Annotated in this window: 43 protein-coding genes and 1 pseudogene; 18 read left to right on the forward strand and 26 right to left on the reverse strand. The window is 36.1% G+C overall.

Annotated features, from left to right (window positions below; translation table 11 throughout):
- Nucleotides 1–226: transposase (locus tag T323_RS27325; protein WP_156942506.1), on the forward strand; the 226-nt coding region annotated here is incomplete at its 5' end.
- Nucleotides 227–345: 119 nt separating this feature from the next.
- Here the strand turns inward: T323_RS27325 and T323_RS27330 are convergent.
- On the reverse strand, nt 346–849 hold the full coding sequence (locus tag T323_RS27330; RefSeq protein WP_051556656.1) for a FixH family protein: 504 nt from the start codon (nt 847–849) through the stop codon (nt 346–348).
- Between the two features lie 103 nt (nt 850–952).
- Between T323_RS27330 and mutM the strand changes: the two genes are divergently transcribed.
- On the forward strand, nt 953–1,765 hold the full coding sequence (gene mutM / locus T323_RS0121135) for a DNA-formamidopyrimidine glycosylase (protein WP_026675057.1): 813 nt from the start codon (nt 953–955) through the stop codon (nt 1,763–1,765).
- A 304-nt stretch (nt 1,766–2,069) separates the two neighbouring features.
- On the opposite strand, the gene T323_RS0121140 is transcribed toward mutM, so the two are convergent.
- Both T323_RS0121140 and T323_RS0121145 read right to left on the reverse strand, forming a co-directional pair.
- Nucleotides 2,070–3,614: a bifunctional GNAT family N-acetyltransferase/carbon-nitrogen hydrolase family protein gene (locus T323_RS0121140; RefSeq protein ID WP_026675058.1), complete on the reverse strand. Its 1,545-nt coding sequence runs from the start codon at nt 3,612–3,614 to the stop codon at nt 2,070–2,072.
- Between the two features lie 164 nt (nt 3,615–3,778).
- Nucleotides 3,779–4,246: a chemotaxis protein CheX gene (locus tag T323_RS0121145; protein WP_026675059.1), complete on the reverse strand. Its 468-nt coding sequence runs from the start codon at nt 4,244–4,246 to the stop codon at nt 3,779–3,781.
- A gap of 451 nt (nt 4,247–4,697) precedes the next feature.
- Here T323_RS0121145 and glgB point away from each other — a divergent pair, with 451 nt between their 5' ends.
- The 7 genes from glgB to T323_RS0121180 all read left to right on the forward strand — a co-directional run bounded on the left by glgB (nt 4,698) and on the right by T323_RS0121180 (nt 14,313).
- Nucleotides 4,698–6,614 carry a 1,4-alpha-glucan branching protein GlgB gene (glgB, locus tag T323_RS0121150; RefSeq protein WP_035179571.1) on the forward strand — a complete coding sequence of 639 codons (1,917 nt, stop codon included), beginning with the start codon at nt 4,698–4,700 and terminating at the stop codon, nt 6,612–6,614.
- 19 nt (nt 6,615–6,633) lie between these two features.
- Nucleotides 6,634–7,782, forward strand: a complete 1,149-nt coding sequence (locus T323_RS0121155) for a glucose-1-phosphate adenylyltransferase (RefSeq protein WP_026675061.1) — start codon at nt 6,634–6,636, stop codon at nt 7,780–7,782.
- Between the two features lie 22 nt (nt 7,783–7,804).
- A complete protein-coding gene (glgD, locus tag T323_RS0121160; RefSeq protein WP_026675062.1) occupies nt 7,805–8,911 on the forward strand; it encodes a glucose-1-phosphate adenylyltransferase subunit GlgD in 1,107 nt (368 codons plus the stop codon).
- A 30-nt stretch (nt 8,912–8,941) separates the two neighbouring features.
- On the forward strand, nt 8,942–10,360 hold the full coding sequence (gene glgA, locus T323_RS0121165) for a glycogen synthase GlgA (RefSeq protein ID WP_026675063.1): 1,419 nt from the start codon (nt 8,942–8,944) through the stop codon (nt 10,358–10,360).
- Nucleotides 10,361–10,453: 93 nt separating this feature from the next.
- Complete coding sequence (locus T323_RS0121170; protein ID WP_026675064.1) at nt 10,454–12,892, forward strand: glycogen/starch/alpha-glucan phosphorylase; 2,439 nt, start codon at nt 10,454–10,456, stop codon at nt 12,890–12,892.
- A 139-nt stretch (nt 12,893–13,031) separates the two neighbouring features.
- The gene (locus T323_RS0121175) at nt 13,032–13,424 is read left to right on the forward strand and encodes a response regulator (RefSeq protein WP_026675065.1); all 393 of its coding nucleotides are present in this window, start codon (nt 13,032–13,034) and stop codon (nt 13,422–13,424) included.
- Nucleotides 13,417–14,313, forward strand: coding sequence for a cyclic di-GMP-binding domain-containing protein, MshE-related (locus tag T323_RS0121180; RefSeq protein ID WP_026675066.1), 897 nt, complete (start codon nt 13,417–13,419; stop codon nt 14,311–14,313). Before T323_RS0121175 ends, T323_RS0121180 begins: the two co-directional genes overlap by 8 nt.
- 109 nt (nt 14,314–14,422) lie before the next feature.
- Here T323_RS0121180 and T323_RS0121185 read toward each other — a convergent pair whose 3' ends face one another.
- The 4 genes from T323_RS0121185 to T323_RS0121200 form a co-directional block, all read right to left on the reverse strand.
- Nucleotides 14,423–15,166 (reverse strand): glycerophosphodiester phosphodiesterase, encoded by a 744-nt coding sequence (locus tag T323_RS0121185; RefSeq protein WP_026675067.1) that lies wholly within the window; start codon nt 15,164–15,166, stop codon nt 14,423–14,425.
- A gap of 74 nt (nt 15,167–15,240) precedes the next feature.
- The gene (locus T323_RS0121190) at nt 15,241–16,056 is read right to left on the reverse strand and encodes a hypothetical protein (RefSeq protein ID WP_026675068.1); all 816 of its coding nucleotides are present in this window, start codon (nt 16,054–16,056) and stop codon (nt 15,241–15,243) included.
- Nucleotides 16,057–16,351: 295 nt separating this feature from the next.
- The gene (gene ald / locus T323_RS0121195) at nt 16,352–17,485 is read right to left on the reverse strand and encodes an alanine dehydrogenase (protein WP_026675069.1); all 1,134 of its coding nucleotides are present in this window, start codon (nt 17,483–17,485) and stop codon (nt 16,352–16,354) included.
- A gap of 193 nt (nt 17,486–17,678) precedes the next feature.
- A complete protein-coding gene (locus tag T323_RS0121200) occupies nt 17,679–18,884 on the reverse strand; it encodes a PucR family transcriptional regulator (RefSeq protein WP_026675070.1) in 1,206 nt (401 codons plus the stop codon).
- 140 nt (nt 18,885–19,024) lie between these two features.
- Between T323_RS0121200 and T323_RS27340 the strand changes: the two genes are divergently transcribed.
- Nucleotides 19,025–20,041: a phosphotransferase enzyme family protein gene (locus T323_RS27340; protein ID WP_051556658.1), complete on the forward strand. Its 1,017-nt coding sequence runs from the start codon at nt 19,025–19,027 to the stop codon at nt 20,039–20,041.
- Between the two features lie 33 nt (nt 20,042–20,074).
- Here T323_RS27340 and T323_RS0121210 read toward each other — a convergent pair whose 3' ends face one another.
- The 3 genes from T323_RS0121210 to hmpA all read right to left on the reverse strand — a co-directional run bounded on the left by T323_RS0121210 (nt 20,075) and on the right by hmpA (nt 22,774).
- Nucleotides 20,075–21,103 (reverse strand): potassium channel family protein, encoded by a 1,029-nt coding sequence (locus T323_RS0121210; RefSeq protein ID WP_026675071.1) that lies wholly within the window; start codon nt 21,101–21,103, stop codon nt 20,075–20,077.
- A 153-nt stretch (nt 21,104–21,256) separates the two neighbouring features.
- The gene (locus T323_RS27345; RefSeq protein WP_035179576.1) at nt 21,257–21,475 is read right to left on the reverse strand and encodes a hypothetical protein; all 219 of its coding nucleotides are present in this window, start codon (nt 21,473–21,475) and stop codon (nt 21,257–21,259) included.
- An 84-nt stretch (nt 21,476–21,559) separates the two neighbouring features.
- Nucleotides 21,560–22,774 (reverse strand): NO-inducible flavohemoprotein, encoded by a 1,215-nt coding sequence (gene hmpA / locus T323_RS0121220; RefSeq protein WP_026675072.1) that lies wholly within the window; start codon nt 22,772–22,774, stop codon nt 21,560–21,562.
- A 160-nt stretch (nt 22,775–22,934) separates the two neighbouring features.
- Here hmpA and T323_RS0121225 point away from each other — a divergent pair, with 160 nt between their 5' ends.
- Entirely contained in the window at nt 22,935–23,366 is a 432-nt protein-coding gene (locus T323_RS0121225) for an Rrf2 family transcriptional regulator (RefSeq protein WP_026675073.1), read from the forward strand.
- A 30-nt stretch (nt 23,367–23,396) separates the two neighbouring features.
- On the opposite strand, the gene T323_RS0121230 is transcribed toward T323_RS0121225, so the two are convergent.
- The 7 genes from T323_RS0121230 to T323_RS0121260 form a co-directional block, all read right to left on the reverse strand.
- Nucleotides 23,397–23,633: a DUF3892 domain-containing protein gene (locus T323_RS0121230; protein WP_026675074.1), complete on the reverse strand. Its 237-nt coding sequence runs from the start codon at nt 23,631–23,633 to the stop codon at nt 23,397–23,399.
- Between the two features lie 589 nt (nt 23,634–24,222).
- Nucleotides 24,223–28,470: an alpha-amylase family glycosyl hydrolase gene (locus T323_RS27350; protein ID WP_051556659.1), complete on the reverse strand. Its 4,248-nt coding sequence runs from the start codon at nt 28,468–28,470 to the stop codon at nt 24,223–24,225.
- A 628-nt stretch (nt 28,471–29,098) separates the two neighbouring features.
- Nucleotides 29,099–30,130 (reverse strand): LacI family DNA-binding transcriptional regulator, encoded by a 1,032-nt coding sequence (locus T323_RS0121240; RefSeq protein WP_026675075.1) that lies wholly within the window; start codon nt 30,128–30,130, stop codon nt 29,099–29,101.
- Nucleotides 30,131–30,485: 355 nt separating this feature from the next.
- Nucleotides 30,486–31,325, reverse strand: coding sequence for a sugar ABC transporter permease (locus T323_RS0121245; protein ID WP_026675076.1), 840 nt, complete (start codon nt 31,323–31,325; stop codon nt 30,486–30,488).
- A complete protein-coding gene (locus T323_RS0121250) occupies nt 31,325–32,626 on the reverse strand; it encodes a sugar ABC transporter permease (RefSeq protein ID WP_026675077.1) in 1,302 nt (433 codons plus the stop codon). Before T323_RS0121250 ends, T323_RS0121245 begins: the two co-directional genes overlap by 1 nt.
- A 70-nt stretch (nt 32,627–32,696) precedes the next feature.
- Nucleotides 32,697–33,989 carry a sugar ABC transporter substrate-binding protein gene (locus tag T323_RS0121255; RefSeq protein ID WP_026675078.1) on the reverse strand — a complete coding sequence of 431 codons (1,293 nt, stop codon included), beginning with the start codon at nt 33,987–33,989 and terminating at the stop codon, nt 32,697–32,699.
- A 228-nt stretch (nt 33,990–34,217) separates the two neighbouring features.
- Nucleotides 34,218–35,999, reverse strand: a complete 1,782-nt coding sequence (locus tag T323_RS0121260) for a methyl-accepting chemotaxis protein (RefSeq protein WP_026675079.1) — start codon at nt 35,997–35,999, stop codon at nt 34,218–34,220.
- 214 nt (nt 36,000–36,213) lie between these two features.
- Between T323_RS0121260 and T323_RS0121265 the strand changes: the two genes are divergently transcribed.
- Both T323_RS0121265 and T323_RS0121270 read left to right on the forward strand, forming a co-directional pair.
- On the forward strand, nt 36,214–37,962 hold the full coding sequence (locus T323_RS0121265) for a glycoside hydrolase family 13 protein (protein WP_026675080.1): 1,749 nt from the start codon (nt 36,214–36,216) through the stop codon (nt 37,960–37,962).
- Nucleotides 37,963–37,985: 23 nt separating this feature from the next.
- A complete protein-coding gene (locus tag T323_RS0121270; RefSeq protein WP_026675081.1) occupies nt 37,986–39,659 on the forward strand; it encodes a glycoside hydrolase family 13 protein in 1,674 nt (557 codons plus the stop codon).
- A gap of 46 nt (nt 39,660–39,705) precedes the next feature.
- On the opposite strand, the gene T323_RS0121275 is transcribed toward T323_RS0121270, so the two are convergent.
- Both T323_RS0121275 and T323_RS0121280 read right to left on the reverse strand, forming a co-directional pair.
- The gene (locus T323_RS0121275) at nt 39,706–40,521 is read right to left on the reverse strand and encodes a GNAT family N-acetyltransferase (RefSeq protein ID WP_026675082.1); all 816 of its coding nucleotides are present in this window, start codon (nt 40,519–40,521) and stop codon (nt 39,706–39,708) included.
- A gap of 42 nt (nt 40,522–40,563) precedes the next feature.
- The gene (locus T323_RS0121280; RefSeq protein ID WP_026675083.1) at nt 40,564–41,457 is read right to left on the reverse strand and encodes a phosphatase PAP2 family protein; all 894 of its coding nucleotides are present in this window, start codon (nt 41,455–41,457) and stop codon (nt 40,564–40,566) included.
- A gap of 269 nt (nt 41,458–41,726) precedes the next feature.
- Between T323_RS0121280 and T323_RS0121285 the strand changes: the two genes are divergently transcribed.
- The 4 genes from T323_RS0121285 to T323_RS0121300 all read left to right on the forward strand — a co-directional run bounded on the left by T323_RS0121285 (nt 41,727) and on the right by T323_RS0121300 (nt 46,932).
- The gene (locus T323_RS0121285) at nt 41,727–43,319 is read left to right on the forward strand and encodes an ATP-binding protein (protein WP_026675084.1); all 1,593 of its coding nucleotides are present in this window, start codon (nt 41,727–41,729) and stop codon (nt 43,317–43,319) included.
- Between the two features lie 397 nt (nt 43,320–43,716).
- The gene (locus tag T323_RS0121290) at nt 43,717–44,103 is read left to right on the forward strand and encodes a GntR family transcriptional regulator (protein ID WP_026675085.1); all 387 of its coding nucleotides are present in this window, start codon (nt 43,717–43,719) and stop codon (nt 44,101–44,103) included.
- Nucleotides 44,100–45,002, forward strand: a complete 903-nt coding sequence (locus T323_RS0121295) for an ABC transporter ATP-binding protein (RefSeq protein WP_026675086.1) — start codon at nt 44,100–44,102, stop codon at nt 45,000–45,002. The genes T323_RS0121290 and T323_RS0121295 overlap by 4 nt, the downstream gene beginning before the upstream one ends.
- Nucleotides 44,977–46,932, forward strand: coding sequence for a DUF6449 domain-containing protein (locus T323_RS0121300; protein ID WP_026675087.1), 1,956 nt, complete (start codon nt 44,977–44,979; stop codon nt 46,930–46,932). Before T323_RS0121295 ends, T323_RS0121300 begins: the two co-directional genes overlap by 26 nt.
- Before the next feature lie 51 nt (nt 46,933–46,983).
- Here T323_RS0121300 and T323_RS0121305 read toward each other — a convergent pair whose 3' ends face one another.
- Nucleotides 46,984–48,048, reverse strand: a complete 1,065-nt coding sequence (locus T323_RS0121305) for a M42 family metallopeptidase (protein WP_026675088.1) — start codon at nt 48,046–48,048, stop codon at nt 46,984–46,986.
- A 146-nt stretch (nt 48,049–48,194) separates the two neighbouring features.
- Between T323_RS0121305 and T323_RS0121310 the strand changes: the two genes are divergently transcribed.
- Nucleotides 48,195–49,772, forward strand: coding sequence for a bifunctional metallophosphatase/5'-nucleotidase (locus T323_RS0121310; RefSeq protein WP_026675089.1), 1,578 nt, complete (start codon nt 48,195–48,197; stop codon nt 49,770–49,772).
- A 52-nt stretch (nt 49,773–49,824) separates the two neighbouring features.
- Here the strand turns inward: T323_RS0121310 and add are convergent, their stop codons facing one another.
- The 6 genes and pseudogenes from add to T323_RS28165 form a co-directional block, all read right to left on the reverse strand.
- The gene (gene add, locus T323_RS0121315; protein ID WP_026675090.1) at nt 49,825–50,850 is read right to left on the reverse strand and encodes an adenosine deaminase; all 1,026 of its coding nucleotides are present in this window, start codon (nt 50,848–50,850) and stop codon (nt 49,825–49,827) included.
- 75 nt (nt 50,851–50,925) lie between these two features.
- Nucleotides 50,926–52,179: a M20 family metallo-hydrolase gene (locus T323_RS0121320; protein ID WP_035179581.1), complete on the reverse strand. Its 1,254-nt coding sequence runs from the start codon at nt 52,177–52,179 to the stop codon at nt 50,926–50,928.
- A 524-nt stretch (nt 52,180–52,703) separates the two neighbouring features.
- Nucleotides 52,704–54,173: a sodium/proline symporter PutP gene (gene putP / locus T323_RS0121325; RefSeq protein ID WP_026675092.1), complete on the reverse strand. Its 1,470-nt coding sequence runs from the start codon at nt 54,171–54,173 to the stop codon at nt 52,704–52,706.
- Between the two features lie 418 nt (nt 54,174–54,591).
- Nucleotides 54,592–55,167 (reverse strand): annotated as a pseudogene (locus T323_RS27355) (peptide-methionine (S)-S-oxide reductase); the annotation flags it as partial.
- Between the two features lie 62 nt (nt 55,168–55,229).
- Complete coding sequence (locus T323_RS0121340; protein ID WP_026675093.1) at nt 55,230–56,324, reverse strand: nitric oxide synthase oxygenase; 1,095 nt, start codon at nt 56,322–56,324, stop codon at nt 55,230–55,232.
- Nucleotides 56,325–56,438: 114 nt separating this feature from the next.
- Nucleotides 56,439–56,645 carry a hypothetical protein gene (locus T323_RS28165; RefSeq protein ID WP_156942508.1) on the reverse strand — a complete coding sequence of 69 codons (207 nt, stop codon included), beginning with the start codon at nt 56,643–56,645 and terminating at the stop codon, nt 56,439–56,441.
- Nucleotides 56,646–56,727: the final 82 nt, after the last annotated feature.

Below are 56,727 nucleotides of genomic sequence, written 5' to 3' on the forward strand. Positions count from 1 at the left end.
AAAATGGGAACAACAAAAAGAATACGTAAGACAACAGCTTTCAGAAGAGAAAACGGGTGAAATCTACGGTAGGCGTAAAACCGATGTGGAACCAGTTTTCGGATTTTTGAAGGCTAATTTGCATTTCACTCGTCTGTCAGTGAGAGGCAAAGAGAAGGTGAAAAATGAATTAGGGTTTGCCTTCCTGGCGGTGAACTTGAGAAAGTACATTGCCAGGAGCGGCTAATATGATAATAATCCATCTAACGCTCCAACTAAAAAGGTTCCGAACATCATCTTTGGATGTTCGGAACCTTTTTCAATTATTTCTGGCTAGTTATGTCCCAGCCTCTAGATTTCTTATTGTTACTGATTCACTTCTTGTAGGAGCCAATTTGGAATCGGCTGACTAAAGTCAAATTCATCTTTCGGGTCACGGCGACTTTCAGGCATCACGTCACCCTCTACCTTTACAAGAAATTGATTCACATACCGATTGCTATTATCAGATACTTCGACTTGCCCTATCCAAGTTCCTGGCATCGAAAAAATAACTTCTGCCTCGTATAACCCATCTTCAACATGGTGCATTGGTTTTGTTAAATGGTGAACCATCTCAGGCATATCAAAAGTTAGAGACACTTTTGCATTTGTAAGCGCCTCGTCCCATTGATCATGAAGAAAGATTTGAATCGACGTCGCTTCTCCCGTCTGATATCGCGCTTGTTCTACGACTGTCATCTTCCAATTTGTTTGTAATGTTTCTTTCATGATTAATGTATAGCTTACCCATGTCGTTACTAGAATGAAAGCAATGGCTAAGAAAAACGATGTTTTTGGATGTTTAAAAATTATTTTTTCTACATTCACATCTTTCTCCTCCCTTTCCTCCTCACCATCCTTGCCATAGATATCAATCCATAAACATACACATCCATATTTTGACGCAAACTATTCTAAGAGGAGGGAAACCATGCCTGAATTACCTGAAATGGAAACATACAAAAAATTACTTACTCGTTTTATCACATCATCGCCAATCACAAAAATCGAGATTAATCGTGAAAAGTCAGTGAATGTCCCGCCTACACAATTTCAGCAAATCGTATTGGGGAACTCTGTCACATCGATTGAGCGTAGAGCTAAATATTTATTGTTCCACCTCCAATCTGGACATGTTATGTTATTACACCTCATGCTTGGAGGTTGGATGTTCGTTAGTCAAAACGGTGAAAGTCCGAATCGAACAAAGCAAATCATTCTTACATTTGAGAATTCAACTTCGTTATATTTTATTGGATTGCGCTTAGGATATTTGCATCTTATAACGATAAGGGAATGTGAAGAGATTATAAGTAAGCTAGGGCCTGAACCGTTGCATCCTGCTTTTACTCAAGCAGACTTTGAATCACAACTCGAAAAAAAACGGAGTATTGCGAAAACGCTACTCGTGAATCAACAATTTTTATCTGGCATTGGAAACTTTTATTCCGATGAAATATTATTTGATGCTAAGCTTCTCCCATCTAGAACTGTCAACACGTTAACGAAGTCCGAAAAGCTCACATTATTTCAAAGTATTAAAACCGTTTTGCAAAAAGCGGTTCAATCTGGTGGATATATGGATCACCCGCTTTATGAAAACGATACATTAACAGGCTCGTTTGTAAAACAAGCTACTGTGTATGACCGCGAAGGTGAACCGTGTCGCCGTTGCTCCATACCTATTGTTCGCACAGAATTATCCTCGAAAAAATGCTTTTATTGCCCAACTTGTCAAAAATAAAAAAACGGGAGCGTTTCCGAAGATTTCATTGCTATGCTTAAACATCCCATATCTCATTTTTGCGGTCAGAGCAGCCGTTATTTGTGTACATGATAAAGGTTTCCGTTTTTTAGCGGCCACAGGAGCGCTTATTCACGCAAAAACAACGCTATTCCTAGCGATATATTATGATTAACTGCTCCTGTGTCCACCAACGTTCCAAAACGCTAGCCATGTTCACAGATAACGGTTTTCTTGGCCGCTTACTTACCATAAACAACTAAAAAAGCTGTCGAGTATATCTCGACAGCTAACACCATGTATTTTATTTATCTAATTCATACTGAATTCGATAAATATCATTTCTTCGGTCACGTAATTGATTGACAGTTCCTGATTTCCGGTGGCGACGCAATATTTCAAGGTCAACGTCTGCCACAACAACCGTATCAATATTCGGGTTACATTCTCCTGCAATGCCATCCCGTGGGAAAGAAAAGTCAGACGGTGTAAAAATCCCAGACTGGGCATATTGAATATCCATATTTTCAACATCTGGCAAGTTTCCAACAGTTCCCGAAATCACCGTATACACTTGGTTTTCAATGGCACGTGCTTGTGCACAGTACCTAACACGTAAATAGCCTTGTCTTTCATCTGTACAGAACGGCGTAAAAATAATATTGGCTCCCTTTTCCGTTGCAATCCTTGCTAACTCAGGAAACTCCACATCATAACATATTTGAATGGAAATCTTGCCACAATCCGTATCAAACACTTTCACTTCATCACCTTGGCTAATCCCCCAATATTTCCGTTCATTTGGTGTAATATGAAGTTTATACTGTTTTTCAATTGTTCCATCTCGACGAAATAGGTAGGCAATGTTGTAAATCTTATTATTTTCCTCAACAAAATGTGATCCACCAATAATATTAATATTGTACTTAACGGCTAAGTCCGTAAACACTTGAATATATTGTTCTGTAAATTCCGTTAAGCGGCGAATAGCCCGACTCGGACTTTTTTCCGGTAAAAACGAAAGTAATTGTGTTGTGAAAATTTCAGGAAATACCGCAAAATCTGAACCATAACTCGCAGCGACATCTGTGTAATATTCACATTGAACGGCAAAATCTTCAAATGAATTGATTTTTTTCATCATATATTGAATCGAAGTAATTCGAACCGGAAAAGAAGTTTTGAATTGACGGCGAGAGGTCGCTTGGTAATCAATATTGTTCCATTCCATTAATGTCGCATATTTCATCGAAGCTTGGTCATCTTCTAAATAATTTTTGTTAATTCGCTTTAATGTAAATCCATTCAGAATTTGAAAAGTTAGGACCGGGTCGTATATATTATGAATGCTCACTTGTTCCACATATTCCCTTGGAGTATATTCTGTTGCATATTTATAATAATTCGGTATGCGTCCACCGATTATGATACTTTTCAAATTTAATCTTCTCGCTAAATCTTTTCTTGCTTCATATAAACGTCGACCAATCTTCATTCTTCGATAGTCCGGATGCACCATAACTTCTATCCCGTATAAATTAAAGCCCTCAGGGTCATGATTCGTGATATAACCATCATCTGTAATGTCATCGTATGTGTGCTGGTCATCATATTCATCAAAGTTAACAATAAGACTAGAACAAGAACCGATAATCTTTCCATCATATTCAACACAAAGCTGTCCTTCTGGAAACATCGATAAATGACTTTCTAAATGCTCCACTTTCCATGGTTCCATATTTGGAAAACATATTTTTTGCAGGTCAATAATCGCCTGGAAGTCTGTCGGTAAAATATTTCGTATCTCTATTTTCTTTTCAAATTTAGAAACGTCTATTTTATTTGTCATCGTACCTTTTTCTCTCCTATCTTTTTTATCTCTCCCTATCATCATACTTGTTTTTTAGGACACGCAAAACGATATACTCTTATCTTTTTATTCCCTCATCTGAAATAAAAAAACCTATTAGAAATGAAGAGGAGAACGAACTCTTTTTTCTAATAGGTTTTTTTTTAAGCAACTACGGATTCCACAACAGAAATATGAATTTCAATATCCCCAATTGGACTTTGATGAGGAATCGAAATAAAGGTTTGTTTTGAACGAAATTGTGATTCTCCATCATTAACAATAGGAGGAGTAACATCAATGATACATTCTTCTTTAGATAATTCAGTCGCGGTTGTACCGGCCACCCAATTTCCAAATTCTTGAACAGCACTCCAACCCATTTCATCTAAAGTTGTAATTTCCATGCCACCCATCATAATTCCGACTAATTTTTGAGCTGTATCTTTTGAAAATGAACAAATAATTTGTCCACTTAATTGCCCCTTTACTCCTAATAATACTGAAACTTGATTTGATGATACAGACCCAATGTTCACTGTCGGTTTTTGTTGTTGTACTTCAACACCAAAATGTGATTGCAAAATTGTTTTTGTTGCTCTACATATGGCATTTATATGGTTTGCATTCATAGAAAAATCACCTCTGTAAGTATTTTGTTTTTTCTAAATATTACATCTCTTTTAACGATCTAATTCTATACTACCACAAATTCTTTATTTTTTATGTTTTTTTACGAAAAAACAACAACTAAAGAACTAGGTAATACTTGTATTATCTGTTGATATAAAACTTTGAATTAGAAATCTTAACCTATAATGACTAGTTCCAGTTGCGTTTTCCTTATTCACTTTTTATCTAGGTCTTTAGTATATACCTTTTTTCAAATTTCGACAATGTTCTTCTTTTGTTTATAAATATGGAATTTTTCACATAAAGACCCATATCCATAATTGAAGATTGTTCATCAAGGTTTGTAAGGTTTTGTAACAGTAAATTTTTTATAGATTTTGTAAAGATGAAGGTGATTATTTGCTGATGTAGAAACTAAAAATTAAAGAACTATATTTCTGAAAGGGAGTGATGATAATATTATCCACAACACTCATTAGTGAATTTGATTTGTTTTTATTCCACCAAGGAAACTTGTTTGAAAGCTACAATATGCTAGGCTCACACCCTTTTTCTCTAGATGGGAAACAAGGAGTACGCTTTTCTATTTGGGCTCCGCATGCCAAAAAAATATTTGTTGTCGGAGATTTTAATAATTGGAATGGTAAGCGTTATCCAATGCATATGATAAATGAGTCTGGGGTATGGGCTTGCTTTATTCCCGATTTACCGCATGGAAGCTTGTATAAATATGAAATTCATACCGTGTCTGGCTCTATCCTTCTAAAGTCTGACCCTTTTGCTTTTTATTCAGAACTTAGACCAAACACAGCTTCAAAAGTATACGATATTAACAGCTATGTTTGGCATGATGACTGCTGGCAAAAGCAAAAACAAAAGCAGCAGCATTTCCAAAAGCCAGTTCTTATTTATGAAGTGCATCTAGGTTCATGGAAAATTCATGCCCACGAAACATTTTTAAGCTATCGCGAACTTGCACAACAGCTTGTCCCCTACGTCGTAGAAATGGGATACACTCACATTGAATTGTTACCAATTACTGAACATCCTTATGATCGTTCTTGGGGTTATCAAGCAACAGGATATTTTTCTGTCACAAGTCGTTTTGGTACCCCAGAAGACTTCATGTTTTTTATCGATACATGCCATCAGCACAATATCGGTGTTTTTCTCGATTGGGTCCCAAGTCATTTTTGTAAAGACGACCATGGGCTTAGAATGTTTGATGGCCAACCATTATACGAATATGATGATCCAAGAAAAGCTGAAAAACATGAATGGGGAACCTTAACCTTTGACTTTGGGAAGCCAGAAGTTGTTAGTTTTCTTATTTCAAATGCTCTATTTTGGCTTGAGAAATATCATATTGATGGGCTTCGGGTAGATGCTGTTTCTAGTATGCTTTACTTAAATTACGGTCATTCCTCAAAAGAAAAAGTTGTTAACGAATATGGAGGCGAAGAAAATTTAGAAGCCATAGAGTTTATTAAGAAATTGAATAAAACCATTTTTGCCTCATTTCCCTCAACCTTTATGATGGCAGAAGAAGCAACAGCATGGCCACTAGTTACCTCTCCTACTTATGTTGGTGGTCTTGGATTTAATTATAAATGGAATATGGGTTGGATGAACGACATGCTTCGTTACATGGAGTTAGACCCAATTTATCGCAAATGGAATCATCACTTAATCACGTTCTCCTTTTTTTACACCTTTTCAGAAAATTTCATCTTGCCTTTATCTCATGATGAAGTTGTTCATGGGAAAAAATCGTTACTAAATAAAATGCCCGGTGATTATTGGCAAAAGTTTGCTAACCTTCGTTTATTTTTTTCTTATCTCATTGCACACCCTGGAAAAAAACTAATTTTTATGGGGGGCGAATTCGGCCAATTTGACGAGTGGAAAGACATGACTGAATTGGATTGGCAACTGCTTGACTACCCTTCTCATAAACAAATGCATTGTTATACAAAAGCATTACATCACTTTTATCTAGCAGAACCTTCTCTTTGGGAGCTTGATCATAATCCTAATGGTTTTGAATGGGTTGATCCTCACAATCATGAACAAAGCATTATTGCTTTTATACGAAAGGCAAACGACCAAAACGACTTTTTGCTCTTTGTTTGTAATTTCACTCCAATTGTTCGTTATGACTACCACATAGGCGTCCCAGTCGAAGGAACGTATAGCGAAGTCTTTAATAGTGATGACGAAAAGTTTGGTGGTTCCAACCAATTACATCATACAGATTTACACAGTGAACCTACCGCATGGCACAACCAGCCATACCGAATAACGATTAAAGTTCCACCTTTATCAACCGTTGTGTTTAAGTTAAAAGCTTTAGACATAAATAACTAAAATGAGGGGAGATAAAAACATGAAAAAAAAATGTGTAGGAATGCTACTTGCTGGTGGAGAAGGAAAACGCCTTGGATTACTCACGAAAAAAATTGCTAAACCGGCTGTTCCCTTTGGAGGAAAATACCGAATTATTGATTTCACCCTAAGCAATTGCACAAACTCAGGAATTGATACGGTTGGGGTATTAACCCAATATGAACCGTTAGCATTAAATGCCCACCTTGGGATTGGTTCACCGTGGGATTTAGACCGTCGAGATGGCGGAGTCTCTATTTTGCCTCCATTCATGGCAAAAAAAGGAGCGTCTTGGTATCAAGGAACTGCTGATGCAATTTACCAAAATATAAGTTTTATCGAACAATATAATCCTGACTTTGTGCTTGTCATTTCTGGTGACCACATTTATAAAATGAATTATTCTGCCATGATTGATTTTCATACGAAACATAATGCTGAGGCTACCATTTCTGTTATCCAAGTACCTTGGGAAGAAGCGAGTCGTTTTGGCATTATGAACACCGGACAACATCATCGAATTACAGAGTTTGAGGAAAAACCTGAAAACCCGAAAAATAATATGGCTTCGATGGGAATTTACATTTTTAATTGGAGCATTCTTAAATCGTACTTACTTGAAGATGCAAAAAATATTAATTCTAGCCATGACTTTGGTAAAGATATTATTCCTGCTATGCTCAATGACAAACGTAATCTGGTTGCCTTTCCGTTTAATGGATATTGGAAAGACGTTGGAACTGTCCGTAGTTATTGGGAAGCAAATATGGACTTGTTAAAAGACTCTCCTTCCTTGCAATTAAATGATGTTCATTGGAGAATCTTTTCTGTTAATCCAAATCAGCCACCACAGTTCATCTCACCTACTGCAAAAGTAAGTTGTTCGTTAATCAATGAAGGCTGCATTATCCACGGTACTGTAGCAAATTCCATTCTTTTTTATGGTGTTGAAATAAAAGAACAAACAACAATAAAACATTCGGTTATTATGTCAAATGTATCCATCGGAAAAAATGTTGTTATTGAAAGAGCCATCATTAATGAAGGAACTGTCATTCCTAACAATGTCTGCATTAAACCAACCGACCCTAATGACATTATTGTGTTAGACAAAGATTCCATTATTGCAGATTATGCAATTGCTAACTAATAACAAAAAGGAGGAACACGAAATGGAAACAATGCTAGGTGTTATTAATTTAGATTCTGAGCATGACTTTTTAAATGAGCTAACTTATTTTCGTTGTGGTGCGGCTACTCCTTTTGGTGGAAGATATCGATTAATTGATTTTGTTCTTTCGAATATGACAAATGCAAATATCCGAGATGTCGCTGTCTTTACTAGAAAGAAATATCGTTCTTTAATGGACCATCTCGGAACAGGCTCATCTTGGGACCTTGATAGAAAACATGGGGGCTTGTTTATCCTTCCCCCTGATTGGAACGATCCAACCGATATATCGAAAGGTGATTTTCAACATTTTCATAACAATCGAGATTTCTTTTCTCGCTCTTCCTCTCAATATGTATTAATTTCTGGAAGTCAACATATTTGTAACATCAATTATAACGAAGCATTAGACGCTCATCTTTCATCTGGGGCAGATATCACTGTCCTTTATAAATCAATTGATATACTTGAAGACGAACATCAGCATTGCTTTAAACTTCACATGAACCCATTAGGAAGAGTTATGGAAATTACAAAAGATCATTATAACCATAATGTCTTTTTAGGAATGTTTATCCTCAAGAAAAGCCTCCTCCTCGAACTTGTGGACCATTGTATTGCTCGAGGAATGAGTAATTTCTTTGAAGATGGAATTATTCAACACTTGTCTTCTCTCATAGTATATGGAAATCCATATCATGGTCATCTTGCTGTCATTAATTCAATTGAAAGCTATTATAAACACTCGATGTCTTTGCTAAATCCAGACGTGTATCAAAGTTTATTTTTCCAAGACCAACTTGTTTTCACAAAAGTAAAAGATGAGCCACCAGCAAAATATTTAACGGGGTCAAAAGTAAAAAATTCACTTGTAGCCAATGGTTGTATCATTGAAGGCGAAGTGGAAAATTGTGTATTATTTCGCGGTGTTCACATAAAAAAAGGGGCTAGCATCAAAAACTCTATCATTATGCAACGTTGTGAAATTGAAGAAAACGTAAGGTTAGACCGAGTTATTATTGATAAAGACGTTCATTTATTGCCTGAACGCACGTTAATCGGGGCCCCTAAACAACCTTACGTTGTCGCGAAACGAAAAGTGATTTAATCTTTTTTGGAAATAAGGAGCTGTGAAACTATGAATATTGTATTTGTTGCTTCTGAATGTTCCCCTTTTTGTAAAACAGGAGGGTTAGCCGATGTTATTGGCTCCCTTCCATCTGCTTTAAGAAGACAAGGGGCCAACATTCATGTCATATTACCAAAATACAGCGTAATCGACAATGCCTTTAAACAAAAGATGCATCACTTGACGTCATTCACAGTCCATGTTAGTTGGCGCAAGCAATATTGTGGCATTGAAACGCTGACCAAAGAAGGGATTACTTATTATTTTATCGATAATGAATATTACTTTAAACGCGAATTTTTATACGGCTACGACGACGATGCAGAACGGTTCACCTTTTTTTGCCATGCAGTATTAGAAGCTCTTCCTTTACTTGGTATCAAACCACATATTCTTCATTGTCATGACTGGCAAACAGCTCTTATTCCCGCTTATGTAAGGACGACCTATCAAGAGCATCCAGTTTATAAACATACAAAAACAGTATTTACGATCCATAATTTAAAATACCAAGGCATATTCTCACCTACTATTTTTCAAGATATTCTCCATTTTCCACCTGAACATTACTATAGCTTGGAATTTAATCATGCGATTAACTTTATGAAAGGAGCGATTGTCCACGCACATCTTGTTACAACAGTTAGTGAAACGTACGCAGCAGAAATTCAAACAGAATATTACGGAGAAGGCTTACATCAACTTCTAACTGAACGTAATACTTCCTTAGTTGGCATTGTAAACGGGATTGATACAGATGAATACAATCCAGAAACAGACCGCCACATCCACTATCACTATTTGCATTCCCAACAAGGAAAAGAAAAAAACAAAGCAGTTTTGCAAGAACAAGTCGGTTTGGCAGTCCGTAAAGATATTCCTGTTATATCGGTTGTTACTCGACTAGTCGAACAAAAAGGGCTTCCTCTTATTCAACATGTGTTTGCCGAGATGATGTCATTGGACATCCAATTTATTGTTTTAGGAACCGGGGATACAGAATTTGAACAGTTCTTTCTTGAAGCTCAATCCCGTTACAATGACAAAGTTTCGGTTCACCTAACGTTTAATGAAACTTTCGCAAGACAAATTTATGCTGGGTCAGATTTCTTTCTAATGCCGTCTCGTTTTGAACCATGTGGAATCGGTCAACTCCTTGCTCTTCGGTATGAAACTGTTCCAATTGTACGAGAAACAGGAGGGTTAGTTGACACCGTTATCCATTTTGACACGAACACTCGGACTGGTTATGGCTTTACATTTAGAAACTATAACGCCCACGATATGTTATATACAATTCAACACGCCGTTTCACTCTATCATGATAAAGAACAATGGCAACAACTTCTTTCTAATATTTATGACACTAACTTTAGTTGGGATGAATCTGCAAAACGCTATCAAATGTTATATCAAAGTATCCTATAGTACATTGTTTTTCTCTTAATAAATGGCTCGGAAAAAACGAGGCTCTGGGGCATTCTTTCTCGAACCGTCAAATAAAAAGGAGTGGAGTTCGACATGAGCGTTTTCAAAAGCAAAAAAGCATTTAAACAAGCATTAATTGAAAAAGTTGAAATGAAACTAGGAAGAGCATTTGAAGCAGCTACACCAACCGAAGTATTCCAATCTTTAGGGGACTTATTAAAAGAGCAAATGAATAAAAATTGGATTTCTACGAATGAAACCTACATTAAGAACAGAGAAAAACAAGTATATTATTTTTCGATGGAGTTTTTATTAGGGCGTTTAGTAGAAAGTAATTTGCTAAACATGGGGGCTCTCCACATTGTAAAAGAAGGATTAGAAGAATTAGAACTTGACCCGACCGAAGTGTTTGAACAAGAGCACGATGCCGGCTTAGGAAATGGTGGATTAGGACGATTAGCCGCTTGTTTTCTAGATTCACTCGCCTCTCTACAGTATGCTGGTCATGGATACGGGATTCGTTATAAATACGGATTATTTGAGCAAAAGATTATTGATAGTAATCAAGTCGAACTACCAGACTATTGGTTAAAAGAAGATTATGTGTGGGAAACTCGACGTTCAGATAAAACCATTGAAGTCCGGTTTGGCGGAACAGTAGAAGTCGAAGAAACCGCTTCTTCCCTTCTGTTTCATCATAAAGATTATGAAACCGTTCTAGCTGTGCCTTATGACGTGCCCATTGTAGGATATCAAAATAAAACAGTGAATACACTCCGGTTATGGAGTGCAGAAGCGATTCCAAGTGATGAGCATTTACGTCCATCTTCCTCACACGATTATCATCACTATTTAGAATATAAACGCGCTGTCGAATCGATTTCAGAGTTTCTATATCCTGATGATTCTCATTGGGAAGGCAAACTTCTAAGAATCAAACAACAATACTTTTTAGTGTCAGCAGGAGTTCAAAGCATTTTATCGATGTATAAGGATAAATATGAGAGTCCACTTTCACGACTGCCTGAAAAAATCTCTATTCAAATTAACGATACACATCCTTCTTTAGTTATCCCAGAACTTATGCGGATTTTAATGGACGAAGAAGGACTCGGTTGGGAGGAAGCTTGGACAATAACAACAAATACAGTCGCTTATACGAACCATACAACATTAAGTGAAGCATTAGAGAAATGGCCGGTAACGATGATCCAGCAATTGCTTCCACGTATATTTATGATTATTAATGAAATTAATGAACGATTCTGTCAATCGCTTTGGTTTGACTTTCCTGACAAACGAGACCTAATCTCTGATTTGGCAGTTATTGCGCATGACCAAGTACGTATGGCTCATTTGGCCATTGTAGGAAGTTATAGTGTAAATGGTGTCGCTAAAATTCATACAGATATTTTAAAGAAAAAAGAGATGTCACATTTTTATTCTGTTTTTCCAGCAAAGTTTAATAATAAAACAAACGGAATTACTCACCGCCGGTGGCTATGTAATGCAAACCCTTCCCTTGCTGCATTAATTACCGACGCAATAGGAAAACGCTGGATAACACAACCAAAAGAATTAATTAGTTTATTAAAGTATGCATCAGATTCTACATTTCAAGAGAAAATAGCAAAGGTAAAGATTCAAAACAAAATGAGGCTCGCTTCATTTATAAAAGAACATACAGACATTACTGTTGATGAACATTCCATTTTCGATGTTCAAATCAAACGACTCCATGGCTATAAGCGTCAGCTTTTAAACATTTTTCACATTATCCATCTGTATCATTCATTACGTGAAAATCCGACAATGGATATTGTTCCAAGAACATTTATCTTTGGTGCAAAAGCAGCTCCAAGTTACCATTTCGCCAAGCAAGTGATTAAACTCATTGTTACAACAGCTAATATCATTAACAACGATCCGGTCATAGCTGGAAAAATAAAGATTGTATTTTTAGAAAATTACAGTGTCACTCTTGCTGAAAAAATAATTCCTGCCTCAGATATTAGTGAACAAATTTCTACTGCAAGTAAAGAAGCTTCAGGAACAGGAAATATGAAACTCATGATGAATGGCGCTCTGACACTCGGCACACTTGATGGTGCCAATATTGAAATTAAAGATATGGTTGGACTAGACAATATTTTCATTTTTGGATTAACTGCTGACGAAGTATTATCTCACTATCTAAATGGTGATTATTCTGCACATGACATCTATCAAAATGACGTAAGAATCCAACTCATTTTAAACCAATTACATGATGGTTTCTTCTTTAAAGATGACATTGAATTTAAAGATATTTATTACTCGATTTTATCGAATAATGATGAATTTTTCGTGTTAAAAGATTTTGATAGCTATGTCGAAACACAACAAATGGTGGAACAATGTTATCGTAACCAACCTGAATGGTTGAAAAAAAGTATTACAAATATCGCACACTCTGGTAAGTTTTCGAGTGACCGAACGATTTCTGAATACGCCACTAGAATATGGGGTATTAGACCTATAAAAATTAAATAATTATTACTTTTCCACAAATTAAGTCATAATTTTATACCAAAAACTAACATCTAATGGTAGAATAAAGTGTAAGATGACCTAAAATTCATTCTTTTAGGTCATTTTTCAACCAGTCTATGTTGCTAAGGAGGGTATACTCTTGGAATTAAAGGACTTAAAAGTATTAATTTGTGATGATTCTGTATTGATTCGAAAGAAGTTGAAAGAAGCGTTAACAACCTTAGGGTGTGAAACGATTTTAGAAGCTGAAGATGGACAAGTCGCTGTCCATCGTTGTAAGGAACATGCTCCAGACCTTGTATTTTTAGATATCGTAATGCCTGAAAAAGACGGAATTACTGCATTAACAGAAATTAAAGAACTTTCACCAGGTACGAAAGTAGTTATGGCGTCATCAGCTGGAACCCAAACTCATTTAAAAAAAGCGATTCAATTAGGAGCATATGATTTTATACAAAAACCACTAAATAATGAGGCAATTAACAACGTATTACAAAAGGTATTGTCCGAAAGCGAGGAGTCTCATGTTTAGTCAATATTTTGGCCATTATTTATTAAATAAAAATATCGTAACAGCCGAACAATTGCAGAAGGCATTAGAGCTACAAAAGTCGACACATCTAAAGCTTGGTGTATTGGCAATTAATGAAGGGTTCATGTCAGCTACACAAGTCGAAGAAACTCATCAAAAGCAGATGCAAATGGACAAGCGTTTTGGGGAAATCGCCCTACAATTGGGATATTTAACAGAGCCTCAATTATCACAGCTATTAGCGGCACAAAAAGAAAGTCACCTTGTTTTAGGACAAGTGTTAGTAGACGAAAATATTTTAACACTAGAACAATTATCTGAGACGTTATCGTCATATAAGCGGGATCATAGTTTATCTGACGAACAGTTTCAAGCGATCACAAAAGGTGATGTTGAACTACTACTTAATCAAATGTTACATTTAGAGGCTTCATCAGATAAGCCACTTCTTTTAGACTATATTACTTTATTTGCCAAAAATATCATTCGATTTGTAGATGAGCAATTACATATGGAAACGCTTCTTACAGTGAATGAACTTTCAGGAGATCGTATTGTATATCAAAAAATTCACGGGGATATCGAACTGTTTACGGCGATTATCGCAGAAGAAACGGTTTTTCTTGATATCGCAAGTAAATACTCTCAAGAAGCTCTTTCTTCAATTGATGAATTAGCTGAAGCTTCTGTAAGTGAATTTTTAAATTTACACAATGGATTAGTTACGGTCAACTTATCAAACAAAGGGATTGAATTAGACATGGAACCTCAACAGGTAGTAGCAAACGGAAAAATTCAATCATTTCAAGATGCAAGTATCGTAAAGGTGACCATTTCTTCAGGTAGCTTTACACTCTTTATTTCTAAAAAACCACCTGTCATTTCCTAACGTAAAAAGTTATAAGGAAAACGAAATGCCTTTGAGAATTATCTCAAAGGCATTTTTGCTTATTGTAGTTGATTAATTTCTTAAATCCAAAGTGTTTGTTATTCTTTTATCAGTTCGGTCCTTTTTCAAAAGATTGACGAATTTGAAATGCTAACACTGGATCATCTGTAATAATGCTGTCACAGCCTATTTGTAACGATAAAGCAATAAATTGCTCATCATTTACGGTATAAGGTCTTACCTTAATTCCACTTGCAACTAATTCACCAATTTCTTTTGGCAACATTAACGCATAGAAATAGTGAAAATCCATGTCGACGCCGATTGACCTTATATATTGCACAGGATTTACCAATCCAGAAACAACTAAAATAGCGGTTTGTAACTCAGGATATTTTTGTTTCGCTTTTAGAACGATATGATGGTCAAACGAAGATAAAATGACCCTTGATAAAATCCCTGCTGCCACAACTTGAGACATTACAGCCTCTAGTAACTGCTCCCTTTCAAATGCAGGTCCTTTTAATTCAATGTTTACAATTAAATCAGTTTGTTGAAACCACTCAATAAATTCGGATAGTGAAGGGATTCGTTCTGCCTCAAATGATGGATCAAACCATAGTCCAGCACTTAATGTTTGTAATTCCTCATATGTATGTTCCCTTACCATTCCTTTTCCCGTTGTCGTTCGTTCTAGTGTAATATCATGAATAATAACGGGCACTCCATCTTTTGTTATTTGTACATCGAGTTCTATCCCTTCTACACCTGTCGCTTCAGCTGCTTTAAATGCTGCCATTGTATTTTCTGGATAGACACTAGAATATCCTCTATGAGCAAAAATTGTGGTCAAATTCGTCCCTCCTGAATATACAGTTTCTTTCACTGTCTCTTATCGTAAAAGAATATTGACTGATTGTCAAAAAGTTATACCAGTTCAATTTTTTGATACATTTCATATAAATCTTGAAGTGTTTCAACTATCCATGTTGGAGATTGTCTCAACACTTGAATTTCGTCTATATAAGATGTATTTCTACTTATTAACACCGTATCGATACCGATGGCTTGCCCAACGGAGATTAGTCCTTTCACTGAATGTCCTAATAAAACCGCACCACCATGTTGCTTTTTTATAATGTTAATTAATACTTGTTGTAACCATACAGATGGTTTTCCGATATGGTCTACCTCTTTTTTTGTTGCTGTATTTTCGTGTGTTAACACTCGACCGATGGCACCGGTGTCAAAAATATTTTGATAAAACACATCACTCATAAACTCTGGATTAATTAAAATGAGTTTCGCTCCTCTTTGTAATAATTGAAAAGAATCTTGAAGCTGTTGTTCTTCTATATGTTTTGATAAGCATAATACAACATACACTTGTCCATATGTTCTTTCCGTAGCAGAGGTTAATCGTTGGACGTTTATTTTACCAATCTCTTCAGCTAGCGTTTGAGACCCTGCGATATATACACTAATTTTTTCTGTTGTTTCTAACAAATATTCTTGAATCGCCTGAACAGGTGTAATCAATTGATGCAAAGACACCTCTAATCCTATTTGTTTCAGATGTAATTGTAACAGTTCTTTTGAGCGATAAGGATGATGCGTAATATAAAAGATTTGTTTGTTTTTTTTACGAAGCATTCCAATGAGTTCTATTACATTTGGCAACAATTGATCATCTTTTAGTAATGTTCCTTCTAAAAAAAAGAAAAATGATTTGTAGTCTTTCATCTTTTCCCCTCCAGTACCAAACAATGTTTCCCAAATGTAGTACATAAACGGGCGACTACCCTTTTCATTTTTCTACAAGTAATTCTCGATGTAGTGTTAGAAGGTGGGAACTTTGGTAATTATACTTTACCAAACGAATGTAAAGAATTAATAAACTTACCGTAAATATATGTAATAGATTTGTAAAGGACAATACAATAGGGTTATTAGAATAAGTCTGTTCCATTGCACTACTACTTATTCTACTATACATACAAAAGAGGCTGTCTTTTTACGGACAGCCTTCTTTCTATACTTATGATTGGACAGTTAATGTTTGAACTGCTTCTTCTGTTTGAACAAACTCATAGCCTAAATCTCTTGCGACAGCGGCATAGGTTACTTTGCCTGCACAAACATTAACACCTTTTTTCAACCCTTCATTTTCTAATACTGCTGAAACAACACCTTTATTTGCAATTTGCAATGCATATGGAACCGTTACGTTTGTTAAAGCAATCGTAGATGTTCGTGGAACTGCTCCTGGCATATTTGCAACAGCATAATGAACAACACCGTGTTTTACATATGTCGGTTCGTCATGAGTTGTTATGCGGTCAATTGTTTCAATACTGCCACCTTGGTCAATAGCAACATCGACAACAACAGAGCCTTCCGTCATTGTTTTAATCATATCTTCTGTTACTAGTTGAGGTGCTTTAGCTCCAGGAATTAATACCGCACCGATGACTAAATCACTTTCAGCAACCGCTTCAGCAATATTTAATGGATTTGACATTAAAGTCGTCACTTGCTTACCGAAAATATCATCTAACTGACGGAGACGATCTGGATTCACATCAATAATGGTTACATTCGCGCCTAAACCAATCGCTAATTTTGCTGCATTTGTACCAACAACTCCACCACCGATAATCGTTACTTTTCCTCGTTTTACCCCTGGGACTCCCGCAAGTAAAATGCCTTTTCCACCTTTTGGTTTTTCTAAAAATTGTGCTCCGATTTGAGCTGCCATACGTCCAGCCACTTCACTCATTGGCGTTAATAACGGTAATGTACGATTATGCTCAACCGTTTCATAAGCAATTGCCGTTACTTCGTGGTCAACTAATGCTTTTGCTAATGATGGCTCAGCCGCTAAATGTAAATACGTAAATAATATTAAACCTTTTCGAAAGAACCCATATTCAGAAGGAAGAGGTTCTTTCACTTTCATCACCATTTCGGCCCTATTCCACGTTGTTTTTGCATCTTCAATAATCGTTGCTCCTGCTTCCACATAAGCTTCGTTAAAAAATCCACTTCCAACACCTGCATCCTTTTCAACTAACACGTCGTGCCCTGCTTTTTTTAATGTGAGCACTCCTGCAGGTGTAATTGCAACACGGTTTTCATTGTTTTTTATTTCCTTCGGTACACCAATAATCATGTAAAAACCCCTCCTACTATTTTTCTTTTTCTAGACTCATTCATAAGATTGTTGCTTTACAGCACCGTTGACACATCATCCAACAAACTATGCGAAAAAAGTCTTCTGTTATTATTAGTATACGATCTGAAACAATAATCGACTTTGTGTAAAACCAAAAAAATAAGTGGCTGTATTTGTTGAAAACAACAAATCAACCACTATAATGAAGAAGCTTTAATTCTAGATATAAGGATAATTTTTCATTCGGGTTTCTTAAATCTATTTTTGTAATTTCAACAATCCGCTTTATTCGGTATGTTAACGTGTTTGGATGGATATGAAGTAGCTTGGCAGCTTCATTTACGTTACAGTCTTTCGTTAAAAAAGCTTCTAGTGAAGGAATCAATTCCGTTTGGTTTTTCTGATCATATTCTAGCAATTGCACAAGTGGCATAGGCGGTGAATTTTCGTGTTTTTTCTTTTCGATAATAACATCTAAATATTTGTATATTCCTAACGATTGATAACGATAACACTCTTGTAATTCCGTTTGAAATATTGTTTTTAACCGAATCACTTCTACCGCTTCAACATAACTTTTTGATACGTGTTCAATGCGATGATATGTTTGCCCAACCCCCGCTTCTACTTTTATTGAAAACCGTTGTGAAATGGTAGCAATCGTTTCTTCAATAAATGCAGTGATAGTAGTATCATCACATTTTTCGCCATTTAAAAAGACAATCAGCTCTTCTTGACGTGAAAAAGAAAAAACGACATTTACTGAATGTGTCGATTGAAAATAATAGATTAATTGTTTTTCAATTTGCTTTCCTATTACCTCTTGAAACTGAAACACAACAACATTCCACTTCGTCGGAAATTTTCGATTTAACATCGTAGAAACAGATTCCACTTCTTTATCTGTTGGAAGACGCTCAGTTAATAATTGGTGAAAAAACTGTTGTAGTCCTTCTACTTTTTCTTTTTGTTTTTCACGTATTTGTAAGAGAAATGTTTTGACCGCTTCTCTTACTTCACTAATAAACGCAAACCCTTCTGGAGGGATCTCATTCTCAAATTCGATAATCCAAATATATCCTAGCACTTCTTGCTGGTGTCTAATCGAAATGGCAATTCGGTTTCCTAATCCAACGTCATCAATTGAATCAATTCGAATCGGCTCATGACTTTCGTTTAATTGCTGAATGATTCCATTTTCCCAAAGGCGATGAATGACTTTTTGTGGAACTTGGCGCGTTACAATCGTCTCAATTCTTGCGGGGTCTGTTTTGATATCATGTTTGCTGTAAGCTAACAGTCGATGTCCGCCATCTTCAATTGTAACAGGACATTTTAAGTAGTCGTTAATGTAATCGACCACATCTTGTAAAGATGTAAACATATTTTGATTCATGCCATTATCCCCTTGTTCTTCTATTCCTCTTTCTATCATTGTACATGATATTTTCCTCTTTCACTACTAATCATTAAAGAGTTTGAAGGTTTTTTCATAATTGCGAAGAAATATACTTTACAAAGAAATGAGGGATAATTATGGAAAAAGAAATTGAGATTTTATTTACAGAAAAAATCATAAATGAAGCAGTTGATCGCTTTCAGCTAAAGAAAGACTCATTAAAAAAACTAGGTTCATTTGAGAACTATGTGTATGAATGTGTAAAAGACGACAACTCATACATATTGCGGTTTACGCATAGTAGCCATCGCTCAAAAGCACAAATTGAGTCTGAGTTAGATTGGGTTAATTTTTTGAAGGAAAAGAATGCACCTGTTTGTGGACCATTACGCTCATCCTCTCGCTTTTTCGTTGAAGAAATTCAAGCAACAGATGGTAGTTCTTTTTTCTCCTGTTTATTTGAAAAAGCAAAAGGTGCTGCTGTTAAAGTAACCGATGAGCAGTTTAATGAAAAACTATTTCACCAATGGGGAAAATCGATTGGGCGTCTCCATAGCTTAACTGAACATTATAAGGTGCCAGACCATATTCAAAAAAGACATGAGCTTATAGTTGAATTCGATACTGAATTTGCGCCGTACCTTCCGTCTGATCACGTGATTCAAGAAAAAGCAAAAGACGTAATCGCGCAACTGAATAACATTCCAAAAACAGAAGTAACGTATGGATTAATCCATACTGACCTTCATTTAGGAAATTTCTTTTATGACGGGGAAACTATGTATTTGTTCGATTTCGATGATTGTGGCTATCATTATTTATTAAGTGATATTGCCATTGCGATTTATTATACATGTTGGTTCAACGATAACACGGACGAGGAAAATACAAACTTGATTCATCAATTTATCCCCGCTTTTATTTCTGGATATCGAGAAGAACATTCTTTCTTAGCAGAGGACCTTCGTTTACTACCACTCTTTTTTCATTTACGCGACTTAGAGTTATTAGGCGTCCTTCACAAGAAATGGGATGTGACTGCTTTAAATGAAAAACAACAAAAGTTACTTGACGATTTGTATAACCGAGTAAAAAATCAAATCCCTATTGTACGATTTGATATGGAGAAAATGGTTGTTCAATTACATTCTTAAATCCCAAAGATATTACAGTCTGTGTGCAGAGATTTAAATCTCTGCACATATTTTTTCATATGTTTCTTCATCACAAATCACATATAACTTAGCATCATCGGGTACTTTTTCATCCAAACGCCGGATAATCCCAAAGTCTTTTCGATTTGAAATCAAATTGGCTCCACGATTTTGCAAATCTGTATACGCATCTCGATAAGTACTCCATTTAGAACTTTTTTTCAACTCCCAAACATTATCTCCATGTTCTCTACTTAATAATTGCATGAAAATTTTTGTTGAACCTTTATGTAAAGCTGACTTCGCCATTAAATCAGAAAACGCTTCGTTAGATAATACAAACTCATCCACTTTCGCATGTTTAAAATTAGATGTATGTTTTTCCCTAACAATTTCGACAATCGTATAAATCTCTCTACTTTTCTCTGTTGCTAATCGTTCGATTGTCGATGCAATTAATAGTGAGCGACCATCAATCGAAACCGGGTCATCGATCGTATCAGGGGCAAACACTAATACTGCATCACACTGCAAAATATTCGCTTTATGTAACATTTCTCGCTCTGTTGCATCTCCTTGAATATACACCACTCTATCTCGTTCGAGTGGCGTCTTTTCTAACGTATCAATCAGGACAATCGTAGCATGTTCTTTCGCTAGAAAGAGTTCATTTATCGTTCGTTGTGACTTATGTGTCCAGCCAATAATGACATAATGTCCCGTTCCCTTATAACTCAACCTACCTTCCTCCTTTAAACGCCGATATAAGCTTACCGCTTCCACCATTTTTCCAATAACGATCCCTAATAATAAAATGCCAAATATATAAAGAATAAGAGCATACATTTTACCCAAAATGGTTTCTGGGACATAATCACCATACCCTGTTGTCGTTATTGTTGTCATGACATACCAAAAAGCAAGAAAAGGAGTTTGAAATGTTTCTGGTTCTATCCAATAAACAATGAATGAACTGCTAGTAATAAACAATATTGTGACGAGGATAATCGTTAAGTTTTTTACTTTTACGACCGTCTTCATAATATCAAAAATAAATAACATGATGAACATCCTTATCTTCATAATCTCTTTTACAAAGTATAGACAAGAATAGCTGACTTTAAGCTTAGGTACACATTCGCAGAAGAAGAAAAAGCAAAGGCGAGCATCCTATTGCAAAAATACACAGTTTAGCTCGCCTTCCTTATTTAATTCTTACAAATTTTCGTTTTGTTGCTTTATTTCCTCATTTGCAATTCCTTCATTCGCCTCTTCTAGCTCTTTATGCCCTTGGACAGAATCTCCCGCATAATATGGAGTCGTTTGAAATGGATCTTTGGAGCTAACATCAGATCGAATCGTTATTTCCTCATCTTTTGGCGTATTCGTAAGCGTCGTTTTATTGTTACTTACATTTTTATTTTGATTTTTCATATCATCCACCTCCTTCTATTAGGATGATGTGAAAGAAAAGAAATTATGAAAAAAGCTTATGGAATCATCCACAAGCTTTTTGTGTTATAACGTTGCTGCCGGACCGAAAAATTCATAGTGAATTCGGTTTAACTCCACATTACAGTCCACTAAATCTTTATATATAGCTTTCATAAAAGGAATAGGCCCACAAAAATAAATATCTCCTTTATGTTGTTGAATGATGGACTGTAGCCATTCCCCCGTAATAAAGCCTTCTTTTTCATATAATTTTTGTTCTTTATCCTTATTTGTCGGTTTTTCATAGCCAACATAATATTGATCATCTTCAGTAAGAAGCGACTTTATTTCATTGTCGAATGCATGGTGCTCTCCATCGATAGCCGCATGAATATATGTGACTTTCTTTAGCGGGTATTTTTTCTTTACTTCATGAAGCATACTAACAAAAGGAGTTAACCCTACGCCTCCACTAATGAAAAGAAATGAATTTGCTTTTTCTCCATTAAAAATAAAATCACCTGCTGGAGCAGAAACTTCTACTTTGTCCCCTACTTTAACTTCTCCATGTAAAAAAGAAGATACAACGCCTTTTGGTTTCGTTCCTGTTCCTTCTTCTCGTTTCACACTAATACGATAGTATAGTGCTCCCGGTTCATTGGATAAACTGTATTGGCGTATATGAGTATATTGTTCTCCATTGATTTTACATTTTACCGATATATATTGTCCCGGCTGATGGGTAACAATCTCACTTCCATCTGCTGGCTTTAAATAAAATGATGTAATCACTTTACTTTCCTTTTCAATCCGATCAATAACAAACGTACGCCATTCTTTCCAGCCCCCTGTTTTCCGCCCCACATCCTCATACATATCTTCTTCAACAGAAATGAACACATTCGCAATGACATCATACGCCTCCGCCCAGGCATTTATAATTTCATCTGTTGCTGCATCTCCTAATACATCTTTGATTGCAATTAATAAGTTCTCACCAACAATAGGATAATGCTCTCGTTTTACTCCTAAACTTCTATGTTTATGGGCAATTTGCTTTACTACTGGTAAAATTGCTTCTAAATTTTCAATATGTTTTGCAGCAGCATAAATTGAATTGGCTAACGCTTTCGGCTGTCGACCTTGTTTTTGATGGGCGTGATTAAAAATATTAAGTAATTCTGGATGTTTTGCAAACATAGTTTCATAGAAATGCTTTGTAATCGCTTCTCCGTGTTGCTCTAATACTGGCACCGTAGACTTTATGACCTTTATCGTTTCTGGACGTAGTGTTGTCATAGGTCTCCCCCTAAAAGATATATTTTAAATACATGTTTAATTTAAACACCAATCATTGGTAAAAGCAATATTTCAAATACATCTTTCATATTTTCTTCACACTTTCTTTCTCCCTAAAATGTGTTACTATTGTAGGAGATAGAATGAAGAAGGTGAACATATGCAACTTACAGCCTTTACCGACTACTCTCTCCGATTATTGCTTTATTTAGGAACCTTAAAGTCGGATCAATTAGGCAACATTAAACATATTGCGAAAGTGTACAATATATCAGAAAATCACCTTAGTAAAATCGTCCATGAATTAAGTAAATTAGGAATGATAGAAACAATTAGAGGACGAAACGGCGGGATGCGTCTAGCCCATCAACCGCGTCAAATCAATATAGGCTTTGTCGTTCGACAAACAGAGGATCTTCAAATCGTTGAATGTTTTGATTACGATTCAAACACATGTTTTATAAGTCCTGTTTGTCAATTAAAACATGTGTTAAGTGAAGCACTTGAAGCTTATTTAAAAGTATTGGATGCTTACACTCTTGAAGATTTACTTCATAATAAAGACACATTGTACACATTATTCCATAAGTAAAGACGGTGTCTAAATGACACCGTCTTTAATTTAAAATTGAGGCAGGTTATCTAAATTATTGTCTGGGGTTCCATCTGCATTACTACGAAGATGAGGCTCCCCGTCTCTTCCTTTAAAAACGTTCGCCCCCGTAATAACGCCATTTGTTACTTCTTGTTGGGCTTGCTTATAATCAAGAACTCTTCCTTCCGACGTTTTTAGCTCAATTATGTCACCTTCACTATTTTTTCTCACTGCTACAAATGTTTCATTTTGTTGTGTGTCCATCATATATCCTCCTTTACCATATGGTTATTAGTAGTCTTTGTATATGTTTTCTTTTTATTCTGATGTAACAGTCAGAATAAACGCGGGAGTGTCTTTTCATTTCAAGCGAAGTGCGGACCCCTGCCCTCCTTAACAGGTGTAATGCTTAAAAAATTGGCCTCCAAACACGATCGAAATGAAAATGAAGTACTTGTTGCAAATCACCGGCTACATCTTGTAGAATATGTCATCGAAAGAATAACAACCAACACATCCCATATCTCATTTATGCGGTCAGAGCAGCCGTTATTTGTGAACATAATACGGGTTTCCGTTTTTTAGCGGCCACAGGAGCACTTATTCACGCAAAAGCAACGCTATTCCTAGCGATTTATTATGATTTACTGCTCCTGTGACCACCAACGTTCCAAAACGCTAGCCATGTTCACAGATAACGGTTTTCATGGCCGCTTACTTACCACAAACAACTAAAGAAAAACGCGGTGCGTCTTTTCATTTCTAGAATAAGCTTTCAAAGCTTCACTGCTATACCAAAATTATGCCTTCTTATATGTTGAAAAAGACTGGCTCAATGAACCAGTCTTTTCTATTATACGATTTGTTTTTTACGACGATAGATATAGAATCCAATACCTACAAGAAGTAAAATCGTTCCCAGTACTAACCCATTAAACAAGTTTGTTGCTGTTTTAGGTAATGCTTTTCCCTCTTTTACTTGTTCAGGTGCAGGAGCACTAAACTCTGATTCTACTTGCTCTCTTTCAAATACAGTGAATAAACTAAAGTGTGTTGTTTCGGCTGTAACATATCCATCTTTATAAACACCACCGATTAATTCCCACTTTCCTGTTTCTTCATTGTAATAATACACTTTTACATTATCCGGATTTTTCACTTTACTAGCATCTACTTTAAACGTTAATGTGACAGGGAACTCAAAGTTAGATATCTTTTTCCCCTCTTGTTTTACAGTAAAGTCATACACTGCAGAAAGTGCACCTTTATAATCTTGATACTTTTCAATAATAAACTCAACTTCACCGTCCCCAGGTAGATTGTTCGCTGGGAATCCAATTGTCACATCATCTTTCTTTATAGAAATCGTTGCGTTTTTACTTCGTAACTCTTTAACTTGTTCAGAAGTTAACTTTACCGTTATGACTGTTAATTTATTTGCATCTTTCAAATCGATTTCAAGTACACCGTTTGTTGGAAGCTTTTGAACAGGCTTTGTATCGATAGTAACCGTACCTGTTTTCTTATCAACCTTCCCTTTTGTCGTTTCAGATGGAACCGGTACTACAGGTGACTTTTCTTTGTCTTTTCCTTTGTTTTTATCTTTATCTTTATCCTTATCGGAACCTTTGTCACTATCCTTATCCCCTGGCTGAGTCGGTTGTGTCGGACTTGGGTTAGGATTTGTTGGATTTGTTGGATTTGTTGGGTCTACTGGGTCAGTGCCATCAACAGGGTCTTGAACAACTCCGTTTGCTAAGATCACTGTCCCACCAGCATCACGGCCTGGTAGTGTAACTGTAACTGTTTGATCATCTGCTACTGTATACGTATGATTTCCATAAACATCAGTCACCGTATTTCCACTAGCAAATGGTACTGTAAACGTTACTTCTTTTGCTTCTGTTCCAACATTAATCGCAACTACAACAGATTCATCCTGATATTTTCTTTCAAATGCAGTATATCCCTCTGCATCAGAACCAGCTATCTGTTGTCGAGTACCCTTTGAGAACACTTGGGAATATGCTTTACGAGCATTTAAAAGCTTTGTGTAATGCTCATGAATGTCATTTCCTTCAACGATATTCCAATCAATAACATAACGATTTGTGTAATGTGGATAATTTGCTTCTCCTGAATATCCTAATTCTTCACCGTAATAAATAACCGGTTGACCTTTCGCTGTAATTTGAAGCGCAGCACCAAGCTTTAATTTTCCTGTATCGCCAGCAATTCTTGGTTGGTCTAAGAATCCGATTTCATCATGACTTCCTAAGAATTGACCAAGTGTCCCACCGTTAGAAATCACTTCGTTTCTTGCTCTCATCGTATTTTCAACACTATTGATTTGACCGTTAGCAAAGTTCACGGCATAGTTTTTAAAGTCAAAGTCTAGTAACGAATCCATCATTCCTGTATTTAAATAACCGTGGTCATCATTGTAATGAGCTCCCCATGACTCACCGATCATTTTAAATTCAGGCATTACTTTTGTTTGCTCGTTTTTAAATTTCATCCAAGTTGCATCTTCAACGTGTTTTACTGTGTCGACTCGGAAATAGTCAATCGTATTTCCATTTGGAGTTCTGGACTTTTCAATCCAATCAACTTGCCATTGGACAATTTGGTCGCGTACAGCTGGATCTTCGGTAATAAAATCAGGTAGTCCCGCTAATTCACCACGAACTTCATCTGAACCACCATCACGTAGCATACCAGCAAAACGGGCACGGTCTTCATTTGTTGGGAAATGAGGAATCGTTCCATCTAATCTAGCATCTGCTTCTTTTAAACCATAACCTGTATGATTTAAAACGACATCGATCATTAATTTCATTCCACGCGCATGGGCTTCATCAATTAATTCATGGAAATCTTCCATCGTTCCAAAATGTGGATTCAATTCTTCAAAATTACTTGCCCAATATCCATGATATCCATAATAAGGTGTAATATGTGGGTCATCGGCATGACGAACATCATACACAATATTTTCAACAATTGGGTTAATCCAAATTGTATTAATTCCTAGTGCATCTAAGTAATCAAGTCTTTCTGTAATCCCTTTGAAGTCGCCGCCTTTATATGCACCAGGCATACTTGTATCATAACCTACTCCATAAGGGTCATTATTAGACGAGTCACCATCAAAGAAGCGGTCCGTTAATAAGAAATAAATACGGGCTTCATCCCAATCAAAGTCCCCTTCACCAATCGAGTGACGTGCTTGTACAGTAACTTCCGCTTCACCATAATGCTCATTTCCATAAACATCAACAACTGTAATTGGTAATGTTTTTACACCTGCTGTTGTTTTATGGTCTACAGCAATTGTTAACTCTTGTAACTCCGTATCAATAGCTACTTTTTCGTTGCCACCAACTTCACGAAGGTCAACAAAAATCTCACGAAGCTCCACTTCTTCTTCACTAGTAATATCTAATGTCACAACTGCATTTTGATTATAATCAACAGCAGCCGGTGTTACTTCGGCAGCAACATCAAGTTCAGAACTAAAATACGAGACAACTGATTTGCCGTTAACTGTATTATAAGGATCAGACACTTTCGATGTTACGCCATCTACTGTCACATAAAAATAATATTCAAACTCACCTGAAGGAAAATCAGTAAACGTATACACAAAGCGCTCATTTTTCACTTCATTTGTCATTTCAAATTTTTCTTCAGTTCCATCAAAATCAAACGCTAATTCAACTTTTTCAATTTGGTCCATTTTATCTGCTAAATATAAATCTTTATCTCTAAACTGAAATGTCGCATTCCCGTTTGTAATCGTTGGCTTACTAATTGAAGGGACTGTAAAAAATTCTGTTTCTCCACTTTTTACATGAACTTTCGTGATAGGATCACTTTTGCTCACATGAATTGTGCGGTCTCCACCTGGCTCTCTAGAATCCCAGCCTGCTGTTCGGACGATAAAGCCTACTCGTTCAGCTTGTGGTCCGACAAAAATTTCAGCAATCGCTTTTCCATCTTCAAAACGAGTAAAGTCAATGTTATCGTTTCGGGCACCTGTTCCCCAAACCCAAACATCCCAATTCGTATAGTCTTGGTCAGGTCTTTCATACGTAAAGCGAATATGTGGTCGAACATTGCCATTGATTTCATCAATGGCTGCTTTCGCTGCAGCTTCAGACGTATAAACAGTGCTTTTTCCTTCCACTATCCAAAACTCTGATGAAGTTTCACCATTTGGAATGGCAAGTAATCTGCCTGGTTCATCTTGAGAGGCCCAATCATTTCCTCCTACTGACTTACGAGGAAGAGCTGTGATATCATTTTCTGGGAAACTGAATGTTCCTTTAGCAAATTTATAGTTTTCTTCACCATGGACATTCGTAAATGTATAGCCAGCATCTTGTGAACCGCTATTATAGATCCATAAATTCCAACCGTCTAAATTATTATCTAACCTGTGGTAATTAATCGTGTATTCATACATTACCCCAACTGTTTTTACTGTTTTCACAGTTTCATAGTTATCTTTTGCTGCTTTTACTTTAACTTCTCTATTTGCTGCCACATCACTACCAATCGTTAACGTTGAACCTGTTAATTCAACACCAGTTGGTGCAGATACTAGCGACCATGTTACTCCCTCTGCTCCTGAAGTTTCACCTACTTCATTAACAAAGTCCGCTTTTAATTCATAAGATCTTCCTACTTGCATTGTCGTTGAAACTTGTCCTAATTTCAATCCTGGAACAACTAACTTGCTGTTACCACCTTGCGATTGTGGATTAAGAGGGTCATTTATCCACCCATCGTCTCCAACGATAAACTTATATTCGTATACATCTGGAGTGAGCTCGGTTGTTTTTGTCCACACCCCATCTTGCTTTTCCATGTTTAACGCATTACTTTGCCATTCTGTAAAGCTTCCAGCAATACGTACTCTTTGCGCATCATTATTACTGTAATTAAATGTCACTGACCCATTTGATTCAACAACTGGGCTTTTTAATTCTGGATCAGATTGAGCAGAAGCCGTTGCAGGTAAATAGCTAGTAAAAACACTAAAAACCATTAACAACGCTAATGCTAACGAATACCATTTTCGATGTTTTGTAAACATTTTGAAACCCCTTTCAGTTATAAGAATAAAAAAACAAAACTAGTGCAAACGATTGCATTATTGTGATAAAAAATAAGCAATGTGCATAATGTAGTTTGCACAACGATTTATGCAATCGCTTTCGCTAATTCAAATTTATCATAAAACCGCTTTCGTAGCAATGAAAATTGTTAAGAATTCTTTAAGTTATTTTTTTACAAAAGTATTAAAAGACGGTACCTGTCAATGATAAACAGTTCATGAACAAAAAGAACAAATTCAAGGTTTGGACATGTGAAAAAATAGTTTGTACACAAAATTAGGTTCTATCGATCCCACATCTCTCACTTTTGCGGTCAGAGCAGCCGCTATTTGTGAACATGATACGGGTTTCCGTTTTTTAGCGGCCACAGGAGCGCTTATTAACACAAAAGCAACTCATTCATAACAATATATTATGATTAACTGCTCCTGTGTCCGCCAACGTTCCAAAACGCTAGCAATGTTCACAGATAACGGTTTTCATGGCCGCTTACTTACATCTAAGAATATAGTAGAGCAATGTTATACACAGGTAGACTATATTGTAGTTTCCTAAAAAAATAAAAAGCTGCCGATACTTCGACAGCCTAACTTAATAAATTAAATATTAACTTTTTGTATACTTTTTACATGTTTGTCGTTTTACTAATTTATGAGGAATAATTAGTTTTTTCGCTTCTTGTTCAGGATGTTTAATTTTATCAATTAGCAAATCGGTCGCTCGGTAGCCTAAATCATAAATATGAATATCAACAGTTGTCATTGGTGGCGATGACAATTCAGATATCATGACATTATTGAAGCTAACGAGAGATAAATCGTCTGGCACATTCACTCCCATATCATTTAACATCCGTAATACACCGAAACTCATAATATCATCAACGACAACGATGGCTGTAGGTCTTTGTTCGAGTGACATTAACTCAATAATGGCATCTTGTCCACCCTCTTCAACTTCATCATGGTGAACTACATACTCTGTTGTTAAAGGGATATTGGCATTTTTTAATGCCTGTTTATAGCCTTCCATATGGTCTAATGTTACAACATAGTCTAAATTTCCCCCAACAAAAGCTATCTTTTCATGACCTAGCAAAATTAAATATTCCGTCACCATTTTGGCCGCCTTGAAATTATCATTATTTACAAAGGTAACCGCTGACTCATTATTATGATATGGACGACCTATTAATGTAAAAGGAAAGTTTTGTTCTATTAAAAATGGCATCACTTTGTCATCTACTCTAGAATACAAAAGCATTATTCCATCAACACGGCGACTATGAACCATCTCCATTACTTCATCAAGGATTTCATCCTCAGTCTGACCTGTTGATAAATATAACCCATAGTTTTCCTGGTGTGCTTTTGCTGTGATTCCACGGATAACTTCTGGGAAAAACGGATTTTGAAAGGCGATTTTTGCAGAGTTTGGCATCACAATCCCTAATGTACTCGTCGACTTATTAGCCAAACTTCGTGCATTAAAATTCGGATGATATCCAAGCTCCTGCATCGCCTCTCGCACGCGCTCTTTTGTCTTTTCACTGATTCTGGAACTATTTGCAATGACTCGTGATACCGTTGACGGAGCAACATTGGCTCGTTTTGCAACATCTTTTATTGTGATCGCCATCGGTATCTCTCCTTCTCAAACATTCTTCTTATATTTTAGCGTTTCTTCTAATTATAAACAATTGTTACTTTTTTACCTAGTAGTAAAAAGAAAGCCGTTTGTACGACTTTCTTTTTCTTATATTTATCAAAAACACTCACTGTCTCGGGTAAAAATGTGAATGAAAGTTTCTGTAGTTGATTCCGTTCAAGTTGAACATACTATATTGATTTATAAGAAACAAGGCATTTATTTTTTTATTGCCTTCACCATACTCACTTTATGGCATATCGAATCCCATACTCCTATCGCGTTGGTCGTTTCTTATAAAAGAAATCCTTCATTCCATACTAATTTATTTCTCTCACTTATTTTGTTACCCTTTCGTCGCTCCAGAAGAAAGACCTGTAATAAGGTAACGTTGTAAAAATAAGAATACTGCTGCAATTGGGATAGCAACTAAAATAGATCCTGCTGCGAAACGACTAAAGTCAGAAGCGTAGCTATCATTAACTAAGTTGTATAATCCTAAAGCTAATGTGAAATTTTCAGGTGTTCGTAGTAAAATCCTTGGCAAAATGAAATCCATGAATGGTCCCATAAAATTAAATAACGCAACAACCGCAATGATCGGTTTGGCAAGTGGAAGCATTATCGTAAAGAAAATTCGGAAATGGCCTGCTCCGTCTAATTTTGCAGATTCATCTAACTCGCGTGGAATCGTATCAAAATATCCTTTTACTAAGAAGGCATTTAACGGAATCGCCGTACCAATGTAAATTAACGTTAAGCCTAACAAACTATTTAATAATCCAAAAACACTTAACATAATATATAGGGCAACCATCCCCATGATGGCAGGGAACATTTGCAAAAGTAAAAACATATACATACCATTTTTTCTCCCCACAAATCGGTAGCGAGAAAAAGCATATGCTACAAGAGCAATCAAGAATGTTGCGATGATTGAATTCGCAGTCGCGACTTTAACCGTATTCCAATACCATGTTAGGTATCGACTGTTTTCACCAAACAACCACTCATAGTGGACTAAAGAAGCATTGTTTGGAATTAACGAAGCTGTAACTAAGCTTGGAGAAGGGTTAAATGACGCACCTAATGTCCAGGCAATTGGATATAAAATCACAACGAACATAATCGCAATAATGATATATATCCCCGTGAGTTGCATAATTGATATTGTTTTTCTGCTCATTAGATTTGTCCCTCCTCTTTAAACGAACGTGATCTTCTGAATTGGAAGAATGCAAATGTTGCAACGAATAATCCCATAATTACCGATACGACAGCAGCCATTCCGAATTGCTGGTTTTCAAACGTTAAACTATAAACCCATGAAATCAAGATATCTGTACCACCGGCGTTTTGACCTCGAACAGCTGGACCACCTTCATTAAACAAGTAAATAATATTAAAGTTATTAAAGTTAAATGAATACTGCATGATTAAAAGTGGTGCTGTTGCAAATAAGACGTGCGGCAACGTAATTTGGCGGAACTTCTGCCAAGCGTTAGCGCCATCAATATCAGCTGCTTCGTACCAATCTTTTGAAACGCTTTGCAATACACCTGTGAACAAAGCAAATACATAAGGGAATCCGAGCCAAACTTGAATCATAATAATAGCCGTTCTCGTCCAGTTCGGGTCCGACATCCAAGGGATATTCAATCCAAAAATCGGTTGAATGACATCTCGGTTAATCGCACCAAAACTTTCGTGGAACAACGCTGAAAAAATCAAAATCGACACAAATCCTGGAACTGCCCAAGGAAGTATAAATACAGTACGAATTAATTTTTTGAAACGAACTCGATGATCATTAACGATTATCGCTAAAAATAACGCTAAAACAATTTGAATCGTTGTAGCAACAAATGTCCAAATTAACGTCCAAGATAATACGGATATAAACGTTTCACGCCAAATTGGAACTGTTGCCAATTGAAGAAAGTTTTCAAACCCAACCCAATCTAATAAATTACGCGGAGGTGCATTATACCTACTATAGTTTGTAAACCCAACAAACACTAAAAATAATAACGGGAGTACAACTGTAAGAAGTAGCATAAAGAAACCTGGTAACACTAAAAAATATGGAAAAGCTTTATCATATGAATTATGGAAAGATTCTCGAATAGACGGGATAACCCAACCTTTTGCTAATCGCTCAGCATCGATATGCGCATCTTTAATATTCCAGCCATATATAAATAGATAAAATATCGTTAAGAAAATCGCTAAAATACCATTAATAATTAAAAAGCGAGAATCATGTATTGCTGGATCTGTTCCTAATGTTACAATCCCCCAAAATCCTTGAGCAATAAAGCCATTTAATGAAATTAAAAAAGATGCAGCAAACAAAAAGAAGATTGCACCTTTTATAAATCTACGGTTAAAAAATTGACCTAGCCCAGGGAACAGGACTGATAATAGGGTAGCTATTAGAACGCTTTTTCTTTTGACTTTTTTATCATCAGCACTTGTAGTTGACACGTAAGCTCCCTCCTCTTTATTACATAAATAAAAAATGTGGAAGGAAGAGACTCCCTTCCACATTTCTCAATTATTGCTGTAACGCAATTTCTTCGTGAATTTGATCTACTGCCTCGTCTAAGATTTCTTGAACATCTTCACCTTGTAAAATTAATTGAAGTGAATCGTTCATAGGTCCCCAAACTTGAGACATTTCTGGGATATTTGGCATTGGCTCAGCAAATGCTAACTGCTCAACAAAACCTGCAATATGCTCATCATTTGCTACTAGGTCTGATTCTGCTACAGATTGGTTAGCAGGAATTTCACCAGCAACTTCAAACCAGATTTGTTGGCTTGCTTCATTTGTTAAATAGATAATGAAATCAGTTGCCCAATAAGTGTTGTCAGAGAATGAAGAAACAAACCATCCGTGGTTACCTGAGAATGTATCAGGAACTTCACCATTATCAAACTTCGGTAATGGAGCAACTCCTAAGTTCTCTCCAAGAGCATCACGGAAACCGTTTAGTGCCCATGGTCCGTTAAGAATTGTTGCAGCCCTACCATCTTCAAAAATCGCTGCAGCATTATCTAAGTTCATATCTGCAGGCATTAAACCATCAGTAACCCATGATTGAATTAGTTGTCCACCTTCAACAGCACCAGCATTGTTTAAACCAATGTCTGAAGCATCAAGTGCACCAGCTTCCCCACCGAAAATATATCCACCAGGACCAGTTAAGAATGGTTTCATGAAGTAAAGGTCGCCAGGGTTTGCAAGGAATCCATATTGATCTCCTTGAGTGAAGTCTTTCGCAAACTCCATTAACTCAGTCATTGTTTCAGGAACTTCTTCTAAATGTTCTTTATTATAGTATAAAGCGTATGTTTCAACTTTGATAGGTACTCCATATTGCTCCCCATCAATCTGGAATGACTCATAAGCATTTTGGAAGTAAGTATTAGCTACTTCTTCAGGAATATTTAGTTCTGCTGCTAACCCTTGTAAAGTAATTCCACCAGTTCTGTCATGAGGATTCATAAATACATCTGGACCTTGACCAGCTGGACCGTCTAATGAAAGGTTATCAACTTGGTCATCAAAGTTCATTGGAACGACTTCAATATTAATTCCTGTTTCTTCAGTATAATTCTCAATGATTTGATTTGTAGCTGCTAATTGTCCTTCATTGTCATTAACCCAAATTGTTAATGATTCAGGCTTTTCAGGTGCATCCCCTTCAGCTACTTGCTCTTGGTCATCACCAGGCTCTGTTGGTGCAGGTGTTTCTTCTCCAGCATCATCTCCACCACAAGCAACTAAAACCATGGAGATGAGTAACATTACCAACAATGTTAAAAATGAAGATTTCTTAAACATGTTCTTTTCCCCCTAATTTTTTGTGTTAAATAATGCATATCACTAAGTATCATACCCAAGTGTTTTTTTACAATACTATGCCCTCTACCTATCTAACTCTTAGGCAACCGCTTGCACAGTCATGTAAAAAAATTGCGATTTGATAGATGTTCTATGAAATCGCTTGCACTATTTATTTACATTATAGCGCCTATATTTATAAATAACAATGCTTTTTTTAATTTTTTTTTAATTAATTGTGAACTTTTTTGTACTCTCTTTCACTTTATTTGCAACAGCTTCCAAACGGTTCATATTCCCAACTAAATCACCAGAAACTGTGATTTGTTCTGTTGTACAAGCTGTTATTTCTTCTGACCTTTCAACTAGAACGGAAGCTGATTCTACTAAATCTTCTGTAGAAGCTGCCACTTCTTGCAAACCCGTGGAAATCGCTTGAATCGCTTCGGTTATTTCTTTGTTCTCAACTGATAAGTTTGAACCTTTTTTACTGATTTCATTAAATATTTCTCGCACTTCATCAGATGTAGAGACAACCGATTGCACGATTTGCTCGAAAGTTGCAAACTGTTCCATAAATTGAACTGTATTCCCTTGCGTTCGTAAAATAATAGTTTTAATTTGCTCTGAAAATGAATTTGTTTGATTTGATAAATTCCGGATTTCATTTGCGACTACAGAAAATCCTTTCCCTGCTTCGCCGGCCCTTGCTGCTTCAATCGAAGCGTTTAAAGCAAGCAAATTCGTTTGACCTGTTATCCCTTCAATATCGGTCATAAATTTAGAAACCTCATCCATACTTGAAACGACTTCTTTCATATTTTGAGATAGTGCTTTCGTTTCTTCGGAAGCAGCTTTTATCGTTTTACTCATTTCAATCATTTGAGATGATCCATCTTTTGCTCCTTCGTTCATTTCAACCATTTTCTTATTAATGGACATAGCCGCATATTCAATTTCTTGTGAGCTAACTGATGATTGCTCAGTAACAGCTGATATTGATGTTGCATGGTCTAATTGCTTTTGCGCATCTTGACGGAATAATCCAGCCAACTCTTCAATTTTTCCAGTTGCTTCTTGATTTAGTTTTGCTCGATTTGTTACATCATTGGAAACAACAAGCATTTCCTCACTCGCTTTTATATTAGAGTGCAATGAATCTGTTAATTGGTCAGCCATTATTTTTAAACCTTCATTAATATCCCAAATTTCATCACGTCTTGTCATGTTAGCATCAAATGTAAAATCACCATTTCGATAGGCTTCAATTCTTTTAAGGATTAGCGAAATTCCTGCGTTTAAATTTCTTGCAAATAAAACTAGGATAAGAAGAGATACAAACCCAATACTAATCACCGTTACAAATAGCGTTTGTTGATTTCTTTTGAGTGCTTCATTCACAACTGCCACATTTTCATCAAATGCATTATCGAAGTACGGCTGAATCCTTGAATGGGCCCCTTCTGTTGTTTGGAGGGCTTTTGTTATTCTTTGTGAAGCATCGACTCTAACTCGATTCGCTCTTTCTCCCACAAAAGGTTCCGCCAATAAGTTTTCATATATGTATACAAATTGGTCAAACCCGGATTGAAGATGCTGATAATAACTAGCGATATCATCACTTTGCGTCATAAATTCTTCAATATCTTTAAGCTCGGTATCTACTTTTTCTATTTCTTCTTTTAAAACTCTAACTCTTGTATCAGTATAACCATCAGTCAATAAATCATATTGAATTAATCCAATTTGATTTATACTGTTATTTATATTCGTATACTGATCTTTTGTTGTAGTTAGTTGATTTAAATTTTGAACTTCTTTTTGGACCGTATTATTACTTGCCAGCAGAAACACACCAGAAAGAGAACTAATCAATACAATCCCGATGACAACAATTAATAGTTTGAACACCAAAGGAAAGCGTTTACTTTTAAGCGAATCTATCGAAATTTTCCTCCCCCAAAACCTTTTCGTTTGCTGTTCCATTTTCTTTTTTACCGTTTTCCACATGTTGTTTCCCCCTCAAAAAATGAATACGAAATCGTTTGCGCAAATGAAGTAGTTCTTTTTACTTATTATAAACACAAGACTCTTATCCTATCAACATATTTTAACAGAGATTACGGTTTTTATTTTATGCAAACGCTTGACAACAAGTATGTAGTTCTCCTATCGTATCTGTAAGTAGTCACTTATCCACTACATTATAAAAGGAGTGAGTTTCTTGAATAAAGAAGCCATCTATCACCGTCCTAAAAACGAATATGCCTATGCATACAATGAAAAAACATTACATATTCGTTTACGCACTAAAAAACATGATGTAAAAACTGTCGACCTACTTTTTGCTGATCCGTTTGATTTTAATGTAGAAAAGCAAAAGTGGGAGTTAGCTGAAATCCCCATCAAAAAGCACGGTTCAGATGAACTATATGACTATTGGTTATGTGAAGTGTCCCCTCCTTTTCGGCGTTTACGCTATGGGTTTAGATTAACAGATGCAACTGAAACCCTTATCCTTACTGAAAAAGGATTTTTTAGTGACCCGCCATCAGATTCTGGATTTTATTTTGCTTTTCCTTTCCTCAACCATATTGATATTTTCCAAGCTCCTTCTTGGGTTAAAGATACCATTTGGTACCAAATTTTCCCGGAACGTTTTGCAAATGGAGATGCTTCCATCAATCCAAACAACACACTTGAGTGGGGAAGCAGTAAACCAACCTCTTCTTCTTTTTTTGGTGGAGACTTTCAAGGGATTATCGAGCACCTCGATCATTTAGTTGATTTAGGAATTAGCGGAATTTACTTCACCCCTATTTTCCTAGCACCTTCTAATCACAAATATGACACGGTTGATTACATGGAAATTGACCCTCAGTTCGGAGACAAAGAAACATTCAAAAAGCTAGTAGATGCTTGCCATGAAAAAGGGATAAAAGTCATGTTAGATGCTGTATTTAATCATAGTGGTTTTTATTTCGAACCCTTCCAAGATGTCTTAGAGCATGGAGAACAATCTAAATATCGGGATTGGTTCCATATTCATAGTTTTCCAGTTCAAACAAAACCAAGGGCAAACTATGATACATTTGCTTTTGTTCCACAAATGCCAAAATTGAATACTGAACATCCGGAAGTAAAAGAATATTTACTACGCGTTGCAGCGTATTGGATTGAAGAATTTAATATTGATGGCTGGCGGTTAGATGTAGCAAATGAAGTTGACCATGCGTTTTGGAGAGAATTTCGAAAAGCCGTGAAAGCTATTAAACCGGACTTATATATATTAGGAGAGATTTGGCATGATGCACTGCCATGGTTACAAGGAGACCAATTTGATGCTGTCATGAACTATCCTTTTACAACGGCAATTACAGAATATATCGCCAAGGAAAATTTAACAGCAACACAATTTTCCCACCACATTACAAAGGTTATTAATCAATACCCGAATAATGTGAATGAAGTTGCCTTTAACCTTCTCGGAAGCCATGATACAGCAAGAATCTTAACATTAAGTGGCGGAAACAAAAACAAAGTAAAATTACAAAAAGTCGTTCAATTTTCCTTACCAGGAACACCTTGTATTTACTATGGTGATGAAATTGGGATGAGCGGGGAAACCGATCCTGGTTGTCGGGAATGTATGATTTGGGAGAAAGACCGCCAAGATGGTGATATGTTCCATTTTGTCAAAAAGCTTATATCATTACGAAAAACTTATCGGTTTACCGAATCTCCAATGTTCCTCTATACAAATGACGAAGAAAACAGCATTGTGTATCGACAACAGGTTAAACAAGGAGACATTCTATTTTTCTTAAATGCTAGCGCTAACCAACAAAAGATTCCTGTTCCTTTAGATTATCAGGAAAAACAAGGAGAAGATATTTGGAACAATGCAACGGTATCGCCATCAGGCGTTATTGATGCCCTTCCTTACAGCTTTACATGTATTAAATATTCATAAGAAAATGGTAGGAGTGAATGAAAATGGAAAAACGTTATTGGTGGAAAGAAAGTGTTGTATATCAAATCTATCCACGAAGTTTTATGGATAGTAATGGAGATGGGATTGGAGATTTAAACGGAATCATATCTAAATTAGATTATTTACAAGAGTTAGGAATAGACGTTGTCTGGTTATCTCCCGTTTATGAATCACCAAATGATGATAATGGATACGACATTAGTAATTACCAAGCCATTATGGATGAATTCGGAACAATGGAAGATTGGGAGCGTTTGCTTGAGGAAATGCATAACCGTGGGATTAAATTAATTATGGACCTTGTCGTCAATCATAGTTCAGATGAACATGCTTGGTTTGTAGAGTCTAGAAAATCAAAAGAGAATAAGTATCGCGACTATTATATTTGGCGAGATGGAAAAGACGGGAAAGAACCGAACAATTGGTCATCTTTTTTCAGTGGTTCAGCATGGCAATTCGATGAAGCAACTGAACAGTATTTTCTCCACTTGTTTTCAAAAAAACAACCCGATTTAAACTGGGAAAACCCTCAACTTCGAAAAGAAGTTTATGACATGATGACATGGTGGCTTGAGAAAGGAATTGACGGCTTCCGCATGGATGTCATTAACATGATTTCAAAAGAAAAAGGGTTACCTGATGCTCCTTCTGTCCCTGGTGAACAGTATAGCTCTGGCCATGAGTTTTTTATGAACGGTCCACGAATTCATGAATTTTTGCAAGAAATGAACAAAGAAGTATTATCAAAATACGATATTCTCACAGTCGGAGAAACACCTGGTGTCTCACCAGAAGATGCTGTTCTATATACAGCAGAAGACCGAAATGAAGTGAATACGCTCTTTCAATTTGAACATATGGATTTAGATTCTGGTAATGGAAAGTGGGATGTAAAACCATTACAATTAGCAGACTTAAAATGGAGTTTATCACGTTGGCAAAAAGGGTTAGAAAATCAAGGTTGGAACAGCTTATATTGGAATAACCATGACCAACCACGAATTGTATCAAGGTTTGGAAATGACAAAGAGTACCGGAACAAATCGGCTAAAATGCTAGGAACTCTACTTCATATGATGAAAGGTACTCCTTATATTTATCAAGGTGAAGAAATCGGGATGACTAATGTTAAATTTTCTGACATCTCCGCTTATAAAGATATTGAAACCATTAATATGTACAATGAAAAACTGGAAGCTGGTGTAGACAAAGACGTTATCATGAATAGTATTTATATAAAAGGACGCGACAATGCTAGAACACCAATGCAATGGGATGATAGTGAACATAGTGGATTTACAACAGGAACACCGTGGATAAACATTAACCCAAATTATACTGAGATTAATGTCAAACAAGCTCTCGAAGATAAAGATTCTGTTTTTTATTATTATAAAAAACTTATTCACACGCGAAAATCAAATGACATCATCATTTATGGTTCTTATGATATATGGCAAGAGGACCATTCGCAAGTGTTCGCATATACTCGGTCTTTCAAAGAACAAACATTGTTTGTAGCTTGTAATTTTTATGGTGATACAACAACAATTACCATCCCCGACATTTTTGCAAATGAACAACGACAAATTCTTATTACAAATGATGATGAAGAACAGCTTAATGGCACCAAATTAACATTAAAGCCATATGAGGCAAAAGTATATTTAGTATAACTTCAATTTATCTACTAAAAAAGCGAGTAAGTCATAACATTTTGACTTACTCGTTCTCTTTGTCTTTCGATTCTTTTTTATAAAACGTATAGACAGGATAAGATACCTCTTTTTTAAACCCTAGTTTCATTGCTAAACGGTGAGAAGCTTCATTATGATTTGTCGTTTCCCATAAAGGTTCTAATCCCCGTTCTAACTCATATTCAATCACAAGTGTTGCTGCAATAGAGGCATATCCTTTACCTCTGTCTTCTTCTTGAAATGTATCAACGTCAATAAAAAAGTAATTCTCGTATTCAAAGCCGTTATTTTTACAAATCGTAACCGTATTTTTTCCTTTTTTTATTCTCGCTCCAATTTTCGTTTTTTGTAAATAATGCGAGTAAGCGGAAACGGCATATTTCTTTGGTAGCAAAGGAAAACGTTCAATGTGAATAGATAGGTTGTCTTTTGCTGCTAACTTAGATTTCATTTGATAAAATTCCTGTTTATCCAATGTATATGTTGACTCATAATGCTTTTTTGCATGATAACGGCGATGTGGTACGAGAAACTCCTTTTCCCATTCTTTTTTATTACTGGCATACACTTCAAAACGATCAATATCTTCACCAACGAAAGCTAATATCCTTTCCATATTAAAAAGAAGTCTTCCTTCTAACTCCATAGGAATCGTCCCTTCAATATACACCCAACGATTAATAGCAATGACGACCACCGTTGTTGGTCTATGAACATTGTCAACAAACACACGACCTGGGTATTCTCCATTCAATACTGTCATCGCTGGTATATAGTATATCTTTCCTTCAAAAAACGAAGTGACTTGAAAAAAGCGCTCACGATGTAATTCTACTAACATAAGGTGCTCTCCTTACGTATATTTAGTATTAAACCTACTAAGCTATTGGGGATTCCCTGTTTCTTTGGTTGAATTTTTATATAGTCCAAACAATATAAACAAATAAGGTGCTCCTAACAACCCCCATAGTCCTATGATGACATAACGAATAAAATCCCACATTAGAAGGGGCGGAAAAAGTACCTTTAGTCCTCCTTGCAATACAAAAATACCAATAATCCCTATAGCGTAAACAACTATTTTCCTCCAAAGAACTGGAGAAATTTCCATATTAACGAATGACTTTTCAAGTAAATAGCCGATGCCTGCTCCTAATAAAAATGCACTGTATTTAATCCCTTCATCGTGCGGGAACACAAACATTAGAACTAACGGAACGAGCGTGACAATCCCCCACTTCATCGTTGATGTTGTAGCTGACATCCATTGTTGTAGTTGAAAAGATAACAAAATGATCCCTAAACCGATGAGTACCCCACTTATAACATCGATTGGCCAATGGAGACCAGAATATAAACGCGAACATGAAACAAGAAAGATGAGAATACAAGCAAATATCGTGAAATTTCTCTGTTTCACCATATACGCTAGATACCCCCACAAAGTCGTCGAACCTTGAGCATGTCCACTTGGAAATGAATCATGAGGATAATGACTTCCTACTTGAGCAGATTCTACAAATATAGACGAAATCCCTTCTGAACCGATCGGTCTTGTTACCGCAATATTTACTTTCAGAAAGGCATTGCTGTACATAGATAGTAAGAAAATATAAAAAAGACGAAACCCCATCTGTTTAGAAACACACCAATAAATCAAAGGTAAAATTAAAAAATAAAATTCTTCATTTCCAAAAAAGGTGAGTATACTTGCGATAAAATCTAAAAATGGATGTTGCCATTTTGTAAACCAGATTAATATATCAATTTGATTCATAATTCCTCCTATTGCTCCACACGCATGTTAACTTTAGACTATATCTATGTATCGTTTCGTATTATTTTTACTATTAAGAGTTGTTGATTGATTATTGAAATAGTATCATAAAACGTATATTCAAAATAGTAGATTTCAAAAAACTTAATAAACTCTTGAAAACTTACAAATTCAACTAAATTTACTAGACCATAGTCATAGCTTACACTATAGTATAAAATAGTATATAACATCTTCGAAATAACATGTTAGGAGGGAATCTGTCTTATATGAAGAACGAGCCTTGGTATATTACATATTCGAAACATACTTGTGAACATACGTATCGTCTGAACCGAGAACATATTCCTTCATTATCCTCTGTTTACTCTGAAGACGAGCTTAAACAATTACGGCAACAATTTGAGGAAGTAATTATAGTTACGAAGCACTTTATAAAAAAACAAATCAGTTATATGGATGGAATACCTACTTTGATTTTAATATCGAATGAAGACGGTACAATCATTGACCTTTATGGTGATGAGCAAATGAAAGAAGCCCTCGGCATCGTTGTAGGGACTAGCTGCTCAGAAGAACGTTTAGGTACAACTTCGATTAGTCTTTGCCTAAAACACAAACATTCGATTCAAATTAAAGGGGAAGAGCATTTTTACCCACATTTCTATGAATATAGCTCCACTACTTCCGCTTTTCATATTATGAGTCAAAACGAGTCTTATTTAGATGGAACGATAACAATGATAACGAAAAAAGAGCATAGTAACACCCTTCATCTTGGCCTGTTATCTTCTTCTGTTGATTCAATTGAACGAGAGCTTGCCTTATATACACAGCATAAAAAGCTACTAGAATTTAATCAAAATATGATTAATTCAAATCGTAACGGAATTATTATTACAGATGAAAACGGAATAATCTCATCTATTAATGATAGTGCCACCAATATATTTAATTTAACCAACAATGACTTAAATGGACAACCAATTTCAGCAATCCAGTTAATTGGTGACTATTTTCAAACAGTTCTGCAAGAAGTAAAGAAATTGGAGAACATCGAAATCACCTTTTCAGCAAACAAGCAAACGTCTTATTTCATAGCGGATATTGCCCCGATTTTTGATTTAAATAACAAATTAATTGGTGCCTTAGGGCAATTTCATGATTTTACCGAGCGGCATCATTTAGAACAACAAGTCATCGTAAATGAAAAATTTTCTGCTATCGGTAAATTAAGTGCTGGCTTAGCACATGAGATTCGAAACCCTCTTACACCAATTATGGGTTTTATCGACATCTTAAAGAAACAACATCATGATGTTCAAACAAGCTGGTATTACGATATTATTCATGATGAATTACATCGGATTAAACATTTAGTCGATACTTTTGTCATTACTGCAAAATCGGAAGCACCATCAAAACGGCAAATTAACATCGTTGAATTAATACACCAAACCGTAAACTTAATGGAAAGTGAAGGGAATTTAAAAAATGTTCAATTTGATTTAACTGCAATCCCAAATGAGGACATTTTACTTTATGTAGACCCTAGTCAATTGAAACAAGTTTTTATTAATTTATTTCAAAATGCGATGGATGTTATGACTAACGGAGGGCTCATTTCGCTTAGTACAGCCATGACAAACAAAGAAATAAATATAAATATTGAAGATAATGGGACCGGTATGTCAAATGAAGAACTTCAGCAATTGTTCACACCTTTTTTCACAACAAAAGAAGAGGGAATTGGCTTAGGGCTTTCCGTTTGTTATCGGATTATTAAAAATCACAAAGGAACTATTACAGTCCAATCTACGAAAGGCATCGGTACGACGTTTACAATCACATTACCACTATAAAATAGTAAAGAACTTTTCAAGAATGACCACTTAAAAAGTAATGAATACGCTTTTTTAGTGGTTTTTTGTTTTTCAATTTATACGGACATACGTTCCGTTATTATAACAAATTGACGAGATTTTCTTATTGGTTCGGACATGTGTTCCGTTATTTGCCGATTGGAGTAAGAAATGAGACTAAAAAATAGGGAATAGCGGAACTGATGTCCGAACGTAAAGGTGCCTGCCTCTTTCTAATGAAGTAGAGTCTCCTAAATGACAAAAATTGAGTGACTGACCAAATAAACGCTATGCTTCATTTGATGCCACAAAAATTGCTAGACAAATACGATTGGCATTGATACAATACGAACTGTATTAATAAGCTTAATACAGTTCGAACTAAAGGGGGAGGGGCATGTTTGAGCTTGATAACCGAAGTCGAAGCCCTATATACGAACAAATTATTGAAAAAATTAAAAACTTAATTATGAACCAAGTATTACGCCCAGACGAAAAATTACCTTCTGTTCGAATGCTTTCCAATCAAATTACAGTGAACCCCAATACGATACAAAAAGCTTATCGCGAACTAGAACGCCAAGGGTATTTATATTCCGTTATTGGTAAAGGCTATTTTGTCGTTTCTCTCGATATTATGCCTAATGAAGATAAACGAAACGAAGTCGAAGCTGAACTGTTGAAGCTTTTAACAGAAGCAGTTTTTCTAGGCTTAACAAAAGAAGAACTTCTACAACTTTATGCCAAAGCAAAACAGGTAACTGAAGGAGGCGAATCCTTATGATTGAAATCAACCAGTTATCCAAAACGTTTGATTATGAAAAAGCTGTAAACGATTTGGATTTACATGTAGCAAAAGGTTCTATATATGGGTTATTAGGTTCTAATGGAGCCGGGAAAACAACATTACTAAAAATGATTGCTGGAATATATAAGCCCGACCACGGAACGATATTTATTAACGGTGAACGAAACTTTGAAAATATGAAAGTAAAACAAAAGACCATTTTCATTCCAGATGTTCCTTACTTTTTACCACAGTCGACGGTTCATCAGATGGCTCACTATTATCGTCATTTTTACCCCCATTGGAATGAATCAAGATACATTCGCTTACAAGAAGTGTTTGGAATTGATCCTAAACGAAAAATCCAACGATTATCTAAAGGAATGAAGCGACAAGTTGCTTTTTGGCTTGCATTATCTACCATGCCTGACCTTATCATTTTAGATGAGCCGATTGATGGATTAGATTCTGTCATGCGACAAAAAATTAAAAATCTCCTCTTTCAAGATGTAGCAGAACGTGAAATGACCATCCTCATCTCCTCTCACAATTTACGAGAGATTGAAGATATTTGTGACCATGTCGGGATTATGCATCAAGGAAAACTTCTCATTGAAAAAGACGTCGATGATTTAAAAGCAGATACACATAAAATTCAAATTGTTTTACAAACGAAAGAGCAAGAAGAACTCATTGAAAACAAGCTGAATGTGCTTCACAAAGAAAAACGGGGAAGTGTAATTTTATACGTTGTAAAAGGTCATGAAGATGAAATTACCTCGTATATCGAACAATTTGGTCCAACGGTTTTTGATTTATTACCACTTACACTTGAGGAAATCTTCATTTATGAAATGGGAGGTGTTGGTTATGAGTTCAAAAACATCCTTCTTTAATAAAGGAATATTGTTACAAGATTTAAAACAACATGGCTGGATCGGGATTGTTTTTCTCATTGGCTTGCTTTACTCTAATCCGCTTCAGCTATTGATGGCTGTATCCAATCAATATTACCCGTATACGTATGTAACGAACTTATTTTTAGAAGCTTCAGAATGGCAATCACTCTTTTTATTTATAATGCCTGCTTTAGCTGCGATTTTTTTATTTCGATACATACATGTTAAAGATTCAGCTGATATGATTCATAGTTTACCTATTACAAGATTTACGTTATTAGCGAATCATCTATTATCAGGGGTTATTTTATTACTCTTACCAATTTGGATAACAGGTGTTATTGCTTGGTTTGTGACACAATCCCATCAACTTTATCATTTCGTGACAATAGGTGACCTTTTTCAATGGCTTCTCTTGTATTCCTTACTTGCTTTATTTCTATTTGCTTTTACAACGACAGTTGGGATGTTTACAGGGTTATCTGTTGCCCAAGGAATTTTAACTTACATTCTTTTATTTTTACCAATTGGACTTTTTCAACTCGTTGTCTATCAGTTAGAACTTTTATTATATGGATTTTCCAATCTTCACATTTCTTCGTGGATTGAAAAATTATCTCCATTAACTCGTCTATATGCTTATATTTATATGCCTTATACCTTGATAGAAATCATTACCTATGTTTTTGTCACAATAGCCTTATTTGTTTTATCTAATATTCTTTATAAATACCGTCATATTGAAAAAGCGTCTGAACCGATTACTTTTTCCATATTAAAGCCCATTTTTAAGTATGGGGTTACTTTCTGTTCGATGCTTGTCATCGGCAGTCATTTTGCAAGTATGCAAAGCAATCAAGTAGGATGGGTTATTTTTGGATATGGTACAGGATCGATAATTGGGTACCTCATTGCCTCAATGGTATTGAAAAAAAGCTGGCGAGTGTTTGACCGAGGTATTATTAAAGGGTTTGGTATATATACGAGTATTATTTTAGCATTACTTCTTGTAGTGAAATTTGACTTAATTGGTTTTGAAGATCGAGTACCTTCTCTGGATTCAATCGAAAGCGTCTATTTTAATCAAAATTCTTATTTAGTAAGCGTGAACTTTGAAGGAAACTCTACACGAGAAGTGCCATTTATTAATGATAAAGAGCTTATTCAGTTGGTAAGAAAGCTTCATCAAGACATCGTTGAAACAAAACCTGAAGAAATTACGGAATCCCATTGGCGAAACACTCCCATTACTTTTACTTATCAATTAATAAACGGGCAAAAGGTGTCAAGACGATATCAAATTCCTGTGCAGCACATTGACACACACTTAAAAGAAATTCTTGAATCTGATGTGTATAAGCAACATTATTTTTCACTTGCAGAACTTCAAACATCACAATTAAGTAAAATTCGGATCTATTCTTACCATCCCATTTCAAAGCAAGGAAAAGTATTTACATCTGAAGAAGAAATCTCTGAATTTCTTTCGGTTATAAAGCAGGATATAAATGCTCTTACGTATGAAGACATGATGTCATGGAATAGCTGGGGGTATATTTCTATTGAAATGGATAATAACGACTATATTGACCTTGAATGGAATAAAGCTTTCCAATATATTGATTTATGGTTAGCAGAAAAAGGAGTTTTAGAGGACATTCGTATTGTACCTTCTGATATTGAATTAATGGAGATTATTACACCAACAGAAATAACAGAAGAAACATATTACACCCACCAATTGTTATCGGGTGAATATGATTATAAAATTCTTTTATCAAGTCAAAACATGCAAGAAATTGAAGAAGCGTTAACTTCCTATGAAGATACAGAACATGGGCTATATCACGTCCGTTTTTTCACAAAAAACGGTGCAGAATTTTATGGGACTTTCCCTAAAGATAAGCTCCCTTCATTTCTACAGTAATATACAAACCAGCCATGTCAGAATGTCTCTCTACATGGCTGGTTACTGTTTTTAGATAAATGAAAATGAACTATTCTCGTCTAACACACGAATGAACGTTTCAAGCAATTGTAATGTGGAGTCCAAATCATTTTTATCTATCACTTCTACTGGTGAGTGGGCATAACGTGATGGAATCGAGAGAACGCCTGTTGCAATTCCTTTATTTGCTAAACTTACAGCTCCACCATCTGTCCCGATACCAGGAAACACTTCTTGTTGATATGGAACCTTATGTAGTTTTGCTAAATTTACGAGCTTTTCTTTAACTGTTGGATGAGCGATTAAACTAAAGTCAATCACTTTAATCCCTGTCCCATTTCCTAAAGCTAATGTTTGATCCATTGTTTCTTCAGGCGTATCACTCACTGCTGTCGTGTCAATGGCAATCGCCACATCCGCCTCTATTCCATTTGTCGCCACTTGCGCTCCTCGTAATCCTACTTCTTCTTGAACAGTAAAAATAGCAATCAGCTCACCGCAGAACTCACCATCTTGTAAGTTTTCTAACAAGCTCAAAATGATGGCACATCCTGCTCGGTCATCAAACCCTTTTCCTACAAAACGTCCTGTTGAAGAGTTTCCTAGATAATCAATGGATGGCGCCCATGTAATTGGGTTACCTATTTCGACTCCTAACTCAAGCGCATGTTCTTTCGTTTTAGCGCCGATATCAATATATAATTGGCGGTGATTTCGAACTTTACTCGCATCATCAAATTTAGCATAATGTGCTGACATTGTACCGATTACGCCTGTAAGTAACTCAGATGACGTACGAATTTGAACTTTTTGAGCCAATAGTATTCTATCGTCATGCCCTCCTAATTTCTCAAAACGGAGAAGACCATTATCTTCGATTTTTTTTACGATAAAGCCGATTTCATCCATATGTGCCGTAACCATTATTGTAGGACCAGGCTTATGCCCTTTTTTCTTGGCGATAACATTGCCTAAACTATCGACTTGAAGCTGGTCAACTTTATCTTTCACTTTATCTTTAATCCACTTTGACACAGGCTGCTCATAACCGCATGGCCCATGTAAAGAAGTTAAATCTTTTAATAAATCATACATGTCTTTTCTTCCTCTCTCACTAAAAGTTACTATTTATTATATCGAAAGAGAACTCATCCTCCAAATTTACTGATTATTAAACGCTTTTCCTACTAGTTTTGGTATACTATACAAGAGATTCACTATTAACAAAGGTGGTAAAAGCGATGCCAACGGAAAAAAAAGTAAACATTGTTCTATTAGAAACGAGTGATATTCATGGGAATGTGCTTCCGATTAACTATGGGACAAATGAAAAAGCGGAGCTAGGGTTAGCCAAAGTAGCTACCGTCATCCAAACTGAACGTAAGAAAAATGAACATGTTATTGTTATTGATAATGGCGACTTAATTCAAGGAACCCCTCTTACATATCATTATGTGAAATTTTTAAATGAGCTGGAAAACCCCATGGTAAAATTATTAAATCATCTTCAATATGATGGATTTATCATTGGTAATCATGAATTTAATTACGGATTATCTCCCCTTGAAAAAGCCTTTGAAACATCGACATTTCCATGGCTAAGTGCAAATATTATTAATGAGAACAACAATAAACCAACATTCGGCAATCCATATTTCATTAAAGATATCGGGTCGATTAAAGTGGCTGTGTTAGGGATAACCACTCACTATATCCCGAATTGGGAAGACCCCCAACATATTCAAGGGCTCAAATTTGCAGATGCATTTGAAACGACGAAACAGTGGGTGAACTATATTCATGAGCATGAAAAACCAGATGTGATGGTTGTTTCTTATCACGGTGGATTCGAACGGGATTTAGAAACAGGCGAACCTACAGAAAATTTAACAGGAGAAAATCAAGGGTATGCTATTTGTAAACAAATTGATGGTATTGATGTATTACTTACTGGTCATCAACATCGAAGGATCGCAAAAACGATTAACGATGTTACCGTAATCCAGCCGAGTGTAAATGGCGAAGTCGTCGGGAAAGTCACGATCGAATTAATTCAAGAACAAGACGCATGGAAAATTCAAAATAAAAAAGCGGATCTTCTTCCCGTTGAACATGTCTCACCAAATGAAGAAGTACTTGACATTATTCATGAGTATGAATCGAAAACACAAACATGGCTCGATCAAGCCATTGGAACGATTCAAGGAGATATGACGATAACAGATGTATTTGAAGCACGATTACAAGACCATCCATTCGTTGAGTTTATAAATAAAGTTCAAATGGACGCTGCTGGTGTCGACATTTCCAATACAGCTCTTTTTAATAACAATGCAACCGGATTTCAGTCTCATGTTACGATGCGTGATATTGTTTCAAACTACATTTATCCGAATACATTAAAAGTACTCCGACTCACAGGTCAAGATATTAAAGATGCCCTTGAGCGTTCTGCCTCTTATTTTCAATTAAATCATAATGGGGAAATAGAAGTTAACCCTGCTTTTACAACGCCAAAACCACAACATTATAATTATGATATGTGGGAAGGAATTGAATACGTGTTAGATATTTCAAGACCTATAGGAGAGCGAGTAACTTTATTACAATACAACAATAATGAGTTGGATTTAACAGAGTCCTTTGATGTTGTCATGAATAACTACCGTGCAAGTGGTGGCGGCGACTATACAATGTTTCAAAATAAACCTGTCATAAAGGATATACCGATTGATATGTCTGAATTACTCGCAAGTTATTTTCTCTCACATAAAACGATACGTGCTTGTTCCAACGGAAACTGGAAAGTCATTTGGTAGAAGGTAAAAAGTGAAGTATAAAAGGAATGATTCCTTTTCATACTTCACTTTTTTATGTCTGTTCATTTTTTAGTTTAGACTCAAATCTTTCTCGTAGCTTTTGTTTTTCTACTTCAGGTAAAAATGCGGCCTCTATCCCATTTCGTAATAAGGAAAGCACATCGTCCAAACTTAACTGAAAGTATTCAATTAATGTCAAAAACTCTTTTGTCAATGTTGTATTTGAAACTGTTAAATTATCAGTATTAATTGTAAGTGTAAATCCCATATCATAATACTCCTTAAAAGGATAGCTTTCCCAACTATCACATGCTTTCGTTTGAATATTACTAATCGGGCACATCTCTAGTGGAATCTTTTTATCAATAAGTAAGTCCACAATGTCCTTATCCTCCCTTGCACGAACACCGTGTCCAATTCGAACAGCACCTAGTTGTGTAATCGCATCATAAATGCTATCAGGGCCTGCCGCTTCTCCAGCATGTATCGTAACTGGAATCTCTTTCTCGTTCGCTACGGCAAATACTTCTTGATGAAGATGTGTTGGAAAATTCCCTTCATCTCCAGCTAAATCTACAGCCACTAACCCTTTATGTAAAAAAGAAGAAGCTGCATGAATCACGGCAATATTCTCAGCGACACTATGATGTCGCAAACATGAAGCAATCACCCTCGCTTTCACACCAAATGTTGATTCTCCACGTTGTAAACCTTTGATGACCGCAGAAATGACTTGTTCTAAGCGTAAGCCCTCTCTCGTATGAAGTATTGGTCCAAACCGAACCTCAATATAAATACAATTGTCTAAAGAAGCTTGTTCCACCACTTCAAACGCTATTCGTTCTAACGCTTCTTCTGTTTGCATCATCGGTAGGACTAAATCAAACGTTTTTAAATAGTCTTTTAACTGCCCTGTTTTTGTGACTTGCATATAAGGCAGTAATTCTGTTTCAGTTTCTGCCGGTAAGATGACTCCCTTTTGTTTCGCCAATTCGATTAGTGTATTTGGTTTAACACTTCCATCTAAATGTAGATGAAGATCAACTTTAGGCAAACTTTTTATGACACTAGCATTCATGTTATAACCCTTCTTTCTACTTGAACATAAAACGACAATTGTATAAAGAATATCATGTACGAGCTTTTTATGCATCTAAAATCTATTTTTTACATACGCTAATGTTGTCTCTAACAATAAGGCTACCCCTTTTGTAATATCTGTAATCTCAGCCCATTCATGTTCATTATGACTCCCTCCATCATAACACCGAACAAAGAGTAACCCGACATCTGTTATTTCACTCATGACCATAGCATCATGCGCTGCCCCGCTTATCATCAAAGGCGGTGATAGCTTCAATTTCGCTCCCGCCTTTTCCATCGTATCGATCACATGCTCAGCACAATCAATCGGGTCTTCATGCAAATGCTCTTTTATTTCAGTAGTTAAGCCCCTTTTATTACAAACTTTCATAACCATCTCTTTGATTTCCTCAATCTTTTCGGTGCGGGAATCAGAATCAATATCACGTATATCTACCGTAAATTCAACAGACTCTGGTATAACATTGGCGACCCCAGGTTTTGCTTTTATGGATCCAACAGTTCCGACTATTGGGGTATCCTCTCCAAAACAAATGGTCTCGATATTCAAAATCATTTCTGCCGCCCCAGCCATTGGGTCTCTTCGAAGGGACATGGGCACAGTTCCGGCATGCCCAGAATCACCATGAACTTCGACTGTTAACCATACTGGTCCTGCCAAGCCTACTACAATTCCAACAGGCTTATTTTGTGATTCTAAATAGGGACCTTGTTCAATATGCATTTCTAAAAACACTTTCAACTCACCTTTTTTGCGAATATCATGATGAATGAAATTAGGCTGTAAACCAAATGCTTCTAATGCTGAATATCGATTTGTACCATGCGTATCTTTAGTATATAACTCTTCTTTCTTCACCTTCCCAACCATCCCTCGACTTCCAAATAAAGCCCCCTTAAACCTTGCCCCCTCCTCATCTGAAAACACAATAACCTCCAAAGGGTGACTTATTTCAATTCCCTCATCATGAATGACTTGGGCTACTTCGATTCCACCAATCACACCAATTGTTCCATCAAAAAAACCTCCATTTGGAATCGTATCAAGGTGAGAACCGATTGCAACTGCTGGTCTGTCATTGTAAATCGATTCCTTTCGTCCAATCACGTTTCCATAGTTATCAATTCTTACGTGTAACCCAGCTTGCTTCATCCATTTAATAATTAATAATTGAGCTAGTCGATCTTCTTTCGTTAATGCTTTTCTTGTCACCCCACCATTTTTATGTTTCCCAATATTGGATAGCTCCATAATTCGTTCAGAAATACGTTGGCTATTAATCTGGCTTTTTTGTTTTAACATAATAGCACCCTTCCTACTTCTTCATTCTCTTTCCTCAAATTTTATCGGAATTTTACTTACTTATTAGAAAGTTAGAAAGATAATCTCTCATACAAAAGTGAGAAAGAACAAATTCAAGGTTTGGACACGCGAATAAATAGTATGTACAAACAATAATGGTTTTCGAATAATGTATATACACGCTTTGATACTTACGAGGCAACTCTATTTTTGCGGCTACAGGAGTGCTTATTCACGCAAAAGCCACTCTATTCCAAGCGATATATTATGATTAACTGCTCCTATGTCCACGAACTTTTCAAAACGGTAGCCATGTTCACAGATAAAGGTTTTCATGACCGCTTACTTAAGATAAACAACAAAAATGCGGGAGCGTCATTTCGTTTCAAGCGAAGTGCGGAGCCTTCGCTATTCTAGAATAAGCTTTCAAAGCTTCACTGCTAATCCAAATTTTTTATACTTCCTTATCTTTTAAAAAAAGACGTCACAAAAGTTTCCTTTTGGACGCCTCATACATTCATATGTTATTTGCTTATTTGGGTAATGACTTCGTCAAACTCTTGCTGAATTTCTTCTGATGGTTTTGTCCCTAATATACTAAACAACGAGACAGCGAGCGTAGAAAGAATGAATCCTGGAACAATTTCATACATTTCAAACAAACCACCGTCAATATTTGCCCAAATGATGACGGTCAACCCGCCTGTTATCATCCCTGCCAATGCTCCGTTTCTTGTCATCCCTCTCCAAAATAACGATAAAATAATCACTGGACCAAATGCTGCACCAAATCCTGCCCATGCATACCCGACCAAGTCTAATACCGTATTTTCTGGGTTATACGCCATGATGACAGCAATAAGCGCAATAACAAGGACTCCAATTCTTCCAACTTTCACTAGTTCATTTTCACTCGCTGACTTTCTAAAAATTGATTTATAAAAATCTTCCGCTAACGCACTTGAAGATACGAGTAACTGAGAATCTATCGTACTCATAATAGCCGATAATATCGCCGCTAGCAAAAATCCAGCTACCCAAGGGTCAAACAATATTTGTGTAAATGCGATAAAGACTGTTTCTTCAGCCCCTTCTGCTAAAGGAGCACTAGCAAAAAATGCAATTCCGGCAAAACCTACAAATAAAGCCCCTAATAAGGTAAGTACCATCCATGTCATCCCAATAAAACGTGCTTTCGGGATTTCATGGACTGATTTAACAGCCATAAACCTTGTCAGAATATGAGGTTGACCAAAATATCCTAACCCCCAAGCAACTAAAGAAATAACCCCAATTAACGTAACCCCTGAATATACATCAAGAAAATTAGGATTAATGTTTCCGACAGCATTTATTGTCTCACTAAAGCCACCTAGGTGGGAGATAGCAACGATCGGAACAATAATTAAAGCTAAAAACATTAAAATACCTTGGAAAAAATCAGTCCAACTAACAGCTAAAAATCCGCCTAAAAATGTATACGAGATAATAACAATGGCGCCTATCCATAACGCATTCGTATAAGAAAGTCCAAATGATGCTTCAAATAATAACGCACCGCCAACTAAACCTGCAGAAGTATAAAAAGCAAAAAATACTAAAATAACAATAGCTGAAATCACTCTTAACATTTTCGAACGGTCTTTAAACCGATTTTCTAAATAACTTGGAATCGTAATAGAATTCCCTGCCACTTCTGTGTATGTTCGCAATCGTTTTGCAACAAATTGCCAGTTAATATAAGCACCGACGGCTAAACCAACTGAAATCCAAACCGCCTCCATCCCAGCGACATAAGCATAACCAGGTAATCCAAGTAATAACCAACTACTCATATCTGATGCACCAGCACTTAATGCCGCAACACTACCGTTTAATTTCCTTCCCCCGAGAATATAATCTGATAAGTTATTAGTTAAATTATAAAAGACTAAACCAATGACTAGCATCCCAACAAGATAGACGATAAATGTAATTAACGTAGTTTGTTCCAAAACTATTCCCCCTTATGTCGAATCATTGAAATAAAACTAAACAAAACAATGAGTGTCATTGGAACAAAAAGCCAAAACAACGTTGCTCCTGTTAACGTATAATCCATGTTTTGTCCCCCTTTTTTCTTTTTTTCTACTAGCCTTAATCTATTAGTTATGTTCTTTCTAAGAAGAATATGTCACTGGAAATATTCTCCTTGGCAAGATAGCTATTATATCATATGAAAACCTTTCCAACGTTATTTTAAACTTACTACTATAAGAAAAACGCGGAGCGTCTTTTCTTATAGTAGTAAAATTTTTAGACTTTCTTATCTTTCAAAGAAAAAGTGAGACTCTAAGTGCCTAAACACGAGGAGACTCACCTTTCTGTCGAAGTTGATTTACATAATATTTCATTCGGATTCTATTTTCATTGTTACCATTTTAACTTGTGTATTATTTCAATGATGTTCGTTTTTTCTTTTTGTCCGATTGGCCACCGCTCAATTTCATTTTTAATCGAAGCCAGTGTTCCGAATCCTTTAACAAATCCATTTAAACGGGCGACAACAGTCGCATCTCGAAAGTACTCTTCTGTTGGATACAATGCTGCTAATTGTTCTGTTGCTTTTTTATATTTTTTTAAATGATATTTTTGATGTTTCGTTTCAGCAAAAGTAAAAAAAGTGAGCGGCGCAATTTCTGTTTCTATAAGCATGTTCTTTTTTGCTTCCCACTCTTTTTTCTTTTCTAGCATTGTCTGTTTTTGTTGTTCATTCTCATACAGCAATAAAGAAATATACTGTCTTCCTTTATATCCCTCACGATTCGGATTATGATTGGCCCAAAACGGGTCAAGAAGAGAGGCTAACGAAATCTCTTCCTCATTAAAATGTACTTGAACCGTTTCTGTATGGTCTCCCATCATGCGATACGTAGGATTTAATGATGTCCCGCCTGCATACCCTACAGCTGTTTTTTGTATGCCTTGAAAATGCCCGAACCGAGCATCAACACCCCAAAATCATCCCATGCCAAATGTGAACCGTTCCATTACGTTCACCTCTCTCCCTACTATGATTTATGATATTTATTTTCTTGATAAAAAAAGTTTGGTGTGACAAGATCGTTTTTATATTCCTGATGAAAAATATGTGTTGTTGCCGGTGACACTGGCGGAATTAACCATGTCCAATCCCCCGTGACATTTCTTCCTTTTGCCGTTTCTGCTTCCTGAAATCGTTTAAACTGATCCGCTGCCGTATGGTGGTCAACAATGCTAACACCAGCTTTTTTAAATGAATATAGGACAGCTACATTTAATTCAACTAATGCTTTATCTTTCCATAGCGTTGAATTTTTCGTTGTTTCTACACCAATAATTTTTGCAACTTCAGCTAATTTATTATAACGATCTTCATCGGCCAAATTTCTGGCTCCAATTTCAGTTCCCATATACCATCCATTAAAAGGGGCAGCTGTATACATAATACCGCCTATCTCTAGTTTCATATCTGAAATCATGGGCACCGCGTACCACTTCAAGTTTAACTTTCGAAACTCTTCGTATTCTGGATGCTCTATCCCTACTTCCAATACGAGGGCTTTTGGAACATCAAACCATACCGGTGGCTTGTCCTCTAGTTGAATAACGAGCGGTAAAATATCAAAAGGTGTCTGTCCCCCTCTCCAACCTAGCTCATGACAAACTGTCGTGAATTCAATCGAAGCAGGATCTCCTATAATGCCTGCACTTGTTTCATATCCAGCATATCGAATTAACTGATGATTCCATATTCGAACCTTTTCCTTTCCATTTTGCTTAGGCGCAAAAATTGTAATCGTTGGAATGAGCCTGCCTCCATTTGACGCATATTCAATATGTTCACATAATGCCTTATACACTTCTTCAGTAGTATTTGCATCTCTTGCATCAATGACATGCAAGGAATTCCAAAATAAACGACCAATACATTTATTACTATTTCTCCACGCCAGCTTTGCTCCATAATGTAATTCTTCTAATGTATGGGTATAAAATCCCTTCTTATTTATTTCCCATTTTATTTCATCAAGTCGAGCAGGAATTTTTTTTTCTAGCTGAAGCTCTTCATAACATAATTCTATAAATTGACTAGCTTCACTTAGTAACTGATTGTTTAAAACCAATGAGTTCACCTCAATACTATTTCTAGCCTCGCTAAAAGAAAAATAACCCTTTTTTTTAGCGATTTTTCATGAATCTAATTTTACTCTTTTCCTATTCGGAAGCAAAGAATGAGCTTAAAAACAGAAAAACTGAGTGAGGAAGCCCACCTCACTCAGTCCTTTTTTGTTTCCTGCAAATCTGAAAGCCTGTACTGTACTGTACTCTACTTCATGTACCCCTTTATAATACCCAGGATCCATTTCTCCTCCACAAGTTTCACAGGAAAACATTGGTTGTGTCATCGGATCGCCACCATCCATTAAATCAAAATCTCTTACCACATCAAAAGGTATCTTTTCCTTTTCATGACACACTAAACAAACATAGCTGATAGAAGCCTTCTATTGGACACTTCTCTCCAGG

The organism is Alkalihalobacillus bogoriensis ATCC BAA-922 (genome assembly GCF_000621445.1).
Taxonomy (GTDB): domain Bacteria; phylum Bacillota; class Bacilli; order Bacillales; family Bacillaceae_F; genus Bacillus_AO; species Bacillus_AO bogoriense.

Coding starts and splice junctions, on each gene's coding strand:
- mutM (WP_026675057.1), top strand. CDS start 953: ATGCCTGAATTACCTGAAATGGAAACATACAAAAAATTACTTACTCGT.
- T323_RS0121140 (WP_026675058.1), bottom strand. CDS start 3,614: ATGACAAATAAAATAGACGTTTCTAAATTTGAAAAGAAAATAGAGATA.
- T323_RS0121145 (WP_026675059.1), bottom strand. CDS start 4,246: ATGAATGCAAACCATATAAATGCCATATGTAGAGCAACAAAAACAATT.
- glgB (WP_035179571.1), top strand. CDS start 4,698: ATGATAATATTATCCACAACACTCATTAGTGAATTTGATTTGTTTTTA.
- T323_RS0121155 (WP_026675061.1), top strand. CDS start 6,634: ATGAAAAAAAAATGTGTAGGAATGCTACTTGCTGGTGGAGAAGGAAAA.
- glgD (WP_026675062.1), top strand. CDS start 7,805: ATGGAAACAATGCTAGGTGTTATTAATTTAGATTCTGAGCATGACTTT.
- glgA (WP_026675063.1), top strand. CDS start 8,942: ATGAATATTGTATTTGTTGCTTCTGAATGTTCCCCTTTTTGTAAAACA.
- T323_RS0121170 (WP_026675064.1), top strand. CDS start 10,454: ATGAGCGTTTTCAAAAGCAAAAAAGCATTTAAACAAGCATTAATTGAA.
- T323_RS0121180 (WP_026675066.1), top strand. CDS start 13,417: ATGTTTAGTCAATATTTTGGCCATTATTTATTAAATAAAAATATCGTA.
- T323_RS0121190 (WP_026675068.1), bottom strand. CDS start 16,056: ATGAAAGACTACAAATCATTTTTCTTTTTTTTAGAAGGAACATTACTA.
- ald (WP_026675069.1), bottom strand. CDS start 17,485: ATGATTATTGGTGTACCGAAGGAAATAAAAAACAATGAAAACCGTGTT.
- T323_RS0121200 (WP_026675070.1), bottom strand. CDS start 18,884: ATGAATCAAAATATGTTTACATCTTTACAAGATGTGGTCGATTACATT.
- T323_RS27340 (WP_051556658.1), top strand. CDS start 19,025: ATGGAAAAAGAAATTGAGATTTTATTTACAGAAAAAATCATAAATGAA.
- T323_RS0121210 (WP_026675071.1), bottom strand. CDS start 21,103: ATGTTATTTATTTTTGATATTATGAAGACGGTCGTAAAAGTAAAAAAC.
- T323_RS27345 (WP_035179576.1), bottom strand. CDS start 21,475: ATGAAAAATCAAAATAAAAATGTAAGTAACAATAAAACGACGCTTACG.
- hmpA (WP_026675072.1), bottom strand. CDS start 22,774: ATGACAACACTACGTCCAGAAACGATAAAGGTCATAAAGTCTACGGTG.
- T323_RS0121225 (WP_026675073.1), top strand. CDS start 22,935: ATGCAACTTACAGCCTTTACCGACTACTCTCTCCGATTATTGCTTTAT.
- T323_RS0121230 (WP_026675074.1), bottom strand. CDS start 23,633: ATGGACACACAACAAAATGAAACATTTGTAGCAGTGAGAAAAAATAGT.
- T323_RS27350 (WP_051556659.1), bottom strand. CDS start 28,470: ATGTTTACAAAACATCGAAAATGGTATTCGTTAGCATTAGCGTTGTTA.
- T323_RS0121240 (WP_026675075.1), bottom strand. CDS start 30,130: ATGGCGATCACAATAAAAGATGTTGCAAAACGAGCCAATGTTGCTCCG.
- T323_RS0121245 (WP_026675076.1), bottom strand. CDS start 31,325: ATGAGCAGAAAAACAATATCAATTATGCAACTCACGGGGATATATATC.
- T323_RS0121255 (WP_026675078.1), bottom strand. CDS start 33,989: ATGTTTAAGAAATCTTCATTTTTAACATTGTTGGTAATGTTACTCATC.
- T323_RS0121260 (WP_026675079.1), bottom strand. CDS start 35,999: ATGTGGAAAACGGTAAAAAAGAAAATGGAACAGCAAACGAAAAGGTTT.
- T323_RS0121270 (WP_026675081.1), top strand. CDS start 37,986: ATGGAAAAACGTTATTGGTGGAAAGAAAGTGTTGTATATCAAATCTAT.
- T323_RS0121275 (WP_026675082.1), bottom strand. CDS start 40,521: ATGTTAGTAGAATTACATCGTGAGCGCTTTTTTCAAGTCACTTCGTTT.
- T323_RS0121280 (WP_026675083.1), bottom strand. CDS start 41,457: ATGAATCAAATTGATATATTAATCTGGTTTACAAAATGGCAACATCCA.
- T323_RS0121285 (WP_026675084.1), top strand. CDS start 41,727: ATGAAGAACGAGCCTTGGTATATTACATATTCGAAACATACTTGTGAA.
- T323_RS0121290 (WP_026675085.1), top strand. CDS start 43,717: ATGTTTGAGCTTGATAACCGAAGTCGAAGCCCTATATACGAACAAATT.
- T323_RS0121295 (WP_026675086.1), top strand. CDS start 44,100: ATGATTGAAATCAACCAGTTATCCAAAACGTTTGATTATGAAAAAGCT.
- T323_RS0121300 (WP_026675087.1), top strand. CDS start 44,977: ATGAGTTCAAAAACATCCTTCTTTAATAAAGGAATATTGTTACAAGAT.
- T323_RS0121305 (WP_026675088.1), bottom strand. CDS start 48,048: ATGTATGATTTATTAAAAGATTTAACTTCTTTACATGGGCCATGCGGT.
- T323_RS0121310 (WP_026675089.1), top strand. CDS start 48,195: ATGCCAACGGAAAAAAAAGTAAACATTGTTCTATTAGAAACGAGTGAT.
- add (WP_026675090.1), bottom strand. CDS start 50,850: ATGAATGCTAGTGTCATAAAAAGTTTGCCTAAAGTTGATCTTCATCTA.
- T323_RS0121320 (WP_035179581.1), bottom strand. CDS start 52,179: ATGTTAAAACAAAAAAGCCAGATTAATAGCCAACGTATTTCTGAACGA.